This is a genomic window from Provencibacterium massiliense (assembly GCF_900169495.1).
Taxonomy (GTDB): domain Bacteria; phylum Bacillota; class Clostridia; order Oscillospirales; family Ruminococcaceae; genus Harryflintia; species Harryflintia acetispora.
The window spans coordinates 112,155-169,825 of sequence record NZ_FWCH01000012.1 but is presented as its reverse complement, the minus strand read 5'-3'; the positions used below and the strand labels follow the sequence as shown (position 1 = coordinate 169,825).

At 60.1% G+C, this 57,671-nt stretch carries 49 protein-coding genes, 1 tRNA gene and 1 other annotated feature (2 of these 51 cut by a window edge); of the genes, 23 read left to right on the top strand and 27 right to left on the bottom strand.

Annotation, left to right across the window (positions count from 1 at the left end; all coding sequences use genetic code 11):
* Window positions 1-897, bottom strand: partial view of an MATE family efflux transporter gene (locus B5477_RS05845; protein ID WP_079698827.1) — the beginning only. 1,083 nt of this gene lie to the left of the window's left edge; only the first 897 of its 1,980 coding nucleotides appear in the window; its start codon is at window positions 895-897; the stop codon falls past the left edge of the window.
* A 121-nt stretch (window positions 898-1,018) separates the two neighbouring features.
* The gene (locus B5477_RS05840) at window positions 1,019-1,441 is read right to left on the bottom strand and encodes a MarR family winged helix-turn-helix transcriptional regulator (RefSeq protein WP_079698826.1); all 423 of its coding nucleotides are present in this window, start codon (window positions 1,439-1,441) and stop codon (window positions 1,019-1,021) included.
* A gap of 197 nt (window positions 1,442-1,638) precedes the next feature.
* Between B5477_RS05840 and B5477_RS05835 the strand changes: the two genes are divergently transcribed.
* Entirely contained in the window at window positions 1,639-2,346 is a 708-nt protein-coding gene (locus B5477_RS05835) for an alpha/beta hydrolase (RefSeq protein ID WP_341455980.1), read from the top strand.
* Window positions 2,347-2,399: 53 nt separating this feature from the next.
* Here B5477_RS05835 and fucO read toward each other — a convergent pair whose 3' ends face one another.
* A complete protein-coding gene (gene fucO, locus B5477_RS05830; RefSeq protein WP_079698825.1) occupies window positions 2,400-3,548 on the bottom strand; it encodes a lactaldehyde reductase in 1,149 nt (382 codons plus the stop codon).
* A gap of 133 nt (window positions 3,549-3,681) precedes the next feature.
* On the bottom strand, window positions 3,682-4,233 hold the full coding sequence (locus B5477_RS05825) for a TetR/AcrR family transcriptional regulator C-terminal domain-containing protein (RefSeq protein WP_079698824.1): 552 nt from the start codon (window positions 4,231-4,233) through the stop codon (window positions 3,682-3,684).
* A gap of 393 nt (window positions 4,234-4,626) precedes the next feature.
* Here B5477_RS05825 and serS point away from each other — a divergent pair, with 393 nt between their 5' ends.
* Entirely contained in the window at window positions 4,627-5,910 is a 1,284-nt protein-coding gene (serS, locus tag B5477_RS05820) for a serine--tRNA ligase (RefSeq protein ID WP_079698823.1), read from the top strand.
* A 57-nt stretch (window positions 5,911-5,967) separates the two neighbouring features.
* Here the strand turns inward: serS and B5477_RS05815 are convergent, their stop codons facing one another.
* The 7 genes from B5477_RS05815 to B5477_RS05790 form a co-directional block, all read right to left on the bottom strand.
* Window positions 5,968-7,209, bottom strand: a complete 1,242-nt coding sequence (locus tag B5477_RS05815; RefSeq protein ID WP_079698822.1) for a hypothetical protein — start codon at window positions 7,207-7,209, stop codon at window positions 5,968-5,970.
* A gap of 234 nt (window positions 7,210-7,443) precedes the next feature.
* Entirely contained in the window at window positions 7,444-8,232 is a 789-nt protein-coding gene (locus B5477_RS05810; protein ID WP_159448949.1) for a biotin--[acetyl-CoA-carboxylase] ligase, read from the bottom strand.
* An 88-nt stretch (window positions 8,233-8,320) separates the two neighbouring features.
* Complete coding sequence (locus tag B5477_RS15025; protein ID WP_159448948.1) at window positions 8,321-10,345, bottom strand: hypothetical protein; 2,025 nt, start codon at window positions 10,343-10,345, stop codon at window positions 8,321-8,323.
* 76 nt (window positions 10,346-10,421) lie between these two features.
* A complete protein-coding gene (locus B5477_RS05805) occupies window positions 10,422-11,591 on the bottom strand; it encodes a hypothetical protein (RefSeq protein ID WP_079698820.1) in 1,170 nt (389 codons plus the stop codon).
* A 37-nt stretch (window positions 11,592-11,628) separates the two neighbouring features.
* Window positions 11,629-12,396, bottom strand: a complete 768-nt coding sequence (rlmB, locus tag B5477_RS05800) for a 23S rRNA (guanosine(2251)-2'-O)-methyltransferase RlmB (RefSeq protein ID WP_079698819.1) — start codon at window positions 12,394-12,396, stop codon at window positions 11,629-11,631.
* Between the two features lie 131 nt (window positions 12,397-12,527).
* The gene (locus B5477_RS05795) at window positions 12,528-12,812 is read right to left on the bottom strand and encodes a hypothetical protein (RefSeq protein ID WP_079698818.1); all 285 of its coding nucleotides are present in this window, start codon (window positions 12,810-12,812) and stop codon (window positions 12,528-12,530) included.
* 400 nt (window positions 12,813-13,212) lie between these two features.
* On the bottom strand, window positions 13,213-13,911 hold the full coding sequence (locus B5477_RS05790) for a DUF6062 family protein (protein ID WP_079698817.1): 699 nt from the start codon (window positions 13,909-13,911) through the stop codon (window positions 13,213-13,215).
* 640 nt (window positions 13,912-14,551) lie between these two features.
* On the opposite strand from B5477_RS05790, the gene B5477_RS05785 reads away from it, so the two are divergent.
* Window positions 14,552-15,409 (top strand): DNA-3-methyladenine glycosylase family protein, encoded by an 858-nt coding sequence (locus B5477_RS05785; protein ID WP_079698816.1) that lies wholly within the window; start codon window positions 14,552-14,554, stop codon window positions 15,407-15,409.
* Between the two features lie 39 nt (window positions 15,410-15,448).
* Here B5477_RS05785 and B5477_RS05780 read toward each other — a convergent pair whose 3' ends face one another.
* Window positions 15,449-16,447 carry a Gfo/Idh/MocA family protein gene (locus B5477_RS05780; RefSeq protein ID WP_079698815.1) on the bottom strand — a complete coding sequence of 333 codons (999 nt, stop codon included), beginning with the start codon at window positions 16,445-16,447 and terminating at the stop codon, window positions 15,449-15,451.
* Window positions 16,448-16,459: 12 nt separating this feature from the next.
* A complete protein-coding gene (locus tag B5477_RS05775; protein WP_242942130.1) occupies window positions 16,460-17,443 on the bottom strand; it encodes an ROK family protein in 984 nt (327 codons plus the stop codon).
* Between the two features lie 108 nt (window positions 17,444-17,551).
* On the opposite strand from B5477_RS05775, the gene B5477_RS05770 reads away from it, so the two are divergent.
* Window positions 17,552-18,157 (top strand): pentapeptide repeat-containing protein, encoded by a 606-nt coding sequence (locus B5477_RS05770; RefSeq protein WP_159448947.1) that lies wholly within the window; start codon window positions 17,552-17,554, stop codon window positions 18,155-18,157.
* 44 nt (window positions 18,158-18,201) lie between these two features.
* On the opposite strand, the gene B5477_RS05765 is transcribed toward B5477_RS05770, so the two are convergent.
* Window positions 18,202-18,357: a peptide deformylase gene (locus B5477_RS05765; protein ID WP_079698813.1), complete on the bottom strand. Its 156-nt coding sequence runs from the start codon at window positions 18,355-18,357 to the stop codon at window positions 18,202-18,204.
* A gap of 15 nt (window positions 18,358-18,372) precedes the next feature.
* Window positions 18,373-19,716, bottom strand: a complete 1,344-nt coding sequence (locus tag B5477_RS05760; protein WP_079698812.1) for an MATE family efflux transporter — start codon at window positions 19,714-19,716, stop codon at window positions 18,373-18,375.
* A gap of 396 nt (window positions 19,717-20,112) precedes the next feature.
* Between B5477_RS05760 and B5477_RS05755 the strand changes: the two genes are divergently transcribed.
* Window positions 20,113-21,366, top strand: a complete 1,254-nt coding sequence (locus B5477_RS05755; RefSeq protein WP_079698811.1) for a hypothetical protein — start codon at window positions 20,113-20,115, stop codon at window positions 21,364-21,366.
* A 53-nt stretch (window positions 21,367-21,419) separates the two neighbouring features.
* On the opposite strand, the gene B5477_RS05750 is transcribed toward B5477_RS05755, so the two are convergent.
* Genes B5477_RS05750 through B5477_RS05735 form a run of 4 tightly spaced genes read right to left on the bottom strand, consistent with a single transcriptional unit; the run spans window position 21,420 to window position 25,557 of the window.
* Window positions 21,420-21,851, bottom strand: a complete 432-nt coding sequence (locus tag B5477_RS05750) for an ACT domain-containing protein (protein ID WP_079698810.1) — start codon at window positions 21,849-21,851, stop codon at window positions 21,420-21,422.
* Between the two features lie 20 nt (window positions 21,852-21,871).
* Window positions 21,872-22,450, bottom strand: coding sequence for an indolepyruvate oxidoreductase subunit beta (locus tag B5477_RS05745; RefSeq protein ID WP_079698809.1), 579 nt, complete (start codon window positions 22,448-22,450; stop codon window positions 21,872-21,874).
* 21 nt (window positions 22,451-22,471) lie between these two features.
* A complete protein-coding gene (gene iorA, locus B5477_RS05740; RefSeq protein WP_079698808.1) occupies window positions 22,472-24,208 on the bottom strand; it encodes an indolepyruvate ferredoxin oxidoreductase subunit alpha in 1,737 nt (578 codons plus the stop codon).
* A 44-nt stretch (window positions 24,209-24,252) separates the two neighbouring features.
* Window positions 24,253-25,557, bottom strand: coding sequence for a phenylacetate--CoA ligase family protein (locus B5477_RS05735; protein ID WP_079698807.1), 1,305 nt, complete (start codon window positions 25,555-25,557; stop codon window positions 24,253-24,255).
* 219 nt (window positions 25,558-25,776) lie between these two features.
* Here B5477_RS05735 and B5477_RS05730 point away from each other — a divergent pair, with 219 nt between their 5' ends.
* Both B5477_RS05730 and B5477_RS05725 read left to right on the top strand, forming a co-directional pair.
* Window positions 25,777-27,378 carry a peptidoglycan D,D-transpeptidase FtsI family protein gene (locus B5477_RS05730; protein ID WP_079698806.1) on the top strand — a complete coding sequence of 534 codons (1,602 nt, stop codon included), beginning with the start codon at window positions 25,777-25,779 and terminating at the stop codon, window positions 27,376-27,378.
* A gap of 94 nt (window positions 27,379-27,472) precedes the next feature.
* Window positions 27,473-28,342, top strand: coding sequence for a DegV family protein (locus B5477_RS05725; RefSeq protein WP_079698805.1), 870 nt, complete (start codon window positions 27,473-27,475; stop codon window positions 28,340-28,342).
* 46 nt (window positions 28,343-28,388) lie between these two features.
* Here B5477_RS05725 and B5477_RS05720 read toward each other — a convergent pair whose 3' ends face one another.
* Window positions 28,389-29,621: a hypothetical protein gene (locus B5477_RS05720; RefSeq protein WP_143533550.1), complete on the bottom strand. Its 1,233-nt coding sequence runs from the start codon at window positions 29,619-29,621 to the stop codon at window positions 28,389-28,391.
* A gap of 279 nt (window positions 29,622-29,900) precedes the next feature.
* Window positions 29,901-30,152 (top strand) — a binding site (T-box leader).
* 64 nt (window positions 30,153-30,216) lie between these two features.
* Here B5477_RS05720 and leuC point away from each other — a divergent pair.
* Window positions 30,217-31,476: a 3-isopropylmalate dehydratase large subunit gene (gene leuC, locus B5477_RS05715; RefSeq protein WP_200806040.1), complete on the top strand. Its 1,260-nt coding sequence runs from the start codon at window positions 30,217-30,219 to the stop codon at window positions 31,474-31,476.
* 15 nt (window positions 31,477-31,491) lie between these two features.
* A complete protein-coding gene (gene leuD / locus B5477_RS05710) occupies window positions 31,492-31,971 on the top strand; it encodes a 3-isopropylmalate dehydratase small subunit (protein WP_079698803.1) in 480 nt (159 codons plus the stop codon).
* Window positions 31,972-32,070: 99 nt separating this feature from the next.
* Here leuD and B5477_RS05705 read toward each other — a convergent pair whose 3' ends face one another.
* The 3 genes from B5477_RS05705 to B5477_RS05695 all read right to left on the bottom strand — a co-directional run bounded on the left by B5477_RS05705 (window position 32,071) and on the right by B5477_RS05695 (window position 35,532).
* Entirely contained in the window at window positions 32,071-33,357 is a 1,287-nt protein-coding gene (locus B5477_RS05705; protein WP_079698802.1) for a hypothetical protein, read from the bottom strand.
* 225 nt (window positions 33,358-33,582) lie between these two features.
* A complete protein-coding gene (locus B5477_RS05700; RefSeq protein WP_079698801.1) occupies window positions 33,583-34,245 on the bottom strand; it encodes a DUF6320 domain-containing protein in 663 nt (220 codons plus the stop codon).
* 12 nt (window positions 34,246-34,257) lie between these two features.
* Window positions 34,258-35,532 (bottom strand): condensation domain-containing protein, encoded by a 1,275-nt coding sequence (locus B5477_RS05695; protein ID WP_079698800.1) that lies wholly within the window; start codon window positions 35,530-35,532, stop codon window positions 34,258-34,260.
* Window positions 35,533-35,698: 166 nt separating this feature from the next.
* Between B5477_RS05695 and B5477_RS05690 the strand changes: the two genes are divergently transcribed.
* The 7 genes from B5477_RS05690 to B5477_RS05660 all read left to right on the top strand — a co-directional run bounded on the left by B5477_RS05690 (window position 35,699) and on the right by B5477_RS05660 (window position 45,059).
* Window positions 35,699-35,780, top strand: a tRNA-Leu gene (locus tag B5477_RS05690).
* Window positions 35,781-36,117: 337 nt separating this feature from the next.
* The gene (locus B5477_RS05685) at window positions 36,118-37,650 is read left to right on the top strand and encodes a response regulator transcription factor (protein WP_079698799.1); all 1,533 of its coding nucleotides are present in this window, start codon (window positions 36,118-36,120) and stop codon (window positions 37,648-37,650) included.
* A gap of 4 nt (window positions 37,651-37,654) precedes the next feature.
* Window positions 37,655-39,433, top strand: coding sequence for a sensor histidine kinase (locus tag B5477_RS05680; protein ID WP_079698798.1), 1,779 nt, complete (start codon window positions 37,655-37,657; stop codon window positions 39,431-39,433).
* Window positions 39,434-39,646: 213 nt separating this feature from the next.
* A complete protein-coding gene (locus tag B5477_RS05675) occupies window positions 39,647-40,960 on the top strand; it encodes an ABC transporter substrate-binding protein (protein ID WP_079698797.1) in 1,314 nt (437 codons plus the stop codon).
* Window positions 40,961-41,021: 61 nt separating this feature from the next.
* A complete protein-coding gene (locus B5477_RS05670) occupies window positions 41,022-41,918 on the top strand; it encodes a carbohydrate ABC transporter permease (protein WP_079698796.1) in 897 nt (298 codons plus the stop codon).
* Between the two features lie 5 nt (window positions 41,919-41,923).
* Window positions 41,924-42,769: a carbohydrate ABC transporter permease gene (locus B5477_RS05665; RefSeq protein ID WP_079698795.1), complete on the top strand. Its 846-nt coding sequence runs from the start codon at window positions 41,924-41,926 to the stop codon at window positions 42,767-42,769.
* 22 nt (window positions 42,770-42,791) lie between these two features.
* Window positions 42,792-45,059, top strand: coding sequence for a glycoside hydrolase family 2 protein (locus B5477_RS05660; RefSeq protein WP_079698794.1), 2,268 nt, complete (start codon window positions 42,792-42,794; stop codon window positions 45,057-45,059).
* Window positions 45,060-45,340: 281 nt separating this feature from the next.
* Here the strand turns inward: B5477_RS05660 and B5477_RS05655 are convergent, their stop codons facing one another.
* Complete coding sequence (locus B5477_RS05655) at window positions 45,341-46,195, bottom strand: hypothetical protein (protein WP_079698793.1); 855 nt, start codon at window positions 46,193-46,195, stop codon at window positions 45,341-45,343.
* Between the two features lie 231 nt (window positions 46,196-46,426).
* On the opposite strand from B5477_RS05655, the gene B5477_RS05650 reads away from it, so the two are divergent.
* The 6 genes from B5477_RS05650 to B5477_RS05625 are packed head-to-tail and all read left to right on the top strand — an operon-like array spanning window position 46,427 to window position 53,892.
* Window positions 46,427-47,104 (top strand): DUF4956 domain-containing protein, encoded by a 678-nt coding sequence (locus B5477_RS05650; RefSeq protein WP_079698792.1) that lies wholly within the window; start codon window positions 46,427-46,429, stop codon window positions 47,102-47,104.
* Window positions 47,105-47,116: 12 nt separating this feature from the next.
* Entirely contained in the window at window positions 47,117-48,520 is a 1,404-nt protein-coding gene (locus B5477_RS05645) for a CotH kinase family protein (RefSeq protein ID WP_079698791.1), read from the top strand.
* 18 nt (window positions 48,521-48,538) lie between these two features.
* Window positions 48,539-50,668 carry a hypothetical protein gene (locus tag B5477_RS05640; protein WP_079698790.1) on the top strand — a complete coding sequence of 710 codons (2,130 nt, stop codon included), beginning with the start codon at window positions 48,539-48,541 and terminating at the stop codon, window positions 50,666-50,668.
* Entirely contained in the window at window positions 50,665-51,801 is a 1,137-nt protein-coding gene (locus B5477_RS05635) for a HEAT repeat domain-containing protein (RefSeq protein ID WP_079698789.1), read from the top strand. Before B5477_RS05640 ends, B5477_RS05635 begins: the two co-directional genes overlap by 4 nt.
* Window positions 51,788-53,203 (top strand): glycosyltransferase family 2 protein, encoded by a 1,416-nt coding sequence (locus tag B5477_RS05630; RefSeq protein ID WP_242942129.1) that lies wholly within the window; start codon window positions 51,788-51,790, stop codon window positions 53,201-53,203. Before B5477_RS05635 ends, B5477_RS05630 begins: the two co-directional genes overlap by 14 nt.
* Window positions 53,200-53,892, top strand: a complete 693-nt coding sequence (locus tag B5477_RS05625; protein WP_079698788.1) for a polyphosphate polymerase domain-containing protein — start codon at window positions 53,200-53,202, stop codon at window positions 53,890-53,892. Before B5477_RS05630 ends, B5477_RS05625 begins: the two co-directional genes overlap by 4 nt.
* A gap of 92 nt (window positions 53,893-53,984) precedes the next feature.
* Here B5477_RS05625 and fba read toward each other — a convergent pair whose 3' ends face one another.
* The 3 genes from fba to B5477_RS05610 all read right to left on the bottom strand — a co-directional run bounded on the left by fba (window position 53,985) and on the right by B5477_RS05610 (window position 56,693).
* Window positions 53,985-54,830: a class II fructose-1,6-bisphosphate aldolase gene (fba, locus tag B5477_RS05620; RefSeq protein WP_079698787.1), complete on the bottom strand. Its 846-nt coding sequence runs from the start codon at window positions 54,828-54,830 to the stop codon at window positions 53,985-53,987.
* A 14-nt stretch (window positions 54,831-54,844) separates the two neighbouring features.
* Window positions 54,845-55,885, bottom strand: a complete 1,041-nt coding sequence (locus B5477_RS05615) for an SIS domain-containing protein (RefSeq protein WP_079698786.1) — start codon at window positions 55,883-55,885, stop codon at window positions 54,845-54,847.
* 106 nt (window positions 55,886-55,991) lie between these two features.
* Window positions 55,992-56,693, bottom strand: a complete 702-nt coding sequence (locus tag B5477_RS05610; RefSeq protein WP_079698785.1) for a nucleotidyltransferase domain-containing protein — start codon at window positions 56,691-56,693, stop codon at window positions 55,992-55,994.
* A gap of 244 nt (window positions 56,694-56,937) precedes the next feature.
* Between B5477_RS05610 and B5477_RS05605 the strand changes: the two genes are divergently transcribed.
* Window positions 56,938-57,671, top strand: partial view of a KamA family radical SAM protein gene (locus tag B5477_RS05605; RefSeq protein WP_079698784.1) — the 5' portion only. It continues 373 nt past the right edge of the window; only the first 734 of its 1,107 coding nucleotides appear in the window; it begins with the start codon at window positions 56,938-56,940; the stop codon falls past the right edge of the window.

The window sequence follows — 57,671 nt, the reverse complement described above, 5'->3', positions numbered from 1 at the left end:
CTGGCTGATCACCGGCTGGGCGCCCTGCCCGATCCCGGTGAAGATGGCGTTGCAGACGGTGACGATGTTCTGCACGATCCCGTAGGCCGCCACCCCGATGTCCCCCGCCAGGCGCAGGATCATCATGTTGAAGACCAAGATCACGGTGCTGATCGACATCTCGTTGACAAACGCCGGGAAGCCGGTGATTATGATCCGCCCGAGCTGGCGGGGCGAGAAGCGACAGCGCTCGAGCTTAAAGTTGTTTTTCCCCCGCAGGAAGTGGATCGAGCAGATCAGCACGCTGATCACCGGCGAGGTGCCGGTCGCCAGCGCCGCGCCGAACATCCCCAACCCCAGCGGGAAGATAAACACGTAGTCCAGCACGATGTTCGCCAGGCTCCCCACCACCAGCGCAATGCTCGCCAGCCGCGGCGCGCCGTCGTTGCGCACGAAGTTGCAGACGATGTTGTCCGCGATGAAGGCGCAGGAGAAGAAGAGGATGGTGCGCACGTATTCCTTGGTCATGGGCAGCACCTCGCCCGAGGCGCCGAGCATGCGGCAGAACGGGTCGAGCAGCGCCAGCATGACAACCATGTAAAGGAAGCCGAAGCCCACCGAGATCACCAGGGATTGGGTAAACAGCCGGTTGCCCTGCTCGCGCTCCCCCGCGCCCAGCGAGATGGCGTATAGGGTGGCGCCGCCGGTGCCGATCATCAGCCCCACGCCGCTGATCAGCCCGTAGGCGGGCAGCGCCAGATTGAGCGCCACCAGCCCCTGCGCGCCCACGCCGTTGGCCACGAAGAAGGTGTCCGCCAGGAAATAGACCGACATGGCGATCATGCTGAAGACGTTGGCCGAAACGTATTTAAAAAAGGTTTTTGTAATGTTCCCGTGCAGGATTTCGTTTGAATTCACTTGAATAACTACTCCTCTCTGGACGTTTCGTCCCGGTTTCGCCGTGCGAAATTGCCGCCAGCAGCGGCAAAGGGATGAAACTCCCTGTTTGAAAGTTTACTTTCAAACCACCTCTCCTGTTCTAAAGAATTTCCTCCACAATGACCCGCAGCATCCGGTCGAGCTGGGCGAGCTCGTCGGAGCTGAAGCGCTCCCGGATCCCCTGCTCCACCTGGTCCATGTACCGGTCGTTGATGCAGTAATATTTCATAAATTTCTCGGTCACCAAAAGATGGGTCTCCCGCTTGTCCTTCTGCGAGCTCTCCTTTTGGAGATACCCCTTCTTGACCAGGCTGTTCACCCGGTAGGTCGCGTTGGGCAGGGACATCCGGCAAAAGGACGCAAACTGGCTCACCGTCGGCTTGCCCAGCAGGTAGATCACCTCCAGGCAGCTGCCTTCCAGCGAGCTGAGCGACGTGTAGCCCGACTCCGGCTCCCGAAAAAGGTTTTTATAATAACTGAGCGTGATCTTGTCGTACAGCTTCCCCCATAGTTCCTCGAGCATGACCTCTCTCCTTTTACTTTCAACTTTTTAATTAAATATATTTAATTAAACTATTTTAATTATATCACCGCTTTTTTGATTGTCAACCCTTTTTCTTCCTGCCCATAGAAATTTTGCGGGCCGGTTGACAACGCCGCGCGCAGGCCGTAAACTGGGGATTATCAGGCCCGCGAGCGGGCGGAACGGAGTATTTTGCTATGCAGCTGATCCAAACGGAATTTACCATTGGCGCCCTTCCCGCCGCCCTCTGGGGCGAGGGGCAAGAGGAGGTCATCGTCGCCGTCCACGGAAATTTTTCGAGCAAGACGGACACCCCTATCCGGCTGCTCGCCGAACATGCCGCCGGGAAGGGCTGCCAGGTACTGAGCTTCGATTTGCCCGGGCACGGGGCGCGCAGGGAGGAGGTCACCCCCTGCAAGGTGCAGACCTGTGTTTGGGAGCTGTGCGGGGTGCTGCGCTACGCGCGGGAGCGCTGGAAGCGCGTCGGCCTCTTCGGCTGCAGCATGGGGGCCTATTTCGGCCTGCTCGCCTGCCAAGGCCTGCCGCTGGAGCGCTGCCTCTTCCTCTCCCCCGTCGTCGACATGCAAAAAATCATCGAGGGGATGATGGCGCAGTTTCACGTCACGCCCGGGCGGCTGCGCGCCGAGGGCGAAATCCCCACCCCCATCGGGCAGACGCTCTACTGGGACTATTACCGCTATGTCTCAGAGCACCCCGTCACCCGCTGGGACGCGCCCACCGCTATTTTGTGCGGCAGCGAGGACGACATGAGCGGCCGCGGGGACATTCAGGCCTTCGCGGAGCGCTTTCATTGCAAGCTGGACGTCCTCAAGGGCGGCGGGCACTACTTCCACACCCCCGGGCAGCTCGCCTACTATGAAGGCTGGTTAAAGAGAAATCTCTAAATAACGGCAAAATCCCCAAGGACCGCGGTCCTTGGGGATTTCTTCTGTCTTTTTTAAAGGAGGGAGAGGTAGAGCTCCTTGATCTCCTCGACGCTGGTCTCGCGCGGATTGCCCGGGCGGCAGGCGTCGGCATAGGCGGACTCGGCGAGGAACTGCACGTCCTCCTTCTTCACGATTTCGCGAAGGTTCTGCGGGATCCCCACGTCGGCGGCTAAATTCCGCACCGCGTCCACAGCGGCCTTGCGGTACTCCTCGACGCTCATCGTCTCGGTCCCCTCGACCCCCATCGCCTTGGCGATGTCGCGGTACTTTTCCCCGGTGGCGGGGGCATTATACTCCATCACGGTCGGCAGGATGATCGCGTTGGCGATCCCGTGCGGGGTGTCGTAGAGCGCGCCGAGCGGATGGGCCATCGAATGCACGATCCCCAGTCCCACGTTCGAGAAGCCCATGCCCGCGACGTACTGGCCGAGCGCCATCCCCTCGCGGCCCTCCTTGGTATTCTCCACCGCCCCGCGCAGCGAGCGGGCGATGATCTCGATCGCCTTGAGGTGGAACATGTCCGAAAGCTCCCAGGCCCCGGCGGTGATGTACCCCTCGATCGCGTGGGTGAGCGCGTCCATGCCGGTCGAGGCGGTCAGGCCCTTCGGCATGCTGGACATCATGTCCGGATCGACGACGGCAACCACCGGGATGTCATGCGGGTCGACGCAGACGAACTTGCGGTTCTTCTGGGCGTCGGTGATGACATAGTTGATGGTGACCTCGGCCGCGGTGCCCGCGGTGGTCGGCACGGCGATGATCGGCAGGCACTTATTCTTGGTCTCGACGGCCCCCTCGAGGCTGCGCACATCGGCGTACTCGGGATTGGTGACGATGATCCCGACCGCCTTGGCGGTGTCCATCGAGGAGCCGCCGCCGATGGCGATGATATAATCCGCCCCGCAGGCCTTGCAGGCGGCGACCCCCGACTGGACGTTCTCGATGGTCGGGTTCGGCTTGATGTCGCTATAGAGCTCGTAGGGCAGGTCCGCTTCCTCGAGCACCGCGGTCACCTTCTGGGTGACGCCGAACCGGAGCAGATCCGGGTCGGAGCAGACGAAGGCCTTCTTGAGCCCCCGGCCCTTGACCTCGGGGGCGATGCTCTGGATCGCGCCCGCGCCGTGATAGGAGGTTTCATTGAGTATAAACCGATTGACCATAAATAACCACTCCGTTTCTTATATTTTTAAGGAAATCCTCAGGTTCTGATAAAATAATAACAATATAAAAACCCGGCTGCAAGTGACAAATTGGCCCGGCTGTCACTTTTGTGACAACCGGGCCAAGGTGTAACTATTGCAGATCGCTGAGCAGCAGCCGCAGCCGCTCGGGCATGGCCTCGATGAGCAGATCGACGATCTCCTCGGGAGGCTGCCGCATACCGGTGGTGGCCCACTTGACGGTCATGTCGATCGAGCCCTTGCAGTACATCTCGAGCAGGAAGCGAACGTCCCCCTCGAGCGGGCGGCCGGTCTTTCTCGTGATGATCCCGGTGTAGAGGGATAAAATACTCTCGTAGTCGTAGGCCAGGATGGAGTTGCAGTCCCGTGACTTGAAGGCCTGGGCGAAGAAGCTGCGCTCGGCCTTGATGAAGCAAAACTTTTTGAGCAGCCCCTCGCGCAGGGTATAGCTGACCCCCATCTGCTTAAAAGATTTTTGCGCCAGCCGCTCGAAGTACCAGTTGACCAGGTCATATTTGTCCTTAAAATTGCGGTAGAAGGTCTGGCGCGACAGGCCGCACTGCGCGCAGATATCCTTGACGGTGATCCTGTCGAGTTCGGCGTGCTCCATCAGCGTCTTGATCGCCCTGGCCAACTCGTATTTCGTCTTGTCCTGCTCCTTCATGCAGCCGCCTCCTTACGATTGATCCCTGTTGGGATTATTTTATCATATTTTGAAGGCGGATTCATCCATTTTGCTTGCAACCCGCGGGAAAATTGTATATAATAGGGAACAGTTCCCAATCCTAACAGAATCAGGGCAAATGCGTTTGAAGGAAGCTATGGCCCCATCCCTTCCAAACAGAGAGCCGGTGGCGGGTGCGAACCGGCGGGAGAGACGGCTTATCCACTTCCCGAGCGGCCGGCGACGAGCCGGAGGGGCGGTACCCCTTATCGTACCAACGAGCGGCGGGCTTTCGGCCCGCAATTTGGGTGGCAACGCGGAGTCTTTCGTCCCATACGGTGTATGGGTCGGGGACTCTTTTCATTTTGTAAGAAAATAAGGGAGGACTAGAAAATGCTGGATATCAATCTATTGCGCACCAATCCCGAGCTGGTCAAGGAGAACATCAAAAAGAAGTTCCAGGACGAGAAGCTGATCCTGGTGGACGAGGTCGTCGAGATGGACAAGCGCTTCCGCGAGGCGAAGGGCAAATGCGACAACCTGCGCAGCCAGCGCAAATCCATCAGCAAGGAGATCGGCATGCTGATGGGCAAGGGGCAAAAGGAGGAGGCCGAGCGGACCAAGGAAAAGGTCGCCGCCATCGCCCAGGAGCTCGAGGAGACCGAGCGCCTCGAGGAGGAGCTCACCGCCGAAATCCGCAAGCGCATGCTCGTCATCCCCAACATCATCGACGAGAGCGTGCCCATCGGGAAAGACGACAGCGAGAACGTCGAGGTCGAGCGCTTCGGTGAGCCGAAGGTGCCCGACTTCGAGGTGCCCTACCATGTGGACATCATGGAGAGCCTGCGCGGGATCGACCTCGACTCGGCGCGCAAGACCAGCGGCAACGGGTTCTATTACCTGTGCGGGGACATCGCGCGGCTCCACTCGGCCATCCTCTCCTACGCGCGGGACTTCATGATTGACCGTGGCTTCACCTACTACGTCCCGCCGTTCATGATCCGCTCGAACGTGGTCACCGGCGTGATGAGCTTCGCGGAAATGGAAAACATGATGTACAAGATCGAGGGCGAGGACCTCTATCTCATCGGTACCAGCGAGCACTCGATGATCGGCAAGTTCATCGACACCATCCTGGAGGAGGACGCCCTGCCCCAGACGCTGACGAGCTATTCGCCCTGCTTCCGCAAGGAGGTGGGCGCCCACGGGATCGAAGAGCGGGGCGTCTACCGGATCCACCAGTTCGAGAAGCAGGAGATGATCGTGGTCTGTAAGCCCGAGGAGAGCAAGGACTGGTTCGTAAGACTCTATAACAATACCGTCGATTTCTTCCGCTCGATGGACATCCCGGTGCGCACGCTGGAGTGCTGCTCGGGGGACCTGGCCGACTTAAAGGTCAAGTCGATCGACGTCGAGGCCTGGAGCCCGCGCCAGAAGAAATATTTCGAGGTGGGCAGCTGCTCCAACTTAGGGGATGCACAGGCGCGCAGGCTGGGGATCCGGATCCGCAGCAAGGAGGGGAAGAACTACTTCGCCCACACCCTCAACAACACGGTGGTGGCCCCGCCGCGTATGCTAATCGCATTCCTGGAGAACAATCTCCAGGCCGACGGCACCATCGCCATCCCGCAGCCGCTGCGCATGTACATGGGCGGCAAGGAGTTTATCGGGAAATAGAAGATTCTTTAAAAAGGTGCCCCGCCAGAATGGCGGGGCACCTTTTTAACGGAAACCCTACTCGTAGAATTTTCGCAGCACCGGCACCCCGGCCGTCACGCTGCCGCTGGCGGTGTTGACGGCCATGCTGCGGATGGTCCAGTTTGCCTCGTCGAAGCCGGTGAAGTTCCCGAGCGAGGAGAAGCCCTCGAGGGGGTAGCCCCTGGAGTAGGAATCGACCGATATGCTTCCGCCCCGGAACGCTTCTCCAACGCCGTTGGAGACGGCCGAGGTGCACCAGTAGGACTTGCTGAGCGCAACAGCGCCGCCGGTGGTCTCTCCGAACAGGGCGGATGTGCCGAACTCCGTCGAAGCAAGGGAAGCCGGTACCGCGTAGCAATCCGTGATTTGCAGCCTGCCGTCCGAGCGGGAGACCAGCCCGCCGGGATAACCGCAGGACACCGCCTCGACTCCCAAGGCGTAGCAGCGTTCAATGGTGCTCGAATTAAACCAGCCGACCAGCCCGCCGGCCTGATAGCCGCTGACGGAGCAGTTGAGCGCGTAGCAGTCGCGGATAATGCTGCCGTCGAGCGTGGAAGCCAAAGCGCCGGAGTTTCTGCCCTGTGTTTCCCGGTAGGGGGAGAAGAGCGCGGTGGAGTCCTCGATCCCGAGGCGCTGGACGGTCGCGCCGGTGAGCTGCGCAAACACGGGCTCGTTTAACCCCCTGATCCGGTGCCAGCCGCCGTCGTAGGTTCCGCGAAAGTTGCTGACCGACGCGAAGCTCCCGCCGCAGTCGATGTCGTTCACCTGCAAGAAACTTGCGGAGAGATGGTTTTCCACATGGTCGAGCTGCTCCCTGGCGCTCACCCGGAAGGGGCTTTGCACACTCCCGTCCCCCGCATAGTAGGCCCCCGCCGTCCCGGCGGGGCAGCCGCAGGTGGGCGTGGTGGTAAAGCTCTTGACAGCCGTCGCCTCCCGGTCGAACGCCGCCCGCCCGGGCGCCGCGTGGGCAGTGACCTTGAGCGTCCAGGTGCTCGGCCCGGCCGGGTCGTAGCGAAGCGGCAGGTAGACATTTACCGGCGAGGTGGGGGTAACCTCCACCGCCGCCGTCACTTCGGGCGCGCCGGAAGGATAGGCCCCCTCAAAGAGGGAAAAGGTGTAGTCGACCGTCCCCGAAGAGCGGGTAAAGGGGATATTGACCCCGTAGTCGCAGGCATAGCCGTCCCGCACCGTGACCGTTACCCCATCGTCCGCCGCCCCCGCCGGGACGCCGGCCGCCAGGAAAAAAGCCAGCGCCGCCAAAACCCACCGTTTTTTCATAGAATTCACCTTCTGAATAAGACCGCTAGTATAGATAGCTTGCGGCCGCTCTTCAGAGGGCAAGAGGCAAAAAGCGCTGGATTTCCTTGCTTTTTTCGCCAAAAGAGGATATAATTAGGAAAAGAATGTCAGTGGTTGGGAATTTTGTTCCACCCCTGCGCGAAAAGAAATGAAAACGAGACCGCAAGCTATCTATGCTTACGGTCTTTTTTCTTGGGGCTATTTTCCCGGCGCCTATGGCGCCATGCGTACGCTCACCTCGCCCGAGCGCAGGGTCTGCCGCTCCCCGTTCGCGTCGCGCACGATCAGCCCGAACTGCTCGTCGATGTCCTCGGCCAGGAAAACCCCGCACTCCTCCTGTGAGCGGATCACCACCCGCTGGCCGAGGGTGACCATCCGGCGGCGGCACTCCTGCCGGATCAGGGGCAGGTTTTGCGGGAATCCCCGGTAGCTTTCCTCCAGCCGGTCCAGCAGCGCCGCGGCCAAACGTTCCCGCTCGAAGGGCTGCCCCGCCTCGGCCCGAAGCGAGGTGGCCACCTCCTGCAGCTCGGGCGGGAAGGCGGAAGGATCATTATTGACGTTGATCCCGATCCCCAACACCAGCCAGGCAGGGACCCCGTTTTCGATCACCGACTCGATCAGAATCCCGCAGACCTTTTTGCCGCCGACCTGCACGTCGTTGACCCACTTGATCCCCGGGGCAAGGCCGCAGACGTCCTCGATCGCCTGCGCCACGCAGACCCCCGCCAGGGAGGTCAGCGCCGCCGCCTGCGTGAGCTCCCCCCTTGGGCGCAGCAGAACGCTCAGGTAAATCCCCTCGCCCGCCGGGGAATGGAAGCTGCGCCCGAGCCGCCCGCGCCCGGCGCTCTGCCGCTCGCAGAAAACGGCGGTGCCCTCGGGCGCGCCCTTCGCCGCCAGCTCCTTTAGCGTCAGGTTGGTCGAGGCGGCCTCCTCGAGCAGAACCAGGTTTCCTTTAAAAAAATCACCCTTCAGGGCCGAAACGAGCTTTTCGCGCTGCAGCACGGCGTTCCCCTCCTTCGCAGAGTCTCCCCTTATTATAGCGAAAAAAGCACCCGCTTCCAAGAGGAAGCGGGTGCTTTTTTCAGTTTGATTAAATCCTGCGCAGATTGGACAGGAGCACCACCAGCACCGTCCAGACCAGCTGATAGCACAGCAGCAGGGTGAAGGTGATGTTCGCCATTCCCGCGAAGAAGGCGAAGAAGGTGATGATCGCATAGCCGATCACGGTGGAAAGCAGCTGCACCGCGGTGCCGATGGTCACCGCCGACTTGATCCGCGGGATGATCCCCAGCGCCCGCAGCATGGTCATGATCGAGCCGGAGTAGACGATCGACGCATGGGCGCGCCCGCGCGGGGCCATCACCCGCTCGTAGTCGGCGTGCAGGCTGGCGGGCACGATCCTGATGAAATGCTCGGGATAGCTGTAGAGCATAGACAATTTTCCCGGCGTGATGTTCGGGTCGGTGGAGTGGACGATCAGCGCCACCCCGCGCTCGGAGAGCTCGCGCAGCACCGGGGCCACCCGCTTGTCGCTGCCATAGGACAGGGCGAACATCGCGATCAGCTCGCCGGAGTTCGAGAGGTAGAGAATGTCCTTCCCCTCCCCGACGTAGCGCTCCTCATAGTCCTTCGAGGGGGTGCTCACCCCATGGTTTTGCATCAGCTGCGCGTTGCCGATCAGCACACGCTTGCCGTCCACCCAGGCGGAGAGGCCCATCGAATCCTCGAAGACGATGTTCTCGGCCTCCTTGAGGATCTTGCTGTTCCCACCGAGCATCCCCTGGAAGATGGGGGCCAGTGGCGAATCGGTCGCGCAGATGACGCTGCACGCGTCGAGAATCGCCTGCTCGATCAGGCTCTCCTGGAAAACCTTCATCGAGCTTAGGGTAATGCTGTCGGGCGGGAAGAGCTCCTTGGCCTTGAAGGTGACCGCCTTGACGGAGTTGTACTCCTCGACCACCGGGTAGCCCGCGATGACGGTCCCGGCCTTGGTGAGCTTCTTGGCCGCGCGCAGCATCGGCATGTTCCCAACCATGGTGGAGGTGAAGGGCGCGCAGACGGCCAGCAGGCCGCTGAGCACCGTGAGGGAAACGTAGAGGCTGCCGCCCACAAAGTAGCTGATCACCGACACGGCGATCGATGCGAGCAGGCAGATGATCACCAGCACGCGGTTGATGCTCTCGGCATAGTCCTGCGCGTAGGACGCCTCCAGGAAGCCGGAGACGTACTTGGTCTTGACCGAGTAGGTGATCTCGGGCAGGTCGAGCGGCAGGCCCCGGGAGAGCTCGCGCGCAAAGTCCGGGCTCTTGATGGTGCGCATGACGTATTTCTCCTGGTCCGAGCAGACCAGGCGGCTGTTGCGCTCGATGCGGGACATCATCATCATTTTGCCGACGATGTTGAAGAGCAGCCCCAGCACCGGCACGCAGTAGTAGAGCTGGACCCCGACCTCTGAAGCGGCGGAAGGGGTGACGACCAGGGCCACGCCCTGGGCCATCGCCGCGATCATGGCGAGCGAGATGAGCGAATCGTTGTCCGCCTTGAAGGTGAACATGCTCACCAGTCCCCCGCCGATGGTCGAGCTGTTGATCAGCATGGTGATCGCGACCACCGCCACGTTGACGATCATGAACATCCGCACCGTGTCCGGATTTTCGGGCAGCATGATCGGCGGCAGCGGGAAGGCCTTGGAGATGAAGGAAAACGCGAGGTAAAGAAGCCCCACGAAGGCGGCCGTGGTCAGTGCGAAGCGCACCCGAAGGCCCATCTGCGCGCGCTTGATGTCCGCGCGGATGGCCCCGCGCTCCTCCTCGCTGCTAAGCGTGTCGGCGGGCGTGCCGTGCTCGTCGTAGTCCACGTCGTCCTGGAAGTCCTCCGGGTCGAGCGGCAGATGCTCCACCGGAAGCTGGGGGAGCGGCTCCTCCCCGCCGAGCAGCTTGGTCGCCTCATCCGCCGGCGGCGCGAAGGGGGATTGCCCCGCCGTCTGCGGCACGGAGAAATCAGACGCCGCCTCGTTCACCGGGGGCACCACCGTGGTCGCCTCGGGCGGCGGGGTATAAACCGGCTGGCTTACCGGCTCGCTCTCGGCGGGCGGGGCCATGACCGGGGCGCTCACCGGCGCGCCGGCGCTCCCGGAAAAAGAGCCCTGCGACGGGGGATTAAACTCCCCCGTCGGCTGGGTGATGTTAAAATTAAAATTGCCAGGAGCCGCGGACGGCGCCTGATAGCCGCCCTCCCGCGGCGAGGCGGGGGCCGGATCGAAGGCCGGCCTCCCGCGGCGAGGCGGGGGCCGGATCGAAGGCCGGCGCACAGGGGATGGGCGGGGTATAGACCGGAACGCCCACCACCGGGGAGGAAAGCGTCTCCATCTCGGGCGCCGGGGAAACCACCGGCGCGCCGACGATCGGCGCGCTGCGCCGCGGCTGAATGGGCGGGCGCTCGGGGTCGATCCCCTTGCCGAGCCCTACCCCTTCCCCGAAGTTTTGCAGCAGGTCGTCCATCGAGGGCTTTGGGGTGCGCCGGGTGGCGGGAGCCGCGGAGGGACTCGACGGGGCGGCGGAAAACTGCGGCGTCTGCGGCGGATAATTTTGCCGGGGCGCCGCCGGCGGATTATATGGCTCGGGCTGATAGCCCTGATAACGGCTGTTTTGGCCGTAGCCACCCTGCTGGGAATAGGAGCCCTGATCGGGCTGGTAGCGCCCGGGCTCGTCGTAGGGCTGCTCATACTGGCGCGGCGGGTATTCCTCCCGGGGCGCCGGCGCCGCCGGGCGATAGCTCTCCCGCGACGGGGCCGGAGCGCGGTAACCCCCCGGGGCACTCGGGACGGGCGGCGCAAAGTCGGTGGTGTTCTGGGTGGAGCTAAACTGGAAGCCCCCCTGGCGCGGCGCCCTTTCCTCCGGGGCATAGCCGCGCGCCGGATAGGACTCCTCATATCCCGCGTTCCCGCGTGGGGTGGGCGGATAGGAGGCGCGGTACTCCTCCCGGTAGGGGCGGTATTCCTCCCGGGGCGGCTTTCGCCGCTCCGGCTCATATCCGCGCTGCTCATAGCGCGGCTCGTCGTAACCCCGGCCCTGGCGCGGGGCGTAGTCCTCCCGCCTGGGCTCCTCATATTGCTCGTAGCGCCGCGGCGGATACTCCTCCCGCGGCTGCTCATATTGCGCGCGGCGGGGGGCATAGTCCTCCTGCCGCCAGTTATCATTTTGCGGATAGCTCTCCCGCGGGGCCGCACGCGGCGGCGCATAGCCCTGCGGCGCATTCTCCGGCGGATAGGGCGCGCGGCCGTCATACGCCTGCATGCGCTCCTGTTCCCGCTTGCGCCTTACCTCTTCGAGGATCGCGTCGATATCGTAGTTTCCGTTCATTTCTCAAGTTCCCCTTTTGAGTCGACCGCGCTGGAGGCTAGCCCCTCTTTGCAGCGCTGCGCTGCCGCGCGATCTCATACATCAAAATCCCCCCGGCAACCGAGGCATTGAGCGAATTGGTCCGGCCGTACATCGGCAGCGACACGACCTTGTCGCAGCTTTCCTTCACCAGCCGGCCAACGCCCCGTCCCTCCGAGCCTATGACCAATGCGGCCGCGCCATCCATATTGCAGGCGCGGTAATCCTCTCCGTCCATATCCGCGGCATAAACCCACACGCCGCGCTCCTTGAGCTCCCGGATGGCCGACACCAGGTTGGTGACCCGGACCACCGGCATATATTCCAGCGCGCCCGCGGCGCACTTGGCGACCACCGGCGTGAGCGAGACCGAGCGGCGGCTGGGGATAAGTACCCCGTGCGCGCCCGCGGCCTCGGCGGTGCGGATGATGGCGCCGAGGTTGTGCGGATCCTCGATCTCATCGGCGACGATCAAAAAGAGCGGCTCGTCCCCCGCCTTGGCCCAGACGTCCTCCATCGTGGCGTACGGGTGGCCCGGCAGGGCCGCCGCCACCCCCTGGTGGGACGCGCCCCCGGCGATGGCCGAGAGCTTCTGGTCGTTGACGCGCTTGATGGGGATCTTTCGCTCCTGCGCCAGCGCGATGATCAGGCGCAGGCTGCCCTGCGCCTCGCCCTGCTGCAGGTAGAGGGTATCCGCCTCGTGCCCGGAGCGCAGCAGCTCCAACACCGGGTTGCGCCCGACCACATACTGGCGCTCGTAAGCGCCGCCTTCCCTCTGATCCGCCATGCGAATGTCCACCTTTCCGTCGCGTTGCGGCCATAAAAACCGTATAATAGCCACTTATGGCTATTATAGCACAGTCTGCCACAATATTACAATGCGTAATTTGCCGCTTAGGCGCGAAATCGGCCGGCGGCTCAGAGCAGCGCCACACACAGCACGACCACCCCGCACACCCCCAGCAGTGCCAGCGCCAGAGCGCCCAGCTTGCGCCAGCCCCATCTCCTGCCGCGCCGGGGTGCGAGCATGGACACCGCACCGTGCGAGCGCAGCAGCCCGTCGGCGTAGTCCTCCGCCATGCGCAGCATGCGCTCCTCGCTCACCTCGTCCTGCTCCGGCTTTAAAAAGAGCACGATCCGCTCGAAGCAGCTGCCGTCCTCGCCATTGATTTCGATGATCCTCTTATTGGTCCCTCTGATCACTGCATAACACCCCTTATCGCCAGTTTTTCGTCTTTGCCATTATTGTTGGCAGCCACCGCCAGGGGTATGCACCGTTATTCACCAAACCATCCAATATTCATACAATCCCCAAATACAGGGATTGACAGTTTTCCTTCCACAAAATCTTGTGGATATTCCTTCCCGCCTTCCGGGAATATTCGGTATACCGCCGCAAAAAATGCATCGCCGCGCGCGGGCAATATACCAATGGTAAAACGGACTTTTCCACAGCCCGTTCGGTTTTATGCGAAACCCGTTGTGGAAAACTCGGTGGAAAGTGTGGAAACTCCCCATTCTCACGCGCTTTACAAAAATTATACATTTCACGAATAATTATGCGCGAGTCTTGTCGAAAAAATTTTCATACTAAAAGTAATCCCTACTTGTCACCGATCTGACGCGCGCAAAGATAGGAGATCGAGCGCTCGATCGAGGAGCGGACCTCCTCCGGGATCGGCCCGGGGGCCGCGTTGCGGTAGTCGAAGAGGTTGCAGAAGCGGTCGACGTCCTCCTTGAGCGCCTCCAGCCGGCCCAGGGTAAGGCCGCCGGCCACCTCCAGGAAGCCGGGCAGCGCCTTCTTTGGCAGCTTTTCCTGCGCCTTCTGCGCGAGCAGGCGGTAGTGCGGGAAGCAGATGCACTCCTGCTGGGAGAAGAGCGTGCGAAAGGCCTCCTCCTTCTGCCACAACCCGAGGATGGTGTCGAGCATGCGCTCCATCGCCCAGTCGATCCGCGCGCAGACATAGCACCCTTCGTCGACCTCCCTGGCTTTTTCCAGGCGCTTGTCCTTGCCCAGGATGGGCGCCTTGGCCCCGACGACCTCCTGGCGGATATAGTCGAGGTGGGACTGGAGCATGAGCCCCAGGCTCAGGCGGTTCTTCCTTGTGAGCATCATCCGGAAGTGGTCGGTACAAAAGCCCTGGCGGTTGGTGTCCTGGCGCACGTCCGGCTCCATCATGGCCGCGCCCATGATGTACTCCAGGCACCGCTCCTCCAGCGTGTCCCGCATGCGGCAGAGCGGGCAGCCTTCCTTGGGCTCGAACACCTCGCTGACCGGGATGGTGTAGATGGTATCCTTCAAAGCCGTTCCCTCCTAAAGCGTATAATAGTAACGATGTGGCTATTATATCACGAGCGCGAAGCGTAAGTGATATAATTGGCCATTGGCGGCAGCGCCGGCAGGCGCGGATCGCCGCGGCCGTAAAGATGTATAATAGCCACGATGTGGCTATTATATCACGAGTGCGAAGCGCAAGTGATATAATTGGCCATTGGCGGCAGCGCCGGCAGGCGCGGATCGCCGCGGCCGTAAAAGATGTATAATAGCCACGATGTGGCTATTATACCACGAGCGCGAAGCGCAAGTGATATAATTGGCCATTGGCGGCAGCGCCGGCAGGCGCGGATCGCCGCGGCCGTAAAGATGTATAATAGCCACGATGTGGCTATTATACCACGAGCGCAAAGCGCAAGTGGTATAATTGGCCATTGGCGGCAGCGCCGGCAGGCGCGGATCGCCGCGGCCGTAAAGATGTATAATAGCCACGATGTGGCTATTATACCACGAGCGCGAAGCGCAAGTGGTATAATTGGCCATTGGCGGCAGCGCCGGCAGGCGCGGATCGCCGCGGCCGTAAAGATGTATAATAGCCACGATGTGGCTATTATACCACATTTATGATATAATCCGATAGAACCCTCAGAAAAAGGAGTGCACCGCTATGAGCCATATCCACCGCTTTCCCCTCCCCTCGCCCGACGACTTCGATGCGCAGCAGACGCTCGACTGCGGGCAGGCCTTCCGCTTCCAGCTACAGGAGGACGGCTCCTATGCCGGAGTGGCGGGCAGCCATCCCTGCCGGATCTGGCAGGAGGGGGCCGCGGTCGTGGTGGAGTGCTCCTGCAATGAAGATGACTGCGCCCCCTTCTGGCGGCGGTATCTCGACCTCGGGCGGGACTACGGCGCGCTCAAGCTGATCCTGCGGCAGGACCCTGTGATGGAGAAGGCCGTCTCCTTCTGCCCGGGCATGCGCCTGCTGCGCCAGGACGAGTGGGAGACGCTCTGCTCCTTCATCCTGAGCCAGAACAACAACATCAAACGGATCAAGGGGATCATCGCCACCCTCTGCAAGGAGTTCGGCCAAAAGCTTCACGGCGGGCAATACGCCTTCCCCGCCCCTCGCGACCTCGCGGGACGCACCCTCGGGGAGCTCGGGGTGCTGCGGGCGGGCTTTCGGGCCAAGTACCTGCTGGACGCCGCCCAAAAGGTCGCCTCGGGCGAGCTGGAGCTGCGCTCGCTCTACAGCCTCCCGCTCGGGGAAGCGAAGGAGCGGCTGATGACCATCCACGGGGTGGGCCCCAAGGTGGCGGACTGCGTGCTGCTCTATGGATATGGCAAAGTGGAGTGTATCCCCAAGGACGTCTGGATCAAGCGGGCGCTGGCGATCCTCTATCCCGACGGTTTCCCCGCCGCGCTCGAGGCGGTGGGCGGGCTCGCGCAGCAATATCTGTTCCACTACTGCCGCACCTGCCCGCAGGCGCTCGAGGAGCCCCGCGCGCTCGCCGGGGCCGGAATATAACATAGCAGAAGGCCGCCAAAAAATTTTGGCGGCCTTCTGCTAATCCTGTATATCGCTGGGAAACCGGATCCCGGCCTGGCGGCGGATCGTCTCCATCGCGCCGCTGACCTCGCAGGCGAGGGCGCAAAGCTCCTCCACCTTTTCCCGGTTTCGGGCGGGGTCCCCGATCGCCTCATAGAAGGAGCGCGCCTCAAAGCTCATGATGTGCTCGCGGGTGTCCTCCCCGGCGAGCGCCTCCTTCCTCCCGTCGGGGTGGTGCAGGGTCATCCCCTGCAAGGTGGAGATCGAGTCGATGGTGATCGTGCCCCGCTCCCCGATGATCTCGCTGCCGAGCTTGGTGGTACCGGCCTTGCAGTGGGTGATCACCGCCCCGAAGCCGTCGTACTCGAAGATGGCGCTCCCGGCGGCGTCCGCGCCGCTTTCGAGGAAGGAGGCGCTGGCCTGGATCGCTTTCGGCCTCCCGAAGAGCCGGATGGCCGGATAGACGCAATAGACCCCCATGTCCATCAGCGAGCCGGTGCAAAACTGGGGGTTAAAAATATTGGGCAGCTCGCCGCGCAAATAGGCGGGATACTTGGAGGAATACTGCGAGATGTCAAAACGCGCCAGGCGCACCGGGGCGATCTCTTTCACCGCGCGCTCGAGCAGCGCGAGCGCGGGCAGATGCATGGTCACGATCGCCTCGAGGAAGACGAGCCCTTGGCGCCTTGCCAGGCACACCAGCTCCTCGGTCTGCGCACGGGTGGGGGCGACCGTCTTTTCACAGATGACGTGCTTGCCGTGCTCCAGAAAGAGGCGGCTCTGTTCGACGTGCAGCGAATTGGGGCTGGCGATATAGACCGCGTCGATCTCATTGCTCTGTGCCATCTGCCGCAGGTCGGTAAAATAAGCCGGCGCGCCGGTCTCCGACGCAAACTGCTGCGCGCGCTCCCCGCTGCGCGAATAGACGGCGGCGAGCGTCAGCCCGTCCACATATTTTGTCCCGCCCAGGAAGGACTTCACGATCCAGCCCGATCCGACGGTCCCCAGACGCACCATACCGCCCACCTCCTATTCCCGGCCGAGCATGGCCGCGCCGATGATCCCCGCGTCGTTGCCTAAAGAGGCCTGGACCAGCTCGGTGGTGTACCGGTCCGCGCCGCCGTAGACCTCCTTGTAGACCTCGGCGCGCAGCGGGGCGAGCAGCGCCTCGCCGCTGTGGGAGATCCCGCCCCCAAAGCAGATTTTCTGCGGATGAAGCATGTTGATGAAGTTGGTCACCCCGCAGGCGAGGTAGCGGATGTAGGTATCCACCACCTTGGCGGCGGACGCGTCGCCCTTCTCCCTGGCGTCGAAAGCGGTCTTGCCGTCGACCTTGCCGATGTCCCCGCCGACGAGCTCCCACATCCCGCTTTGTGGGTCGCTCATCATCTCCTCCTTGGTCATGCGGATCAGCCCGGTGGCAGAGGCGTAGGATTCCAGGCACCCCGGCCGCCCGCAGGTGCAGCGCACCCCGCCGATCTCGACGACCGTGTGCCCGAACTCGCCCCCGCGGCTGTGGTAGCCGGAATAGATCTTCCCATCGATAATCACCCCGCTGCCGACCCCGGTGCCGAGCGTGATCATCATGGCGTATTTGCAGCCCTTCATCGCGCCCGCCAGGCACTCGCCCAGGGCGGCGGCGTCCGCATCGTTGGCCATCTCGATCTTCCTCCCGAGGCGCGCGAGCACCAGCTCGCGCAGCGGCACGTTCTCCATCACAATATTGTTTGAGTAGATGATGGTACCGCTCTGCGAATCGACGCTCCCCGGTATCCCGGCGCCGATGCTCACGACCTCGCCGAGGGGAATCCCCGTTTCGGCGCAGAGGTCCCGCACCAGCTTATTTAGGGCGTTGGCCAGCTTTTCGCCGTTGTCCTCCCCAGCTTGGGAATAGGTCGGCAGGGACATCTTTTTGACGATCTCATATTTCTCGTTTACCAGTCCCGCCTTCACGCTCGTGCCGCCGATGTCGATCCCGATATAATAGCTCATGCGCTCGCTCCCCTTTTGCATATTCTGCCTTCCATGGTAGCATACCCGCCCTTCGCCGTCAATCGGATATTGCCTCCCGGAAAGCGCTGTGATACAATAAGCCTATTCACTCAAAAGGGGGCGCTCAACATGCTGGAGCAGGACAGGCTGGAATATGAAAACGAGGACTTCTCGGGCGAGGACTTCGGAGAGCGGGAGCTGCGGCGGGTCACCTTCCGCAAGTGCCGCTTCGGGGGCGCCGTGATGAGCGATCTTGTCACCAGCGGCTGCACCTTTGAGCGCTGCAGCTTCACCTTCGCGCAGATGGGCGGCTCCACCCACAGCGGTACCGCCTTCCTCAACTGCAACTTTGAGGAGTGCATCCTCTTTGGGGCGCTCCTGGAAAACTGCAAGTGCACCGGCTCCTCCTTCTCGGGGGCCGACCTGACCGGCTTTGCCATCCGGGGCGGGAGCTACGACTACACCGCCTTCTTCGAGAGCGACCTGTCCGGGCTGACGCTGGACCATATCTCCTTCGCGCATGCCGACCTGCGCGGGTGCGACCTGCACAAATCCTCCTTGCAGGAGTGCGACCTCTCACATGCGCTGCTCTTCGGGGCCAAGCTGCAAAACAGCGACCTGCGCGGCGCGCTGCTCGACGGGGTGGACTTCAAAAGCGCAATCCTCAAGAACACCAAGATAGACGTTACCCAGGCAATCCTGCTCGCCGAAAGCCTGGGCTGCCGGGTGGGATAAGCCTATCATTAAAGGAGCTTCGACGGCCGTCGAAGCTCCTTTTGTTATTTCCCCTTATAGACAAGCGCCCTGCTGTCAACCGCGCGCATGGTCGCCAGGATCCCGTCGAGACGGTCGTACTCGTGCTGGATAAGCTCGCTCATGTCGCCCTTTAGCGCCCACTCGTGCCCGTTCCAGCTCTCGTCCCGAAAGCGGAGAATACAGCTTTATCCCCCTCAGACGGTGGTATGGTGAATCCATTTGCCGCCCCACATCCGCGGCAGGATGAAGAACAGCTTGCCCAGCTCGTCGCTCGAGAGCAGGAAGTAGACCCAGACCGGCGGGAAATGGAGCAAAAAGGCGGACGAGAAGCCGAGGACCAGCTTGAAGACCACCATGATGAAGGCGTCCACCCCCGCGCAGAAGGCGGTGTCCCCCGAGCCGCGCAGCACCCCGGCCAGGGTGACGATGTTGATCGACTGGCAGAAGAGCAGATAGGCCGCGACGAACATCATCCCCCTGATGATCCCGGCCGTCTCGGGCGAGGCGGCGACGAAGCCGGGCGCCACGGGCCGCAACAGCACCAGGATCAGCCCCACCACGATCCCGAAGACGACCCCGATCTTCATCATGGTCTTGGAGGTGCGCAGCGCCTCGTCGTCCTTCCCCTGGCCGATCAGGTTGCCGGTGATCACACCGGCGGCCACCCCGACGCCCATCACCGGGACCATGGCCAGCTCCTGCAGCATCGAGATAAAGCTGATGGCCGCCAGCGCCGACACGCCCAGCCGCCCGGTGATGACGGCCTGCAGCGAAATCCCCACCGCCCAGATCATCTCACTGCAGAGCACCGGCACGCTGTAGCGCACCACCGTGAACCAGTATGTGCGCGTCGGGCGGAAAAGATCGCGCAGCGAGAAGCGGACCTTTTTCTCGATGCAGTACATATAGACCAGCACCATCACGCTCTCGCAGATGCGGCTGATCAGGGTCGCCAGCGCCGCGCCGCGGATCTCCATACGGGGCGCGCCCAGGTTGCCGAAGATAAAAACCCAGTGCAGCACGAGGTTGAGCGCGAAGGAAAGCCCATAGATGCACAGCGAAACCCGCACATTCTCCATACTGCGCAGGCTGATGAGAAAGACCCCAGTAAAGGCGGCGAAGACATAGGAGAAGGCGATGATCCGAAGGAACTCGACCCCGCTGGCGATGACCTGCGGGTCGTTGGTGAAGATGGACATCACGGCGGCCGGGAAGGCGAGCACCAGTGCGCCGAGCAGCGCCCCGGCGATCATTCCCACCCGAAGGATCAAGCCCATGATCGCTCGGATGGGGTCGAGCTCGCCCTTGCCCCAATATTGAGCGGTCAGCACGGTGGAGCCGGTGGCCAGGCCGAAAATGGTGGTGGAAAACAGGAAATAGGGCTGGTTGCCCTGCGCGACGGCGGAGAGCTGCACCTCGCTGATATTGCCGATCATCAGCGTATCCATCGCGGCAACGCCGGTGGTGATCAGGCTCTGCAGCGCCACCGGAAAGGCGATATAAAAAATCCTCCAGAAGAGCGAATGTTCCCGATTCAAACCGCTATCCCCTTTGCACCCCGTATTGTCGAGAAAAAACCATCACTAAAAATTGTATCACACCTGCCCGCGCGCCTGTCAAGGGCAAAGGAGAATTCTCTCTGGAAGCGACAAAGGACAGGCCCGGTTTTTAGCAGGAAGCAACAAAAATTCCCTCAAATAAAAAGGCCGTTAGATATGCAGTCTAACGGCCTTCATTTCAGTCTTATTCGCAGGAAAAGGGAGCAGCGCTCCCAACTCCTTCCATTCTTTCCCTAATTATATCCTTCTTTGGCGAAAAATGCAAGCAAAAGACGGATTTTTCATCCCCTCCCGATGAACGCGCGGCCGTTAGACTGCATATCTGCTGGTCATTTTGTTTTGTTGCAGACGCGGCCCCTGTCAGGAGGACCTCTGATGAAACGGTTTATCCATTTTCTGTTCCTGCCGCTCGTCTTCGCGGCGCTCTCCCTCCCCGTCCACGCCGCGCAGGAGGGGGTAACGGTCGCGGTGCAGGGCGGCTACGTCTGCGACTACGGGGTCAATATCCCCTTCACCCGCTCGCCGCGCACCGGCAGCTATACCTTCTCCCTTTACCCGGGCGGTGCGGCGGCGGGGAGCCCCGAGGTCACGGCGGCGGTGGAGATCACCTCCGCCGCACCGGTGAACGTCTACCTGCCGCTGCGCTACGACCCGGCCGGGCCGAGCACCTGGACGCTGGCCGTCACCGCCCATGTGGCGCCCGGGCGGAAGGCGCTCGACCGGGAGGCCACGGCCGCCAGGACCTTCACCACCGCCCCCACCTGCGGCTGCCCCGCCGGGACGGCGGGGGCCTACTACGTGGGGGACGGCAGCGCGCAGCGCCCCTTTCTGGTGGGCGCGCGGGAACAGCTCGCCCATATGGAAAAGCACCTCGCCGCAAGTCTCTTGCAGGTAGCAGACATCGACTGCGGCGGGACCCTCCCGACGATCAGCTGCTTTACCGGGAGCTACGACGGCGGCTGGCATAAAATCAGCGGGCTGGATAAACCCCTGTTTTGGACGCTCAGGCAGGCGACCGTCCAGCGCCTCGGGATCGAGGACTCCACCGCCATTTTCCCCACCCTGAGCGATCACATCGGCATATTGGCGGGCTCTGTCCATGACGGCACAATCCGCGACTGCTACAGCCTCAATTGCTCCCTCAAGGGCTACAACACCGGCGGACTGATCGGCGGATTCTTCGGTGAGGCGAGCAGGATCGAGCGCTGCTACGCCCTGGGCGCGCGGGTGGATTCCCACAGCAGCCCCGCCGGGCTGGTCGGGCGCGCTGACGAGGCCCGGTTCCAAATGTCGCACTGCTACGCGATCCCCGCCTATCTTTCGACGGAATCGGCCGGATACCCGTCGGGCGCCCTGTTCGGCTCGAGCGCCTATGACGGCCATACCACCTCGATTACCCAGTCCTATTGGTGCACCTCGGTGGTCTCAAACGGGGCGGGCGGGGCCTATCTCAACGCCCGCGTCTCGATCGACTCCTACTCCAAGGGATTGCCCCTCGCCGGCTTCTCCACCCTCGGGAATCTCACCGGCTTCGACGATTCAGACTGGGTGGTGCGCCATATGACCTTCGATTCGCCCGGCGGCAGCGTGACGGCCGAGGTGCCGGTGCTGCGCGGCTTCTACGAATAACCGCGCCAAAAGAGGCCCCGCAAACTTGCGGGGCCTCTTTTCTTTGTATCCGTTTATTTATCGAAAATCTCTTCCTCTCCCAGCAGCGAAATTCCCTGCTGCGAGAGCTTCTCGGCGGCGAGCGCGTTGTCCCTTACGCGCAGGATCACCGACGCCGCCTTCTGGTCCCGGCTGATGAAGGCGTACATATACTCGACGGTGATCTTCTCGTCATATAAAATCTTCATCGCCTTCGAGAGCCCGCCCGGCTTGTCCTCGATCCCGATGGCCAGCACCTCGGTCAGCGAGACGGTCAGCCCTGCCTCCTTGAGCGCCCGCTGGGCCACGTCCGGATGGCTGACGATCAGGCGCAGGATCCCGAAATCGGTGGTGTCCGAGATGGAGACCGCCCGGATGTCCACGCCGTGCTCCCCCAAAATCGAGGTAATCTCATAAAGCCTCCCCGGCTTGTTCTCCACAAAGACGGACAGCTGCTTAACTACCATCGAAAACCTCTCCTTTCCATTTAGCCCGCGGCCTTGACACCCAGCTCGAACGCCTCCAAATTGAGCTGCCGCAGCTTTTCGGGTACCAATGCCTTCACCGCGTCGGTCCAAAGGCTTTTATCAAACCCCAACATGGTCGAGAGCACGCCCATGAGCACCACGTTGACCGCCTTGGCGTTCCCCGCCTGCAGTGCCGGGGAGAGCGCGTCGAAGGCCAGGATGTCCACGCCCTTCGCTTTGATCTTTTCCACCAGGTCCTTCGGATATTCGGCCGCGCCGGTGATCACCGGCATGGGGTCGATCTGCTGGGTGTTGGTGATCAGCTTGCCACCCATTTTGAGATAGGGCACCCAGCGCGCCGCCTCGAGCAGCTCGAAGGAGACGATATAGTCGGCCTCCCCCTTGTCGATGACCGGGGACAGGACCTTCTCGCCGTATTTGACGTAGGTGACCACCGAACCGCCCCGCTGGCTCATGCCGTGGACTTCGCTGACCTTGACGTCCAGCCCGCTTTGCAGCGTCACGCTGCCGAGAATCCGGCTGGCGAGCAGGGTGCCCTGTCCGCCCACGCCGACAATCATAATATTCGTCGTATTCATATCGTTATTCCCCTCTTCGCATTAGTCCTCGTCGTGCTTCTTGATCGCGCCGGGCTTACAGAGCCTCTGGCAGAGGTCGCACCCCACGCAGAGGGTGGCGTCGATCTGCGCCTTGCCCTCCTTCATGCTGATGGCGGGACACCCGATCCCGAGGCACATCTTACAGGAGACGCAGCGCGCGCGGTCCACATGGAAGGGCGGGTTCTTCTTGACCTTTTTGAGCAGCACGCAGGGCCGGCGGGTGATGATGACCGACGGCTCGTCGGCGGCCAGCTCCTCGGTGATGATCTTCTTGAGCTCATAAAGCTCGTTGGGGTCCACCACCCGAATACGGCGCACCCCCGCGCCCTCGCACATCTTTTCGATGCTCACCATATAGGTCGGCTCATTTTTGAGCGTCAGCCCGGTGGTGGGGTTCTGCTGGTGCCCGGTCATGCCGGTGATCGAGTTGTCCAGCACGATGACGGTGGAAATCCCCTTGTTGTAGGTGATGTTGATCAGCCCCGTGACCCCCGAATGCATGAAGGTCGAGTCGCCGATGACCGCCACCGAATTTTTGGCGCTCTCACTGCCCCTGGCCTTGTTGAAGCCGTGCAGCCCGCTGATCGAGGCGCCCATACAGACGGTGGTGTCCATCGCCTGCAGCGGCGGCGCGGCGCCCAGGGTGTAGCAGCCGATGTCTCCGAAGACGGTGACCCCCAGCTTATGTAAGGTGTAAAAGAGGCCGCGGTGCGGGCAGCCCGGGCACATGACCGGCGGGCGCACCGGGATATTCTCGTCGAGCGTCAGGTATTCCGGCTTCTCCCCGGCGATTCTTTCGCGCAGATAGGTCTGGGAATACTCGTAGAGGAGGGTGAATTCCTCCTTGCCCTTCACCTCGAGCCCCAGCGCGCGGCAGTGGTTCTCGATGAAGGGGTCGAGCTCCTCCACCACATAGAGGGTTTCGACCTCGGCGGCAAAGTCGCGCAGCAACTGCTCGGGCAGCGGGTAGGAGATGCCGAGCTTTAAAAAGCTCGCCTGCGGGAAGGCCTCCTTGGCGTACTGGTAGGCGACGCCGCCGGTGATGATCCCGAGCTTTCTGTCGCCCATCTCCACCCGGTTGTAGGGGCAGTTCTCCGCATATGCCTTGATCGCCCGTTGGCGCTCCTCGACCGCGACGTGGCGGCCCTTGGCGTTGCCGGGCATCATCACGTATTTCTGGGGGTTCTTCTTGTATTCGCGCAACGGCACATCCTGCCGCTCGCCGGTGTCCACAATGCTCTGGGAATGGGAGATGCGCGTCGAGAGGCGCAGCAGCACCGGCAGATCGAACCGCTCGGAAAGCTCGAAGGCGTCCTTGGTGAACTGCAGGCACTCCGCCGAATCGGAGGGCTCGAGCATCATGAGCTTGGCCGCCTCGGCGTAGTGCCGGGAGTCCTGTTCGTTTTGGGAGGAGTGCATGCCCGGGTCGTCCGCCACGGCGATGAGCATGCCGCCGTTCACCCCGGTATAGGAGGCGGTGAAGAGCGGGTCGGCCGCGACGTTGAGGCCCACATGCTTCATCGCGCAGAAGGAACGCGCCCCGCCGATCGACGCGCCGATGGCCGCCTCCATGGCGACTTTCTCATTGGGCGCCCACTCGGCGTAGACCTCCTCGAATTTGGCGACCTCCTCGGTGATCTCGGTGCTGGGGGTGCCGGGATAGCTGGAAGCGATGGTGCACCCGGCTTCATAAAGTCCTCTGGCAACCGCTTTGTTGCCAAGCATGAGCTGTTTCAATGGAAATTTCCCTCCAAGTCTATTTCACAATTCAAGTACGTGTCTCAGTGCGCATCGCGCAGGTCGACGATCCGTTTGGCCTTGCCCGCGAAGCGCTCGATCGACTTGGGCTCGGCCAGGGAAACCTTGGCGTCGATCCCGAGCACGGTGTGCAGCTTGTGCTTGATCGCGCCGTGCAGCCGCTCGAGCTCGCTGTAGCTCTCGAGCAGCGAGCCGTCGAGCAGCTCGACTTTGACCTCCAGCTTGTCCACAAACCCCTCGCGGGTGACGATGAGCTGGTAATGCGGGCCGATCTCCTTAACCGTAAAGAGCACCGACTCGATCTGGCCGGGGAAGACGTTGACCCCGCGGATCTTGAGCATATCGTCCGCGCGGCCCATGATCTTGTCCATGCGCACGTTGGTGCGCCCGCACTCGCAGGGCTCGTAATTGAGGCGGCTGATGTCCTTGGTGCGGTAGCGCAGCACCGGGAAGCACTCCTTGGTCAGGGTGGTGATAACCAGCTCCCCGGTCTCCCCCGCTTTCAGCACCTGCCCGGAGTGGGAGTCGATGATCTCGGGGATGAAGTGGTCCTCGGCGACGTGCATGCCCTCGCGGCGGTAGCACTCCCCCGAGACGCCCGGCCCCATCAGCTCGCTCATGCCGTAGTTGTCGGTGGCAAAGAGCCCCCAAGCCTCCTCGATCTTTTCGCGCAGCTCGATCGAGCAGCCCTCCGAGCCGAACAGGCCGATTTTGAGTTTAAAGTCGTTCTTGACGTCGTATCCGAGATCCTTTGCCGTCTCGGCCATGTACATCGCGTAGGAAGGGGTGGAGATGACGGTGGTCGCTCCGAAGTCCTTCATCAGCATGAGCTGCTTTTCGGTGTTCCCGCTCGAGGCGGGGACCACCGCCGCACCGAGGCGCTCCAGCCCATAGTGCAGTCCCAGCGCGCCGGTAAAGAGCCCGTAGCCGAAGGAAATCTGGGCGATGTCCTCGTCGGTGACCCCCACCGCGGCGCACAGCCGCGCCACCAGCCGCGCCCACACGTCCAGGTCGCTCCGGGTGTAGCCCACGACGGTGGGCTTGCCGGTGGTGCCGGAGGAGGCGTGGATGCGCACGACCTCCTTCATCGACACGGCGAACATGCCGAAGGGATATGTATCGCGGATGTCCTCCTTGGTGGTGAAGGGCATATATTGCAGGTCGCTCAGCGTCTTGATCCTTGCCGGATCAAAGCCGGCGCCGTCAAACTTCTTGTGGTACATCTCAATGCGCTCGTAGCAGTACTGCGCGATGTGCCGAAGCCTTTCCAGCTGCAGCGCCTCGATGTCGGCGCGCCGCATGGTTTCAAATTCTTTTTCAAAAATCATGGCGGACCCTCCAGCGGTTCTCGATTCTGTCTTTGCGGGGGCGGCTGTCCAGATTTTCGTCCCGCGCTTTAACGAGTAAAATCATTATAGCAGAAAATAAGCGAAAAATCATCATAAATTTCACAATCCCCTAAAATCCGGGCCGCACCCGCCCGCATAGCCGCTTTGCCGCCGCCCAATAATACCCTTGAATCAAGAATATCTGAGGGGGCTTTTCCCATGTATAAGCGCATGACCGTGCTGTTCTGCCTGATGGTCGCCGTGGCCGCGACCCTCTTTTTCCGCCTTTACTACCTCACCGCCGGGGACAGCCTGAGCACCGCCGCCAAAACCCAAAGCAGCTACACGCTGGACGTGGTCAGTGAGCGGGGCACCATCTACGACCGCAACCTGCAGCCGCTGACCGGCAACCGGGAGCGGTATATCGCCGCCGTAATGCCCTGCCGCCAGTCCCTGGCGGCGCTCTCCCAGGAGCTCAGCGGACAGCGGCGGGAGCAGATGATAGAGAGCTTCTCGGACAACCGCCCCTTTTTAATTGAGGTGGACTCCCCCGACATCTACGCCTATGGGGTGGACGTCTTTAAATCGAGCGAGCGCTACTCCTCCCCCCAGCTTGCCGCCCACATCATCGGCCACCTGCAGGACGGCAAGGGCGCCTACGGGATCGAGCGCTCCTACGACGAAATCTTGTCCTCCTGCGGCAGCAAAGTGTCGATCAGCTACGCGGTGGACGCGCGCAAATCTCCGCTCGCCGGGGTGGCCCCCGCCATCAGCCGGAACTACTCGGGCGAGGGGGTGGTGCTCACCCTGGATAAGGAAATCCAGCAACTTGTCGAGGAAGCCGCCGGCTATTACATCGAAAAGGGCGCGGTGGTGGTGATGGATATCCACACCGGGGACATCGTGGCCAGCGCCAGCTTCCCCGCCTTCGACCCCGGCGACGTTTCGGCCTCGATGGACGCGCCCGGCTCCCCCTTTGTCAACCGGGCCTTCTCCGCCTACAACGTCGGCTCCACCTTCAAGCTCCTCACCGCCGCCTGCGCGCTGGACAGCGGGATCAGCGAGAACCTGGGATACGAGTGCAAGGGCTACATTGAAATCGACTCGGTGCGCTTCAACTGCCACAAGCTGACCGGCCACAGCTGGCTCACCATGCAGCGGGCGATCGAGCAGTCCTGCAACCCCTATTTCATCAATCTCGGACAGAAGCTCGATCCGGCGCGTTACCTGGAGCTGTGCCGGGCGGTGGGCTTTAGCCGCTCCATCCGCCTCGCCCCGCAGCTGAGCACCTCCGCCGGCACCCTTCCGAGCGTCGAGGCGCTGCAAAACCATGCCGAGCTTGCCAACTTCTCGTTTGGGCAGGGGGCCTTGACCGCCTCCCCGGTGCAGATCGCCCAGCTGATTTGCTGTATCGCCAACGGCGGCAGCGCCGTGTCGCCCCATCTGGTGGCGGGGGCGACCGCGGACGGCGAGACCCTTTCCCAGGAAAACCCCGCCACCGCCCCGGTGCGGGTGATCTCGCAGAACACGGCACAGATTTTGCAGCGGATGATGGTCGCCACCGTGGAGGAGGGCAGCGGCCAGAACGCCAAGCCCGACATCGGCTCGGCGGGCGGGAAGACCGCCTCGGCCCAGACCGGGATATTCCTGGAAAACGGCAGCGAGATCGTCCACGCCTGGTTTTCCGGCTTCTACCCGGCCAAGGACCCCAAGTACGCCATCGTGGTGCTCAACGAGGGTGGCAATTCGGGCGGGGCGGTGGCCGCCCCGGTCTTCCGGCAGGTCGCCAACGGAATCCAGCGCCTCGGGAAGCTGTCCTGATTCCCGCTTTTGCTTGCGAAACAGGCCGGGATGGTATATAATGACACCATTGGGCCGGCGCGCTGCGCCGAATTTTGAGGGTGAGGTGCGAGCAATGGCTGGCAAATATGTCATTACCTGCAACAATACCGCGGACCTGCCGCAGGAATTCATTGAGAAAAATGGGCTTCCGATCGCTCATCTGGGGTATTCCATCGACGGGGAGGACTACGATGGGGACCAAAAGAAGCTGGACCCGAAGGACTTTTACGCCCTCATGCGCGAGGGGAAGATGACGAAAACCCACCAGGTTTCCCCCGAAGGGGCGCGCGCGGTGATCGAGCCCTTTTTGCAGCAGGGTTACGACGTGCTGCATATCGCGTTTTCCTCCGGGCTTTCGGGTACCTGCGGGAGCACCGAGGTGGCCGCCCAGGAGCTGCGCGAGCAGTACCCCGAGCGCAAAATCGAGGTGGTGGACTCCCTGTGTGCCTCCCTTGGCGAGGGGCTGCTCGTCTACCGGGCGTTAAAGCTCAAAAGCGAGGGCAAGACCCTCGACGAGGTCAGGGACTGGCTCTATGAAAACCGGCTGCATCTCTGCCACTATTTCACGGTGGACGATCTGAACTTCCTCTACCGGGGCGGGCGGGTCTCCAAGACGGCCGCCTTCTTCGGCACCATGCTGGGGATCAAGCCGGTGCTGCATGTTGACGACGAGGGGCACCTCATCCCGCTGACCAAGGTGCGCGGCCGGCGCCAGTCGCTGCAAAAGCTGGTGGACTACATGGAGGAGCTCGCGGCGGGGAGGCAAAACGACATCGTCTTCATCAGCCACGGCGACTGCCAGGAGGACGCGCAGTACGTCGCCGACGAGGTCAAGCGCCGCCTCGGGATCGAAAACTTCATCATCAACTACGTCGGGCCCACCATCGGGGCCCATTCGGGACCGGGAACGGTCGCGCTCTTCTTCTTTGGGGAGAAGCGCTAGCATATGGCATAAAAAGCGGCCCCCGGCACATGCCGGGGACCGCTTTTTAGTGGTCGAACACCCGCAGCACCGGCCGGCCCAAAGAGCCGTCCATCCGCCAGACCGTGTCAAAGTCCCAGCCCTGGGAAGTAAATTTGCTCTGGTCGGCGAATTCGGCGCCGGTAAGGGCAAAACAGCCGTTGTTGTTTTTGTCCCCACAGGCATACTGGACCCCGGCGGAGTTGGGGTACTCCCAGGCGCAGGCGGAAGCGTTGATGTCATAGCCGGTAATCGCCCCGCCCTTAAGCGTGGAGGACAGTGAATCGATCAGGGTGTAACAGCCGATCGACTTTGTTCCTCCGTTCCCTTCGGAAGATATTCCTCCCACATAGGCACCTCGGATCGTGAGCCCCGAGGCATAACAATTTTCAATACGATTCAATTTGTTGTCACTTGTATTGTCATCTCCGGCGGAAATGCTTCCGGTATAGGAATAGGGAGTCGACTCGGCAATAAAAGTGCAATCTTCAACAAAACAATTTCTGACCACAACTTTTCCATAAAACGTCCCCATCGCCGCCGCCAGTCTCTGCCCATGAAATACCGAATCCCGAACGCCCAAATTTTCAATTTGGGCGTTGACCGGATTGCCAAACAAGCTGGCTGCATTCGCTGTAATATTAGCCTCGGAAATCACGTACCCCCCGCCGTCGTAGCTTCCGGTGAAACTGGGTATGGGCGAAAAATTATCAAATACCGCCAGACTGATGTCGTTGACCTGCCGGTAGCTCTTTCCCAGATGTGGGCGCACATGGTCGAACTGCTGCGGCGAGGAGATCCAATACGGGTCGGCCGCCGCACCCGTACCCATGTAAAACGCGCCCGCCGTACCCGCCGCACAGCCGCAGGTCGGCGTGGAGGCGGTGACGAAGGAGATGGTCTTCACCCCCTCCCGCTCCAGCCCCTCCCGCCCCGGCAGGACGTGGGCCGTCACTTTCAGGGTGTGCGTGCTTGGCCCGGTAACATCGTAGCGCAGCGGCAGAAAGACTGTCACCGGGGAATCGGCGTGTACCTCCACCTCGGCGCGCACCTCGGGGGCGCCCGCCGCCGTGTCCCCCGCATAAATTTCAAAGGTGTAGCTGTCGCTCCTCCCGGTGCGGGTAAAGGGGATGTTTATCCCGTAATCGCAGGAATAGCCGTCCTGCACCGTTACCGTCACACCGTCTCCCGCGGCGCCGGACGGCACAAGGACGAGCAGCGCGCCCAGCACTGCAACGACGGTTCCCATCAGCTTTTTCATCATGCGTCCCCCTTAAGCAATAAGACCGCTAGCAAGGATATCTTGCGGCCGACCCCGCCGGGGGACGGGATGAAAAGCCGCCCTCTTCCCTTGAAATCCGTACCAAAACAGGGTATAATTAGAAAAAAGAAAGCAAGAGACGGCCGAATGCTCTTTTTACAGTCGAGCTTTCGGCCTACGCTTGACCACCTGATATCCTTACTGACGGTCATTTTTATTTTTTCCGGCGGAAAAGCATCTTGACAAACGGAAAGCAAAAGTTTATCATGAATTCAATATGAAAATACGCTCACGAGGACCAGTAGGACCCCTTCCCCGTACGCAGAGAGCTGCCGGTTGGTGCAAGGCAGCTGCGGCAGGAGTGCGAACTCCCCTCTCAGTAGCCCTTCTCAAACGTCAGGAGTAGGAAGGGACGTGACCCGCCCGTTACAGCGGGAGGATATGGTTGTATCCGTCCGAGATGCATGCCCCCTGTTTGGAGGGTATGAATTAGAGTGGTACCGCGTAAGACAGCAGTCTTTCGTCTCTAAGGTTTAGAGGCGAAGGGCTTTTTTGTTGTAGAAACAGTATATTAACCGATAGGAGGAATTCCCATATGGCCATGACCATGACCCAGAAAATTCTGGCGCACGCCGCCAAAAAGGACGAGGTGAAGGCGGGCGAGCTGATCAGCATCCCCTGCGACGTGGTGCTCGGCAACGACATCACCACCCCCGTCGCCATCGACGAGTTCGAGAAGTACGGCTTCGAGAGCGTCTACGACAAGGACAAAATCTGCATCGTGTGCGACCACTTCACCCCCAACAAGGACATCAAGGCCGCCAAGCAGTCGGCGCGCTGCCGCCAGTTTGCAAGCAAATACGACATCACCCACTTCTACGACGTGGGCAAGATGGGGATCGAGCACGCGCTGTTGCCCGAGCAGGGGATCGTCAAGGCCGGGCAGGTCATCATCGGCGCGGACAGCCACACCTGCACCTATGGGGCGCTGGGCGCCTTCTCGACCGGCGTGGGCTCGACCGACATGTGCGCGGGCATGAAGAGCGGCAAGTGCTGGTTCAAGGTCCCGGCCGCCCAGCGCTTTGTGCTGCACGGCAAGCTGTCCCCCTACGTTTCGGGCAAGGACGTGATCCTACATATCATCGGCATGATCGGGGTGGACGGCGCGCTCTACCAGTCGATGGAATTTTGCGGCGAGGGGGTCGCCTCCCTTTCGATGGACGATAGGTTCACCATCGCCAACATGGGGATCGAAGCCGGCGCCAAGAACGCCATCTTCCCGGTGGACGAGCAGACCAGGCGCTACATGCGCGAGCATAACGCGGGCGAGTACATCGAATTTGCCGCCGACGAGGACGCGCCTTACGTGGAGAGCTATGACATTGATCTGAGCACTTTAAAGCCCACCGTCTCGCTGCCCCATCTGCCGGAGAACGCGCGCGAGGTCGCGGCGCTCGATAAAATCGAAATCCAGCAGGTGGTCATCGGCTCCTGCACCAACGGGCGGATCAGCGACCTCGAGGCCGCCGCCAAGGTTTTTGAAGGCCGCCAGGTGCACGACGGCGTGCGGGCGATCATCATCCCCGCCACCCAGGAAATCTATCTCGAGGCCATGCGAAGAGGGTACCTCGAAACCTTCATGCTCGCCGGCTGCGCCGTCTCCACCCCGACCTGCGGGCCGTGCCTGGGCGGGCACATGGGGATCCTCGCTCCGCATGAGCGGTGCGTGGCCACCACCAACCGCAACTTCGTCGGGCGGATGGGCGACACCACCAGCGAGGTCTACCTTGCCTCGCCCGAAACCGCGGCGGCCAGCGCCGTGGCGGGCTACATCACCACCCCCGACAAACTGTAAAAGGAGGAACCAGATATGCTGTTAAAAGGTGCTGTTCACCGCTTTCAAAATAACGTCGACACCGACGTGATCATCCCGGCGCGCTACCTCAACACCACCGACCCCAAAGAGCTCGCCTCCCACTGCATGGAGGACATCGACAAGGATTTCGTCAAGAAGGTGCGCCCCGGGGACATCATCGTGGCGGGGAACAATTTCGGCTGCGGCTCCTCCCGCGAGCACGCGCCCCTGGCCATCAAGACCGCCGGCGTGAGCTGCGTCATCGCCCGCTCCTTCGCGCGGATTTTCTACCGCAATTCGATCAACATCGGGCTGCCCATCCTCGAGTGCCCCGCGCTGGTGGACGAAACCAAGGAGGGCGACGCCCTCTCGGTCAACCTGGACACCGGAGAGATAGAAAACCTCACGACCGGCAAGAAATATACCGCGGTCCCCTTCCCCGAGTCGATCCTCGAGATCATCCGCAAGGGCGGGCTGCTTAGATCCATCCAGTAATAAAAAAAGCGGCGCGCTGGCTCAATAGCCAGCGCGCCGCTTTTTCTGCGTTTGGGTGCATGCCGCCCCCATCGGCAAATTTTCACCTCCCCTCGCCAATCAGTCCTCCGGGCCAAACCCGGCTTCGTCCGCGCTTGGCGCGGACTGCAGGGCGCGGGACTGCGGAGCGGTGAGCGGACGCTCGCACCGAAGGGTGGGGTATTCGGCCCCCTCCCTGACCTCCCAATATTCCCCGGAAAGGCCCGGGAGGTTGGAGAGCGAGGAGAACGAGCCCAGCGGCAGTCCCAAGGTCCCGGCCGGGTCGTAGTTGTAAGTCCCGGAGCGCATATACCAGCCCACCGCGCCCTTGGCGACTCCCGGCGCGGTGTCGTTGGAATAATAGCAGCCGGAAAACTGGTCGTTGCCGGCATTGTCCCAGCCCACCAGCGTCCCCCGGCCATAGCTGTAAAAGGTAATTTTGTCAGGGATGGCAAAGCACTCGTTTAAAACCGCCCCGCTCGAGTGACCCGCAAAGGCTCCCACATGCCGGCCCTGGGTAATTACATGTGCGGCATAGCAGCGCTCCAGGGTCGAATTGTTCACATTGCCCGCCAGCGCGCCGTTATTGTTGTCCACCCCGCCGATGCTCGAATCCCGCAGGAAGCATTCGCTGATAAAGGAGTTTTCGGTGGTGCCCGCCAGCGCGCCGAGCGTGACGCCCGTCGGCGAATAGAAGTCCAGACCGGTGAGCCCCAGCCTTCGGACGGTGGCCCCGCTGAGCTGGCCGAACAGGCTGAACCCTTCAATGTTTTGGAAGGGGATATGGGAGATGGTGTAGCCGTCCCCGTCGTAAGTTCCGGTGAAGACGGAGAGCGGCTGCCAGGGCGTGGGCCAGCCGCTAAGGTCGATATGCGCCGTCTGCCGAAAGCAGGCGGACAGGTGCTCGCGCACATGGTCGAGCTGCTGCGGCGTGCCCACCCGGTAGGGGTTTTCGCTGCTGCCATCCCCGGCGAGGAAGGCGCCGGGAGCCTCCGGATGCCCGCAGGTGACCCCGGCCTCGAAGGGGTATTCCCGGGTGAAGGGGGCGTCCAGCCCCTGGCGCTGCGGCTGTACGTTGGCACTCACGGTCAGCAGGTACTGCCGGCGTTGGGTCAGATCATAGTCAAAGGGCAGGAAAACAGTCTGCGCCGCGGGAACGCTCAACGTCTTCTGCATTAGCAGGCTGGCCGGGTCAGCTGTGCTCCCTTCATAGACCGTGAAGGTGTAGTTGTCGGCGCGCGGCGAAGGGGTGAACGGGAAGGAGATCCCGTAAACGTCCGCGTACGCCTGGGATGGGGAGAGCGCCCACGCGCGGATGGGGAACAAGATCAGGACAACGATCACAAGGGCCAGGAGCTTTCGTTTCATCCAACTTCCATCCTTTCCGGAAAGACCTACAGCATAGCTTACTGGCTGTCTTTTTCCGGGCGGGTATCTCCCCCAAAAGCCGGATTCCCCTTGTAAACCTTCTCAAAAAAGGATATAATTAGGATAATTTAGTAAAATTACCGCAGTTTTGCGGCCCAAAACGACCAGACGGCATATAAAAATGACCCATAGTAAGCTATACTATGGGTCATTTTCTTTTGTTTTTTAAAAGTGGAACCGTTTGACCATCTCCTGTTTGGTTTTGCGGTCGGCCAACAGGATGGTGCCCACCAGGATGACGGCCGAATAAATGCAGGCCGTAATATAGGGCCAGCACACCGTGGTCAGACCGAAGACCATCAGCAAAATCGAAAGGATCCCCAAAATTCCGATCATGAACTGGTAGAGCACGAAGTCCCGGAAAAGGAGCGGGCGCACCAGCATGACCGAGGTGATGATCCCCTGCGCGGCGATGATCAGAAAGGGGATGACGTAGCCGAGCATCCAGCCGTGGTTGCCGGTGGAAAGGTCGATGACATAGCCGAGCACCGAGATGGCGATGAGCTGGATGAAGATCATCAGCCCCACGTTTTTGAAGGAGCGCCGGGCGGTCAGGAAGCTGGTCCAGCCATAGATGGTGGCCCCGAGCACGATCAGCGACCAGATGGTGTCGCTGTCGGCGACATAATCGAAATAGAGTGAGAGCGCCACCAGCACCACCGAGACCATCGCCAGCACACGCAGCAGGTAGCGCATGCGGTTGGAAAACTTGATATGCGGATAGAGCGGCGCCTCTTCCCCGCCCAAGCTCTCGAGCGGGGCGCCGCAGAGCACGCAGTATTCGTCCTCGCCCTGCACCCTCACGCCGCAGCGCTTGCAATAGGTCATCCCGCCGCCTCCTCAGATTTCATTGTGCACGATCTCGCAGTCGATCCCCTTTTGCGCGAGAAAGCTGAAAAAGTATTGCTGCACATCGGCCGAGACCAGGGAGTTGGTGAAGGTGAAGCTCATTCTGTCCCCAAGGCTCACCATCCCCGCCTTGACCGGCTTGAGTGAAGAGATGCTCACCAACAGGTCCATGCGCTCGACAAATTCCTGCATCCCCTGCGGCAGGGTGACCACCCCGAGGTTGGAGAGCGCGCAGCTTTGCCCCCGCTCACCCCGGCGGTGAATGACCCGCAGGCCGATCCGCTTGATAAATAACGGGATGAAGCGCACGAGCAGGTTGCGCTCCGCCTCGACGTTGTAGCGCAGCTTCTGCGCGAGGCGCTCCTGGCACAGCTCCTCCTTGAAGGACTTTTTGACCCTTTCCAGCACCTCCTCAAAGGTGTAGTCCCGGTCGAAGGTCATTCCGATGTTGAGGTAGGAGAAAAAATTGCACAGGGTATGCGACTGGTAGAAGCTGCGCAGGTTGACCGGGATGCAGATCACAATCGGCTTATCCCGCCGAAATTTCGGATTGCCGCCCAGATAGATCGAGCGCAGCAGCAGTGCGGTCATGTATTCGGTCACAGTGGCGCCCGCGCTCTTGCATAAAGCGAGCATCGGCCGCACCGGCAGCACCCCGGTGATCACTCTCGTGACCCGCCTTTCCAGCAGCGGCCCGCGCAGGCGGAAGGCCGCCGCCGTGGTGTGGCTCTCCTTCTCCGAATCCCGGGAATAGTTTTTGATGAAGCTGTCCTCCTCGAACTCGTTGGGGTGGCAGCTCCCCTCGAAGAGCGGACACTCACCCAGGTCCCGGTCAGGGTGCGCCAAGGTTAGATAATGGTAGAGCAGCCGGCGCAAAAACATCAAGGCCCCGGTTCCGTCGGTCAGGGAATGAAAAATCTCGAGGCTGATCTTGCGCCCGAAGTAGGAGGTGCGGAACAGGTAGCCGTTGTTTTGAATCCGCTCGATCCTAAGACAAGGATAGGTTCGCTCCTCCTGGACGAGGGGCTTTGAGAAGTTGCTTTCGAGATAATACCAAAAAAAGCCCTTGCGCTGCTTGACGCAAAAGGATGGAATATCCACCAAGGTGCGCTCCACCGCCTGCTGCAGCAGGTCGGGGATCACCTCCTCGCGCAGGACGGCGCTCAAGCGGTAGACGTTGGTGTTCTTTTTATTGGAAATCGCCGAGAAGGCCTTGGCCGCGTTGTCCAGGCGCTTCCAGTAATATTCGCGGTATTTTTTCTCCATGAGGCGCGCTCCTGCTTTTCCTTGATTGCCGAACCCGGTATCTGTTTCTATTATAGTAGCTGCTCCCTCGTAAAACAACTGCTAAGATGTAAATGATCTCTAAAACTTCGCGGCGCTCCCCAGTTGACACGCCGCCAAAAAATATGCTAGTATAATTTGTATCTGTGCGGGAGTGGCGGAATGGCAGACGCGCTGGTCTTAGGAGCCAGTCTTTCGGGGTGTGGGTTCAAGTCCCATCTCCCGCACCAACAGCATGAAATCCGAACCCATAGGGTTCGGATTTTTGTGCGTCTACTGCCGCAAAAACACGTTTAAGCGAATCGCTTAAACGTGTTTTTTATGTTAACAGCATCATTACCCGATGGAAAGATCGACACGATCATCCTTATACTGAAAAACAGATAATGATCATTTTTTCTCACCTGCACAATTATTCTTTTAATATACAAATAAAAAGAAGCAAACTCCCCCCGATCTGTACAACCCTTGTATCATGTATGCTATACTGGAAGCAAACGCGAAGAAACAGACATTTTGCCGGATTAAGGGGATAAGGGCTTTTGAAATAGGAACAGGAGAGATTTCATGAAATGCAGAATTTTTCTTGTTGAGGATGAATATGAAACCCGCCAGTCGATTCACTACCTGGTCGATTGGGCTGCGTACGGGTTTGAGATCGCAGGGGAGGCGGCCAATGGCCAACAGGCCCTGGAGCTAATCGCACAAGCTCGGCCGCACATTGTACTTACCGATATCCGAATGCCGCAGATGGACGGCGTGGAACTGACCAAAACATTGCAGATGCGCTTCCCTGATATACGCGTAATTGTTTTGAGCGGATACAGTGATTTTGAATATGTCCGCGACTGTTTTCAGTATGGGGCGGTTGATTATGTGCTCAAGCCCACGCTGCAGGCGGACGAGCTGCTGACCCTCCTGGAAAGGATCGCATCAAAAATTCCATCCTGTCATTTTGTACCTTCTTTTCGTCCGACAGCGGAAAGCCTGTTGGGCCTGCTATTGGCCGGGATGTCTGAAAATCTTGCGGCGGATCCAGGGCCTTTTTTCCCGGGTCCGCAGTACAGGCTGTTGGCCATGGACGTGCCCTATGTCTTTGACAAGGCGCCGGATCTTGGCCGCTGTTGCGATTTACTGCGTAAAGCGGCGCAGGAATGCTTTTCAGGCCGCTGTACCACCGTGGCCGAGTTTGAAAACAGGAGGCTGGTTCTGCTGATCAATACATCAGCAGAGTTTGAGCGGCGGGATACCATGGCCGCAAGGCGGGTTGCGGTGATTATGAAGCATTCCCTTGGGGACTCGTTCTGGGTGTATAGCGATGCGATCGGCCACTGGTCTGAGTTGTACCAGCATTGGAAAAATGGATATGCTGCAACACTCAAGCAGCGTTTTTATCATCACAAGGATTATTTCATCGAGGAGGCTTCCCTCAGAACCGGATTTCAGGAAAGGGGTCCCTGGGATGTGCAGCATTTCAGCGCTTTACTGGAACAGGGGCGCATGCTGGACGCCCTCGACGCGATGGTACAGTATACCCGGGATATTCTTTCCACCGCCTCCATGGAAGAGCTAAAATTAAAGGCCCTTCTCTCTAATATCGTATACCAAATTATCGACTATCTCGAAGAGGCCGAGCTTCCGCTGGAACATACGGTGGAGCTGCGCCGCAACCTGATCGTACGCATCAGCAATACACGTTTTTCCGGCGAATTGCTACAGCTGACGGAGCAGCTGGCCGAAGAGCTGCAGCAATACTGTATCATCAAAAAAAAACCGTCAGAGGAAATGATCCTGGATTATGTTGAAACGCACTATGCGCAGCAGCTTTCCCTATATGATCTGGCCAAACAGTTCAGTTTTAACTATCATTATTTGTCAGCCTATTTTACGACGCATTACCAAAAGAGCTTTACAGAGTATCTGAACACCGTGCGCATTCAAAAGGCTCAGCAACTGCTCCAGGAAAACATTCTTTCCGTGGCTGAGGTGGGCGCGCAGGTAGGCTATACCGACAATAGTTATTTCTCCCGCGTTTTTAAAAAAAGTCTTGGTGTGACGCCCACCGCTTACCGCAAGCAGTACCAGAAAAGACAGAGGTGAATATATGAAAACGAACCAGAGACGTTTTTTAAAAATTGTCCAGGCGAACAGCTTGTTTTTGGAGGTTCTGCTTCTTACCGTGGCTGGGGTGGTCGTTGCGTGCACCTTGACCATGGCGATTTCCTGGAACAATTCTCAGAAGCTCCATCTGGATACCATCAGCTATTCAAGTAAGCAGAGCCTGGGACAGGTGCAGGAGTCTTTTGCCGAATGGACGCAGGAGCATTCCTCTCTTTTGTACGCACTGCAAAGCGGCTGGGCTGTGCAATCTTTTCTCACCACGCAGGACGCCACTACGCTGGAAGCGAGACAGGCGTCCTACCAGCTGACGACGTTGCTCAAACAGCTGGATTTTATTGGAGAGAACGGTTTCTCCTGGCCGCTGATTTTAACCGATGTGAAGGGGGCGGTAAAAAAATCTTATGCGTATTCCACTGTAACCGAAGAATTTTTCCTTCAAAAGGCGGCCTCTTACAAGGGACAGAGTGCTTCCAACAAGCCGGAATATATTTTCATACAAAACGGGCCGTCCGAATGGGATGTGGACCACAACTGCATACTGATGTCCAAAACGCTCCGAAGCAGAGGAAACAGGGAAATTTATGGATTTGCCTATGTTGTCGTGCGGCAGGGGCAACTAAAAAGCGCTTACACCGCCTTGAGCAACGCTTCAAGCCGTCTGATGCTTCTCAACGACGAGGGAATTATCGTGAGCGCCGAGGACGAGACACTGATCGGCCGCTCCTTCCCACAGCTGTTAAAAACCGCGCGTGCGGCGGAACAGCAGGACCTTGCTTTTGCAGAAGCCTTCTTTCAGGAGGCAAAGGTGCATCTCGTTTCCGTCCCGATCAGCAACTGGGGGCTTCATGCCATCGCCATCATCGACAATCAGACGGTGGTGCAGCATGTACGCGAAAGTTTCTATGAAACGTTATTCGTCTGCCTGCTGGTCATCCTTGCGATGCTGCTCGTGCTTTTCACACGGCTTGAGTTTCGGTTTGCACCGCTGCGGCAGCTGATCCGCCATATGGAACACGCGAAGGAAAAGGAAATGTTCATGCCCATCCAGATCAAGGGAGGATATGAGGTACGGCAGCTGGGAACCGCTTACAACCGGATGGCCCAACGGGCGGAGTCCTATGTCGGGGCTTTACAGGAAAAGGAACGGCAGAAGCGCAAGATGGAGATACGCAGCCTTCGCATGCAGCTGGACCCCCACTTTATTTACAATACCCTTGCTTCCATCAAGTTTCTGATCATACACGGTGAAAACCAAAATGCGGAAAAGGCGCTCGATATGCTTACGCTGTTGCTGCGCAGCAATATCAGCAGCGACCAGGAATTTATCACGCTGGAGCGGGAGCTCGCCAGCGTGGAGAGCTATGCCTTCTTACAAAAAATCCGCTTTGGCGACCGCATTTCCCTGCAATTCCACTGCGAGGAAAGTGCAAAGGACCGCCTCGTCCCCAAGCTCATGCTGCAGCCTTTTGTGGAAAATGCATTTTTCCACGCGTTCCCGGAGGAGAACGACAGCGGCTTGGTTAGCATCTTTGCGCGTGTAAAAAAGGGCGAGCTGGTCTGCGAGATCATTGACAACGGATGCGGCTTCTCCTCACAGGAAGCAGTAACCTCACATAGCGCCCAGGAAAGGGAGAGCATTGGCATACGGAATGTGAATGAGCGGCTGCAGCTGTTATACGGGGAAAACTTCGGAGTGTCAATTTCCAGCAGTGTGGGGGGCGGCACCTGTGTGACAATCCGTCTACCCGCCGGGGACCAGTAATCTCTGCATTGCCGCCAAGATTAATTGGTTAAGGTTAACAAAATTAAATATATAAACTGTGTTATTTTATTTTATATCCTCAAATCAATCCTATTTTGACCAAAATTGATCCTACCGCTTGTTTCGGACGACACACTATAATGAAAGCACAGGTAATGAGCGCGCATTACAAAAAGATTCGACAAATTTCTGGCCATAAGAGGAGGAAGGTTCATGAGGATCAGGAAACTACTTGCTCTGCTGCTGGCTGCGGCGGCAGCACTGTGCCTGCCGGCCTGCGGCGGTTCCACCTCCGGCTCCAATGCCGGAAAAACGGCCGACGAAAGTAAAACAGAAATTACCGCCTGGGCGTGGGACGACAATTTTAATGTGAAGGCGCTGCGCCTCGCAAAGGAACGCTATGAGGCTGAGCACCCTGATGTGACTTTAACCGTGATCAGCCAGTCGCTCAATGATGTTGTCCAGAAGCTGAATACCGCCTTTGCGGCGGAAAGTTATGACGGCCTGCCCAACATCGTTTTGATCGAAGATTACAGGGTGGGCGGCTATCTGGACGTTTTCCCCGGTTCGCTGCGCGATCTGTCCAGTATTATAAACGCAGACGATTGGATGCCCTACAAACTGAGCGCCTTTACCCGCGATGGAAAAATTTATGGCGTTCCTTTTGACAGTGCCGTATGCGGTATGTTCTATCGTGTGGATTTTCTGGAACAGGCCGGGTACACTGGCGAAGATCTGAACAATATCACCTGGAGCGAATACATCGAGATAGGCAAGAAAGTAAAGGAAGCGACTGGCGTCAGCATGCTGGAACAGACCAGCGGCGACTTAACCCTAATGAAAATTCTGATGCAGTCAGCCGGCACCTGGTATGTAAGCGAGGACAACACCTCCTTAAATATCGCGGGCAATCCGGTGATCAAAGAGGCCATGCAGGTATATAAAGATTTGATGGATGCCGGCATCGTCATGAATTTCCCAGGCTGGGATGAAAAGGTGCGCGGTATTCAAAACGGGGACCTTGCCACCATCGTTGACGGCTGTTGGATCAGCGCCACCATCAAGACCGCTGAGGATCAGAGCGGCAAATGGGCCCTAAAGCCCATTCCCCGCATGGACCATGTAGAGGGAGCCGTAAATGCTTCCAATGTGGGCGGCTCCTCCTGGTATGTCGTGGATAAGGTAGCAAACGCGGATGTGGCCGAGAATTTCTTAAAAGAGACCTTTGCGAGCGATACTGGATTCCTGAACGAACTGGTCAACGAAATCGGCCTGTTCAGCTCGCACAAAAGCGACGGCAACTTCACCAACTATGAGGCACAGGACGCTTTCTTCGGCAACCAGAAGATCTGGGAAGATTTCGCCGCTTGGGCCGAGCTGGTTCCACAGGTCCCGTATGGCATTAATACCTATAACATCGACGATATCGTTGAGGAAGAGCTCCAGACTGTCCTGCAGGGCGGGGATATTGATGCGGCATTGTCCGCCATCGAATCCCGCGCCGCTCAAATCGGTCAAATTGGCTGATTATAATCAGGCTGCGGGACCGTTTTACGGGACCGCAGCCTTTTCACTGGGGAGGATTTCCATGCGAGAAAAATCCAAAATCGCCAAAGGCCCACTGGAAAAAAAATTAAACCGCATCGGTTGGATGTTTGTTTCAGGGGCGAGTGCGCTGATCATTGTTTTTACATTCTATCCCGTCGTCGATGCGCTCCGCCTGGCATTCATGTCAGGCAAGGGAAACCAGCTCTCCTTTGCGGGAATGGGAAATTTCCAACGAATGCTGCAGGATGAAACCCTGAAAAAAGCCTTTTTCAACACGTTTTTATACCTGATTATCCAGGTCCCTATCATGCTAATCCTGGGCCTGATTATTGCCTCCATGCTGCAAAATAAGGACCTGCGCTTCAAGGGGCTGTTTCGCACCGCTATCTTCCTGCCGTGCATCACCTCCTCGGTGGCGTATGCATTGGTGCTGAAAACCATCTTTGCCAACGAGGGCTTGTTTAACACTCTGCTGACGAGATGCGGTCTGATCAGCGAGCCGATTTTGTGGCTCAACGACGCATTCTGGTCGAAAATGCTCATTATTATCGTCATCACCTGGCGCTGGACCGGCTATAACGCCATGTTTTACATTGCCGGGCTGCAGAACATTGAACCCTCCATCTACGAAGCGGCCGACCTGGATGGCGCCGGTTCCCTGCAGAAGATGCGCTATATTACCGCACCGCTGCTGCGCCCTGTGATTCTTTTCACCAGCATCACTTCCACCATCGGTACGCTGCAGCTGTTCGACGAGGTGAAGAATATCACCAACGGCGGCCCTGCAAATGCCACAATCACCATCTCCGGTTACATATACAACGTATGCTTTTCTTATGTGTCGGAGTTTGGGTACGCCTCCGCGATCGCATTGGTGGTCGTTATCATCATCGCCATTCTCTCCGCGCTGCAAATGCGGGTCGGAGACAAGGAGTGATATCCATGGGAAAAACCAAGAAAAAAGTGATCCTGGCAATTGAATATGTGTTTTTGTGTTTCGTCTCGTTCTTATGCGCATTCCCGTTTTTATGGATGATCATCGGTGCCACCAACACCTCGTCCGATGTGATGCGCAATAAGATGACCTTTGGTAGCGCATTATGGAATAATCTGCAAACCCTCCTGCAGCCGGAAAAGGGGTTTGTGACAGGGCTTAGCAACACCATCATCAAGACCGTTGTCACCACGTTGCTTTCACTGCTTGTCTGTTCACTGGCGGGCTACAGCTTTACCATGTATCGAAGCCAAAAACGGGAAAAGCTGTTTAACATTCTTCTGCTTACCATGATGATCCCTTTTAGTTCCATAATGGTGCCGTTATACCGTATGTTCGCCCAGATGAACAAGATCCCGGTCCTGAAGCTGGTCGGCCTCAATACCCTGGGCGCGATGATTCTGCCCTCGGTCTCCACCGCATTCCTCATTTTCTTCTTCCGCCAGAATGCCAAAAGCTTTTCCAAAGAGCTGGCGGAGGCCGCCCGAATTGACGGTTTGGGCGAATGGGCAATCTTTTTTAAAATATTCTTTCCGGTGATGCGATCCACCTTCGCCACCGGCGCCATTGTCTCCTTTATGAACAGCTGGAACAATTATCTCTGGCCCTTGCTGGTGGCTCAGTCCCCACAGGTGCGCACCTTGCCGATGGTGCTGTCCGCCCTGGGCCAATCGTACACGGCGGACTATGGCGCGCTGATGACCGCCATCGTGATCGCCACCTTGCCCTCGGCGCTGGTCTATTTCCTCATGCAGAAGGAGTTCGTGGCGGGCATGACCGGAGCGGTCAAATAACAAAACATATCAGGAGGTCATTATGCAATCCAAACGGAACATGAATCCGGGCTGGTATTTTAAACCCGACTTCAATGAAAACGATATCGCGGGAGAAAACCTTGCAGATTATGAATGCATCGATCTGCCCCACACTGTGAAGGAACTGCCCTACAACTGCTTTAGCCACGATGAGACGGCGCTCTGCTGTACCTATGTCAAAAAATTCACCGTGCCGCAGGAGTGTGAAGGCAAAAACGCTGTCATCGAGTTTGAAGGCGTGATGACGCAGCACAAGCTGTATGTCAATGGCGCTCTGGCGGGCGAGCATCGCGGCGGCTACTCCCGTTGGCGGTGCGACATCACCCAATGGATGGCCAAGGGTGAAAATACGTTGGTGGTCATGGTGGATTCCCGGGAGGACAAGGACATTCCTCCCTTCGGCTATACCATTGACTATCTCACATATGGCGGCATTTACCGGGATGTAAATCTGTATTTTCTCCCGCAGGCCTGGCTGGATACCGTACTGTTTCGATATCGGTTAACCGGCGGCGATGCCGAGATGGCACCCGAGGTCCATCTTGAAAACAAGGCCGACGCCTTTGAAGGCGTTTTACATCTGGAACTTTTGGAGGATGGCCGCTGTGTCAAGCGCTGGGAGCGCAGCGTTACTGTGGAAGAGGGCGGCAGCACAGTCACCCTGGCAGGGGAATCCTTCTCAAAGCCAACGCTTTGGGATCTCGAGGACCCGCATCTCTACACCGTGAGGGTAACGCTGTATAAAGACGGCGCCGCGCTGGACCGCCATACCCTGCGCATCGGTTTTCGCACGGTGGAGTGCAAGCCAGAGGGCTTTTATCTCAACGGCCGGGCAGTCAAGCTGGTGGGCCTGGACCGCCATCAGTCCTATCCCTACAGCGGCTACGCCATGCCCGCCCGCGCCCAGAAGAAGGACGCAGAAATCCTGCGCAATTACCTGCATGTAAACACCGTGCGCACATCGCACTACATGCAGTCGGAGGATTTTTTGGACCGTTGCGACGAGTTGGGCCTGTTGGTATTTTCCGAGATGCCCGGTTGGGGCTATATCGGCGGTGAGGCCTTCAAGGAAAATGCCCTGCAAAACATCCGGGATATGATCACTGTGGAATACAACCACCCGAGCATCTTCATCTGGAGCATACGGATCAATGAATCGGACGACGACGATGCATTCTATACCCAGACCAACGAGTTGGCCAAGAGCCTGGATACCTCCCGTGCCACCACCGGCGTGCGCTGTATTACGAACAGCCATCTGATCGAGGATGTCTATACCTTCAACGATTTTATCCACTACTCCCATCCGGTCAAGCACTACCGCGAGGTGGTGTTGCTCAATCAGCAGAAGGTCACCGGACTGACCCACAAAGTCCCTTACCTGGTAAGCGAGTACTGCGGACATGTTTTCCCGGTAAAGCCGTTCGACTGTGAGGAAAAGCAGATGCGCCATGTGCAAATCCATGCGGCGGTGCAGAGCGCCAACATGCTGCGCAAGGACGCCATGGGCGCCATTGGCTGGTGCGCCTTCGACTATAATACCCATGGCGATTACGGCTCGGGAGATAAGATCTGCTATCACGGCGTCATGGACATGTTCCGTATCCCCAAATATGCCGCTCAGGTCTACCGCAGCCAGGTATCCCCACAAAAGGAAATTGTACTGGAACCCGCCACCGTCTTCGCGCGGGGCGAAAACGATGACAACCGGCCCATTCCCTTCGCTGTGCTGACCAACTGCGATTATATCGAGGTGGAGGCCTATGGACGCAGCATCGGTAAATTCTTCCCCAGCCTGTCTTACTGCGGACTGGCGCATCCGCCCATTATCGTAGATGAGGATCCCGGCCGCTGGCAGGATATCTGGGAGGGCGGCGCCATCATCGGCTACCTAAACGGCAAAGAAGCCGCCCGCAGGACCTACTCCCGCGATGCCCATCTGGCCGGGTTGGCGGTTACCCCGGATGATCTTGTCCTCAATAACACCGTGGTGGACAGCACACGTTTCGTCTGCCGCTTCCTGGACCAGAATCAAAATTTGCTGCCCTTCTACAACGGGGTCGTGCAGGTCGAGGTCAGCGAAGGGCTCAAGGTCATCGGTCCCAAAACCATCGCGGTAGTCGGCGGCTCCATCGGCTTTTGGGTCAAAACCACTCCAATTAATAAAAAAATGGAGGCCACCGTGACGGTCCGCGCTTTGAACACCAGCATCCCGGACCAGGTTTTCTGCTTACGGCTCGAGCCACAAAAGGATATTTTGGTGCTTTAATATTTTTTATAACAGGTATTGCCATCACAAGCGCGGGCGAAGGTAAGTCTTCGCCCGCGCTTGTTTTATCTATCCCAGTAGCGAAATGCTGCCGTGGCACATAACTATAAAATAGCCTCCCGTGCTCCGATCCTTAAAAAACATCCCCGGACGGTCAAGCCCAAAGGGGATGTTTTTCTATGATTCCTTCTATAAAATTGATTGGAGAAATTGCTCTGACACCGGCAAAGTGATATACTAGATCTGTTATACATCCAGGCGGATGAAATCCCATTAAATGGCTATTCTATGCGCTCGATCAACACTCTAATTGGATCGTAGCAGTGGTATCCCAGGACCATGCCGTCGTAGTCCACCGCACGGCGAACCTTCTCCCAGGATTGCCGGGCGGCTGCGAGGCCGTCGGCGTAATAGGTGCTCTCTTCGGTGAGGCCGTGCACGCCCGGGGGCTGGAACTCGAAGATGCACACCACCGGCTTTTTTGCGGCGCGCGCCAGGTCGGCCTCGGCCTGGATATGCGAAGCCTCTCCGGAGCGGTAATAATTCATCACCGCCACCCCGTCGCAGCCCTCCTCAATGAGCCGCGCGAGAGCCTCACTATGGTCGTTGTCGTACCAGTAGGGGATGCAGGCGAGCAGGGCGAGCCCCTGCCTATTGGCGTACTGGCGCGCGGCAACCATTGCGGATACATACCCCTCCATCACTCGGGCTTCGTCCTCCTCCCAAGACTGCGTGAGATAGGGCTCCACGTCCACCATCAGGCCCTCCAGCGCGCCGCCGGAACGCTTGGCGAGAGCAGACGCCCGGTCCACCTCCTCCTTGAGCGCGGCAGCCTGAGGGTCGAGCCCCCACTCCGGGCGGCCGGTCAGCAGAAGGACCTGTATGCCGGCCTTCTCCATGTCGCAGAGGAAGGAGACAGCCTGTTCCTCCTCCCCTTCCGGTATTTCCTGATAGAGGTCGTCCGCCTCCAGCCGGTGGAGGGTATCCAATAGCCCGGCGCGCCGCGCCGGCTCAAGAACCTCCCCTCCCCAGGAAAACAGGCCGTCGCCCAGAACAAGGGGGCCGCGCCAGGGCAGGAGGACGAGGAGCGCCGCTAACAGGAGCAGCACCGCCAGCCAAATCCATCCGCGTTTCATCCGTCTCCCCCTTTCTTTTGTGCATTCCCTGTTACAAATTTATACTTTTGACAACGCTCTCCGGGGGCCCGCGGACCTGGAGAAAGGGGACAAAGATGGAGGCCCCGGCCCCATTTGCTTTGTGCAAAGGGCTGTGCCGGGGCCGGAGGAGTCCGGGATTTCCATAAGTATGATTATACCCATTTCACTTGACTTTGACAACACTTTGCCGGTGTTGATGGAGGAATTTAAATGAAAACTGCGCTATACAATTTATTGCAGCAGACGGGGGACCTGACCTGGCAGACCATTCTGATCAACCTGGCCATGGCCGCGGTCATGGGGCTTGTCATCTTCCTGTCCTACCTGTACACCCACGCGGGCACCGTCTACAGCCGAAAATTCAACGTCTCGCTGGTGATGCTCACCGTTTTGACCACCACCGTCATGACGGTCATCGGCAACAACCTGGCGCTTTCCCTGGGCATGGTGGGCGCTCTGTCCATCGTGCGTTTCCGCACCGCGATCAAGGATTCACGGGACACGGCCTACATCTTCTGGACCATCATCGTGGGGATCTGCTGCGGCGCCGGGGATTACCTGGTGGCCGCGGTCGGCTCCGCGCTGGTCTTCGTGCTGCTGCTGATTTTGGGCCGGGTGCGCAACGACGAGCGGATGCTGCTCATCATCCGCGCCGCGCGCACCGCACAAGCGGAGGTGGAATCGGTGGTCTACCTGTACTACTCCACCTTTGCCAACCTCAAGGTCAAGAACACCACCCCGGATACGGTGGAGCTGATCTACGAGCTGTCCCGCAAGGCCCTGCGCAACGCCGGACACAAGAGCGAGTCGATCACCGACCGCCTCTATGCGGTTGGCCGGGTGGAGTACGTCAATCTGGTCGCCCAGAGCGACGAGGTCAGCGGTTAAGGAGAGATTGCCATGCGCAGAGCACTGTGCGGCCTGCTGGCCGCCGCCGGCGCGGTGGTGCTGGCCCTCGCCGTCTCCGGGTACAGCCGCAGCCATCTGGAGCGCTATCAGCAGCACCTGCAGGCGCCCGGCCCCTCGGCGGACATGCCGAAGATCACGGAATTTCATACCCACCTGCCCATCGTCACCCTCGACGCCGGGGGTCAGGAAATCCCCGGCGAAAAGCGGGACGGCAGCACCATCCTCGGAACGCTTCGGGTGGTGGACGGCGGCGCGGGGGACAACCGCCCGGGCGATCCCCCGGCGCTCGAGAGCGGCGTTCTGCTGCGCTACCGGGGCAACTCCTCGCTGCACTTTGACAAAAAATCCTTCCGCCTCAAGCTGGTGGACGGGGCGGGAGAGCGCGATTCCCACGAGATGCTGGGCATGCCCAAGGAGGACGAGTGGATTTTAAACGGCCCCTTCCTGGACAAGACTCTCATGCGCAACTATATGCTGATGAACATCTGCGGCCAGGTGCTGGAGAACACTCCGCAGGTGCGCTTCTGCGAGCTCTTCGTGGACGGGGAATACCGGGGGGTCTACGTGATGATGCAGAGCGTCTCGCGCGCCCAGGCAGGGCTGGCAAAGTCGCCCAAGAACCGGCCCGACACCTCCTATATTGTCCGCCTGGACCGGGGCGGCAGCGTGGAGCTCGACAACTTCTCCCTGTACACCCTGCGCACCCAGAGCAAGCTCAACGTGGTCTACCCCTCCGGCAAGACCTGTACGCCCGAGCAGGCAAAATACATCGAGCGGGACGTCAGCCAATTTGAAAAGGCGCTCTACTCCCTGGACTACGACGACCCAGTGCTGGGATACGGCGGCTATATCGACGTGGATTCCTTCGTCGACTACATGGTGCTCAACGAGTTTTTCCAAAACTACGACGCGGCGCGGTACTCCACCTATCTGTGCAAGCCCCTGGGCGGGAAGCTCTCGATCGGCCCGGTGTGGGACTTCAACAACGCCTTGGACAACTACATCGAGACCGCCTACGACGCCACCGGCTTCGCCTTCCCGGACGATCTGTGGTATTTCATGCTGCTCAAGGACGAGCGCTTCACCCAGCGGGTGATCGACCGCTACCGCCAGCTGCGGCGCACGGTGCTCTCCGAAGAATACCTGCTAAGCTATGTGGACGACGTGGCAGCCTACCTGGGCCCGGCAATCGAGCGCAACTTCGCGGTCTGGGGCTACACCTTCAGGCCCGAGTACGGCCTGCTGGAGCCTGCGCAGCGCAACCTTGACAGCTACGGGGCGGCCCTCGCACAGATGAAGGACTTCCTGCGCCGGCGGGGCGACTGGCTGGACCAGAACATCGAGCTGCTCCGGCAATACTCCCACCCCTCCGCCGTCAAGAAATTTCAGCACTGAGAAAGGAAGTGGCCGCCCATGCGCAAATTCCTCATCCTGTGTGCCGCCGCCGTCCTGGTGCTGCTGGCCGGGAACTATCTGATCTACCACACCAGCTACTACATCGACTGGCGTCCGGACGAAGCCATATCCAGCTTCACGGGCACCAGCGGCAGGGAAATCCTGGTGGACCGGGGGGACGGCCCCGCGCCCTTTGAAATCCGCGGGGTGGATCTGGGCGTCGGCAAGCCGGGGCACTTCGCCACCGAGTTCGCCATCACCCGCGAGGAATACCTGCGCTGGTTTGGGCAGATCCAGGAGATGGGGGCCAATACCGTGCGGATCTACACCATCAACTCCCCCGCCTTCTACGAGGCCTTCCTCGAATACAACCAGGATAATCCCGACCCGCTCTACCTCATCCAGGGCCTGTGGGTCAACGACTATTCTCAGAACTCGCACATCGACGCCTACGACCCGGATTTCCTCGACCCGCTGCTGGAGGACGCCAAGCGGGTGGTGGACGTCATCCACGGCCGCCGCAACGTGTCCTACGACCCGAACCGGGGCAACGGGCGCTACCGCTATGACGTGTCAAAGTGGGTGCTGGGCTACATCCTGGGCGTGGAGTGGGAGGACCTGACCGTGGCCTTCACCGACCATATGCGGGAGGAATCCGCTCCCTACCGGGGGACCTATTTCTACGCCACAGACGAGGCCACCCCCTTTGAAAGCATGCTGGCCAGACTGGGGGACACCGTGGCCGCGTACGAGGCCGGGCGCTACAAGCAGCAGCGGCTCATCGCGTTTGCCAACTGGCCCACCACCGACCCGATGAGCTACGATGAGGAAACCTCCAGGCTGTTTCTCAAGTTCGCCGAGGTGGACGTGGAGCAGGTCAAGACCACCGAGGCCTTTTGCTCCGGGCAGTTCGCCTCCTACCACGTCTACCCCTACTATCCCGACTATCTGCGCCACAGCCCCGACCTGGCCGCCTATCTGGACGAAAAGGGGCGGAGCAACACCTATCGGGCCTATCTCAAGACCCTTACCGACCACCATGCCATGCCGGTGGTCATCTCGGAGTTCGGCGTGCCCTCCTCGCGGGGGATGGCCCAGGTGGATTACGGACGGGGCTACAACCAGGGGGACCTGTCCGAGCGCGCGCAGGGCGAGGCGATCGCCGCCTGCTACGAGGACATCATGGCCGCCGGCTGCGCCGGGAGCGTCATCTTCACCTGGCAGGACGAGTGGTTCAAGCGCACCTGGAACACCATGCACGCGGTGGACCTGACCCAGACGGCCTATTGGAGCGATTACCAGACCAACGAGCAGTATTTCGGCCTGCTCTCCTTCGACCCCGGCAGGGAGCGCAGCGTCTGCTACGTGGACGGGGACGACGAGGAGTGGGCCGGCAGCGCCCCCGTCAGCGAGGGAGAGGGGCTCTCCCTGGCGGTTAAATATGACGAAAAGTACCTTTACTTCCTCGTGCGGGGCGCGCGCGAGGACCGGGCGGTCTATCTGCCGATCGACACCACGCAAAAGACCGGCTCGGCCGTCTGCGCCTCCCCCGCCCTCTCCTTCGACCGGCCGGCCGACTTTTTGGCGGTGCTGGACGGGAGCGGCAATTCCCGGGTGCTGGTCCAGGAGCGCTACGACTGTCTGCGCGCCATGTACCTCCACCAGGTGAAGGGACTCGACCCCTACGAGTTCCCGCCCGCCGCCGACACCCCGGACTTTGTGCCCATCAGGCTCATTTTGCAGGTCTCCCCCCTCTTTCCGAGCGTGGAGCAGCCCAAGATGAACATGCCCACCTACGAGACCGGCAAGCTGGTGCACGGCAACGGCAACCCGAACAGCGAAGACTTCCTCTCCCTGGCGGACTTCTGTTACGGCGAGGGGTTCGTTGAGCTGCGCCTGCCCTGGCAGCTGCTCAACTTCTCCAATCCCTCCGACATGGAGATCCACGACGATTACTACGCCCACTACGGGGTGGAAAACCTGCGCCTGCACAGCCTTTGGGCGGGCGTCGGCACGGGAGAGGGAACCATCGAACTGGGTGAAACGCCCCTGCGCGGCTGGGGCAACAAGGTCACCTATCACGAGCGGCTCAAGGATTCCTACTACATCGTGCAGGAGATGTGGGCCGCAGGGGAGGCGGCGTCATGACCTCCAGCTGGATCTGGACTCTGCTCAACCTCTATCTGCTCATCAGCCTGTGCGCCATCCTGTTCGATCTGTGGATCATGCTGACCGCCTCGCACCGCCAGCGCGCCCGCGGCCGGCGGGAGGCCCGCCTCAAAGCCCTGCTGGAAAGGCAGCTTTCCCTGCTCGGGCAGGGGCGCGAGCAGGAGGAAGCCACCCAGCATAAGCTGTACCGCCGGCTGCGCTCGATCGGCGACGTGCTGGCCTTTTGCGTCCTGGCGGATGCTTACAGCGCGGACGGGGACGCGCGCTTCGCCCTGTGGGTTTCCCGGTCGGGCGCGATGTTCGGGCGGCTGTGCCAGTACTATGGCCGCAAGCAGAAGATGTACCGCGCCTCCTTCGCCTGGCTCTTGGCCTCCTGCCGGCAGGACATTCCGGCCGCCCTGCCCTTCCTGCTCGCCTGCACCGCCCAGCGCGGCTCGATCTATTGCCGGGAAAACGCCCTGACCGCCCTGTACCGGGGCGGGAGCGTCAAAGGGGTGGTCCAGGCCCTCAAACGGATGAGCCGGGAGGATGTGCATCACAGCCAGAAGCTGCTCTGCGACGGGCTGCTCTCTTTTAAAGGAGACCGCGAAGAGCTTTGCGCCCAGCTCTGGAGGCAGTTCGGCTCCTTCACGCCGGACATCCGCCTGGCGCTGGTGGACTTCATGCGGCTGCTTGGGGCGGACTACTGCCGGGAGCTGCTCCCCCTGCTGGACGACCCCGCCACCGACGACGAGCTGTGCTACGCCATCCTGCGCTACTACGGGCGCTGCCGCGACGAAGGGGCCTACCGGCGCATGCTCGCCTTCCTGGAAAAGCCGCGGGGCGGCCTGTGGGAGTACGCGGCGGTGTCGGCCTCCGCGCTGCGCGCGTATCCCTGCGGGGAGACGGTAAGCGCCCTGCTCGAAGCGCTGGGCGCCCACAACTGGTACGTGCGCTACAACGCGGCGGAGAGCCTGGTGTCCATGGGATTGCCCGAGTCGGCCTACCGCCCGGCGCTCGAGGGCGAGGACCGGTACGCGCGGGAAATCCTGCAATACATGCTGGAGCGCCGCCAGCTCTCGGGCGCCGCGCCTGAGACCCGGAAAGGAGGCAAAAGCCTTGTCGTTTCTTGAGGCCCTCACCCAGGGCGTGAATTCGTTTTTCCTCCTTTACATGCTGGCTTATTCCAGCGTCTTGTTCCTCTCGGTGATCGTGGGGGTGGCCCAGATCGCCAGGCGCAGCGAGCTCATCGAGATGCGCAACTCCTTCCGGCACGAATATTACGTCCCCATCACCATCATCGTTCCAGCCCACAATGAGGAGCTGACCGTGGTGGACACGGTGCTCTCCCTGCTCAGCCAGAACTATCGGCTCTATGAGATCATCGTGGTGGACGACGGCTCCACCGACGGCACTGCCCAGAGGCTGATCGAGCACTTCCAGATGGAATGCGTGCAGCGCCCCATCCGGCGGCGGGTGCCCTGCAAGGAGGTGGTGAGCGTCTTTGAAACCCAGGGGCAGAAGGTGCCCCTCACCCTCATCCAGAAGCAAAACGGCGGCAAGGCCGATGCGCTCAACATGGGGATCAACGCCTCCAAGTACCCTTATTTCATCGCCATGGACGCCGACTCGGTGCTCGACGACGCCCTGGAGGCCATCGCCAAGTATGTGCTGGAGGACGACCGCACGGTGGCCGTCGGAGGGCTGGTGCGCATCGCCAACGGCGCGGTGCTCAAAAACGGGAAGCTCGTCAGCTACCGCCTGCCCAAAAACTTGTGGGCCATGCTCCAGGTCATGGAGTACGACCGCTCCTTCCTGGCCTCCCGCATGTTCTTCGACCTCTTCAACGGCAACCTGATCATCTCCGGGGCCTTCGGGCTCTTCAAAAAGGAGACCGTCATCCAGGCCGGGGGCTACGACACCAATACCATGGGCGAGGATATGGAGCTGGTGATCCGCCTGCATGAATACTGCCGGGCCAGCCGCCTGCCCTACTCGATCAAATACGCCTCGGACGCGGTGTGCTGGAGCCAGGCCCCCTCCACGCTGGGGGATTTGAGGAAGCAGCGCCGCCGCTGGCATATCGGCATGTTCCAGTCCATCGCCAAGCACCGCAGCCTCATCCTCAACCCCAAGTTCGGACCGGTGGGCACCTTCTCGTTCCTCTATTACATCCTCTTTGAGCTGCTCTCCCCGCTGATCCAGGTCGTGGGCCTCGCCTTCGTCGGGGTGGCCTACTACCTGGGGATGGTCAACGTCCCCTTCATGCTCGCGTACTATCTGTGGAGCCTGCTCTTCGGCGCGGTGCTCTCCATCGCCGCCTTCTTCACCCGGGTGTTCACCTTCCGCACCAAGCTGCCCAAGGGGGATTACCTCAAGGCGGTGCTGGTCTGTATCCTGGAAAACTTCGGCTACCGACAGCTCATCGCCCTGTTCAGCCTCTCCGGGATTATCGGCTACCGAAAATACTCCAAAAATTGGGGACGTATCCAGCGCACCCGTTTTGGCGGGGATGAAAAGGGGGCCTCGGCATGAGGGAGGTACTGCGCTACGAGCGCAAATTTCTGCTGCCCCAGGAGGAATACTTCCGGCTGCGCGGGCGCTTCGAGGCGCTGCTGCACAAGGATGCGCACACCGGCCGGGACGGCTACACGATCCGCTCCCTATACTTCGACACCCTGCACGACGCCGACTATTTTGAAAAGCTCGACGGCGTGCAGCTGCGGCGCAAGCTGCGGCTGCGGCTCTATGATCCTGCGGCGGACTTCGCCTTTTTGGAGCTCAAGCAAAAGGAGGGTGAATATCAGCTCAAGCGCTCGCTGCGCCTTGGGAGGGAAGCCGCCCTGTCCCTTTGCCGGGGCGTATACGCCCCGCTGCTCGACCTGCACGACGAATTCGCCGACGAATGCTACGCGCTGCTCACCATGCGCGGCTACCGGCCCAAGGCGGTCATCGAGTACCGGCGGGAGGCCTACACCGCCCGGGAAAACGACACCCGGATCACCTTTGATCGGGACATCCGGGCCAGTGAAAGCTGTCTTAGCCCGTTCGACCCCCGCCTGGCGCTCTATCCGGTGATGAACCAGGGGCAGGTGGTGCTGGAGGTAAAATACAACGGCTTTTTGCTGGAGTACCTCAAGGAGCTGGTCAGCGGGTGCGAGCGCTCCCAGGTCTCGGCAAGCAAATACTGTATGGGGCGACTGGCGAGCTATGGCTTGATCTGAACAATGTTGGGCGCCGGACTTCACGGGCCCACAAGAAATGAGCACAAAAAAGGCCGCTGTGGAATATCCACAGCGGCCTTTTCATTTTTCCATTAGGCCTTCCCGTTGCAGCCGCAAACCGTCATCTTCTGTTTGACCAGCTCCTTGACCGCCTCACGTGCCGGGGTGCCGTACTTCTTGGGGTCGAACACCTTCGGGTCCTTTTCAAGATACGCCTTGACCGCCTCGGAGAAGGCGACGCGCAGCTCGGTGGCAAAGTTGATCTTCGCAATCCCCTTGCGCACGCCCTCCTGCATGACCTCGTCGGCCAGCCCGGAAGCGCCGTGCATCACCAGCGGAATGGAAACCACCTTGCGGATGTCCGCCGCGCGGTCCAGATCCAGCTTGGGCGCGACCTTGTAAATCCCGTGCGCGGTGCCGATCCCGATCGCCAGCGAGCTGACCCCGGTGCGCTCGACAAACTCCACCGCCTCCTTGGGGTCGGTGTACTGGTCGTCCACCCCGACCACGTCGTCCTCCTTGCCCCCGACGCGCCCAAGCTCGGCCTCCACCGGCACACCAAAGCTCTTGGCGTAGTCCGCGACCTTCTTGGAAACGGCGATGTTCTCCTCGAACGGGAGCGCCGAGCCGTCGATCATCACCGAGGTGTAACCCGCCGCTATACAGGCGCGGCAGAGCTCATAGCTCGAGCCGTGGTCGAGATGGAGGGCCACCGGCACGTCGGTCTTCTGCGCCTCGGCCTTTACCATGCCGGCGAACATCTCAGGGCTGAAATATTTGAGCGTCGAAGAGGTGGTCTGGATGATCACCGGGGCGCGCAGCTCATCGGCAGCGCGCACGATCGCCCAGACCATCTCGGCATTTTCCGCGTTGAACGCGCCGATGGCGTAGCCGCCGTCCCGCGCGTCGTCGAGCATCTTTCTGGTGGTAACAAGCATTGATAATCCTCCTGTTATTTTAAGGTGATGTATGCGTCCAGTCCGGTGGGCGCGTCCGGGTTGCCGCCGATGGCCAGCGCGTGCGAAAGAGCGATCATCTGGCAGACGTAAATAAACGGCATGCCGAACGCCTCGAAGCGGTCGATCCCCTCGATCTGCACATGCAGCGCGGCCGAGCAGGGGTTCCCCGCCGCGTCGCCCACCGTGACGACGGTGCCGCCGTGCTTTTTGAGGTCCTCGACCATTGCGTATTGATAGCTGGTCTCGCCCGGCTGCAGCAGCAGAATGGTGAGGGTCTTCTTCCCATTGAGCACGATCGGCCCGTGGCGGTAGTCGAGCATGTTGAAGTACTTGCCGGGCACCAGCGCCACCTCGGTGAAGGCGAGCGCGCCCTCCTCGGCGATCCCGCAGAGCGGGCCGTCGGCCAGCACCACCACGTCGGAAAAGTCGTTTTTGCCGATCTCCTCGAGGGACGGGCGCCACTTCTCCTGATGGGCCTTGTTGCTCCCCGCGGCGGCCTTGACGGCGGCTTTCAGGCCCTCGTCGCCGTAGCAGATGGCGCACAGCTGTAAGGCGCTCGCGTAGAGAGTCGCCACCGTGCGGGTCTGGCAGACGCTGTTGTCATAAGCCCAGGGCAGCACGATCGCAAGGTCGGAGAGACCGGCCGCGTCGTTCCCTTCCTTCATGGTGATCGAAACCACCTTGACGCCCGGCTCCTTCTTCATGATCGTAAGGCCGCGCACAATCTCGCTGGTCAGACCCGAGCGGGAGAGCGCGACCACGATGGCGTCCCTCACGGTCTCGCGGTAGTAGCCGGGGTTCACCAGGTAATCCCCGCCGGCGAGCGCCACCGCGCTGGTCCCCGGACGGGCGATAAAGAGCCGTTCGCAGCTCTTGGCCAGCATGTTGCTCGAGCCGCAGCCGATGAAGACGAACTTGCGGCTTTTGTTCTCCTCAAAAAAGCGTTTGATTTCCTGCTCCTGGCTCTCGATCTGCTCATACGAGCGCATGAGCGCCTCCTGGGTGCCCATGATTTCCTGTTCGGTCAGATACATCTGCGCTGCCTCCTTCGACGGTCGGCCGTACCCCTGTGCGGGTCGGGCAAAGTTTGTTATAACATTATATTCAATATACCATCCGCCCGGCCGTTTTGTCAACCGCCTACCGGCAGGTTTCGGGCCCCTTTTGCAGAATTTCCCCGCAGAGGCCGATCAGCCTGCCCAGCCGCTCCTCATACTCCGCCCTTTGCAGGGCGCCGCCCGTTCCCGCTTCATCGAGCAGGACCTGCCGCCGCGCCCCGCGAAGCTTCTCCAAGAGCTCTTTGCGCGTCGGGACATACTCCCCGGTGCGCAGAGCATGATCCATGCGCAGCAGGAAGAAGGCGGATTTATAGAGCCCGCGCAGCTCCTGCGGCTCCAGCTCCCCGAACAGGAGGGTGTGGCAGGCGGCGTGATAGAGATTGGCCGCCCCGACCTGCACGCAGGTAAGCTCGTCCTCCCGCCCCAGCGGCGGCAGCAGGGCCAAAAGATCGCCATAGTACCCCTTGGTATCCCGGCTCAGGGCAACGAGATCGTAGCCCGGCCAGCCCCGCAGCTCGCGCAGCCCGCAGATGAAGCCGCAGGCGAGCCCGCCCTGCGGCATGTCGCGCAGGAGGGAGCGGTAGGCCGCTAGGTCCTCTGCCTCCACCCTGTCCAAAACCACCACCACGTCGATGTCGCTGTCCTCCCGCGCCTCGCCGCGCTGCCGGCTCCCCTGCAGCCCAGCGAAGAGCAGACGCTTGCCGAAGCGCTCCGACAGCTTCCGGCACAGCTCCCCCATCCAGGAAACGACGTCCAATTCCATCACGCACACTCCTTTCACCATTTGGTCTTCCCCATCCTATCATACCGCATCCGCGCTCCGACGGCAACCACACCACCGTAAATCCCCGGATTTATTATACTGTTTGTAAATAATCAGATTGTCATTTCTCGACATAAAATTTAAAATATTATGCGGTTTAATTGTTGTAATTTACGGTTTGTTCATATTTATCCCTTGTCCAATCCCGGAAATATCTGCTATACTATTCGTATAAGAACAATTTTCTGACGAAAGGATGAGGTTTATGAGCTGGCAGGAGGAACTGAAACAGAACATTACCACAGCGAAGGAGCTTTCCGGGCTCTTAAACTGCACCCCGGAGGAGCAGCAGGGGTTCGCCGAAATTTTGGAGCAGTATCCCATGTCCATCACTCCCTATTACCTGTCTCTGATCAATTTTGAGGACGAGCACGACCCGATCCGGCGGATGTGCATCCCCTCGCTGCACGAGACCGACCTGGGCGGTTCCTTCGACACCAGCGGCGAGGCGGACAATACCGTAATCGTCGGGATGCAGCACAAATACCGCCAGACGGCGATGGTCCTCTCGACCAACCAATGCGCGATGTACTGCCGGCACTGCTTCCGCAAGCGCCTTGTCGGGCTGTCCGATGAGGAGGTTGCGCGCTACTTCGACGATATGATCGGTTATATCCGCGCGCACGGGGAGATCAGCAACGTGCTCATTTCGGGCGGGGACTCCTTCCTCAATTCCAACGCCGTCATCGAGCGGTATCTCGGCGCCCTGTGCGACATCGGGCACCTCGACCTGATCCGCTTCGGCACCCGGGTACCGGTGGTCTTCCCTTCCCGGATCACCGGGGATGGGAAGCTTTTGGACATCCTGGGGCGCTACAGCCGCAAGAAACAGATTTACGTGGTCACCCAGTATAACCATCCGCGGGAGCTGACCGAAGCGTCCCTGGCGGCGGTGCAAGCGATTCGGGAGCTCGGGATTCCGGTGCGCAACCAGACGGT

Coding starts and splice junctions, on each gene's coding strand:
- B5477_RS05840 (WP_079698826.1), bottom strand. CDS start 1,441: ATGCTCGAGGAACTATGGGGGAAGCTGTACGACAAGATCACGCTCAGT.
- B5477_RS05835 (WP_341455980.1), top strand. CDS start 1,639: ATGCAGCTGATCCAAACGGAATTTACCATTGGCGCCCTTCCCGCCGCC.
- fucO (WP_079698825.1), bottom strand. CDS start 3,548: ATGGTCAATCGGTTTATACTCAATGAAACCTCCTATCACGGCGCGGGC.
- B5477_RS05825 (WP_079698824.1), bottom strand. CDS start 4,233: ATGAAGGAGCAGGACAAGACGAAATACGAGTTGGCCAGGGCGATCAAG.
- serS (WP_079698823.1), top strand. CDS start 4,627: ATGCTGGATATCAATCTATTGCGCACCAATCCCGAGCTGGTCAAGGAG.
- B5477_RS05815 (WP_079698822.1), bottom strand. CDS start 7,209: ATGAAAAAACGGTGGGTTTTGGCGGCGCTGGCTTTTTTCCTGGCGGCC.
- B5477_RS05805 (WP_079698820.1), bottom strand. CDS start 11,591: ATGAACGGAAACTACGATATCGACGCGATCCTCGAAGAGGTAAGGCGC.
- rlmB (WP_079698819.1), bottom strand. CDS start 12,396: ATGGCGGATCAGAGGGAAGGCGGCGCTTACGAGCGCCAGTATGTGGTC.
- B5477_RS05785 (WP_079698816.1), top strand. CDS start 14,552: ATGAGCCATATCCACCGCTTTCCCCTCCCCTCGCCCGACGACTTCGAT.
- B5477_RS05780 (WP_079698815.1), bottom strand. CDS start 16,447: ATGGTGCGTCTGGGGACCGTCGGATCGGGCTGGATCGTGAAGTCCTTC.
- B5477_RS05775 (WP_242942130.1), bottom strand. CDS start 17,443: ATGCAAAAGGGGAGCGAGCGCATGAGCTATTATATCGGGATCGACATC.
- B5477_RS05770 (WP_159448947.1), top strand. CDS start 17,552: ATGCTGGAGCAGGACAGGCTGGAATATGAAAACGAGGACTTCTCGGGC.
- B5477_RS05755 (WP_079698811.1), top strand. CDS start 20,113: ATGAAACGGTTTATCCATTTTCTGTTCCTGCCGCTCGTCTTCGCGGCG.
- B5477_RS05750 (WP_079698810.1), bottom strand. CDS start 21,851: ATGGTAGTTAAGCAGCTGTCCGTCTTTGTGGAGAACAAGCCGGGGAGG.
- B5477_RS05745 (WP_079698809.1), bottom strand. CDS start 22,450: ATGAATACGACGAATATTATGATTGTCGGCGTGGGCGGACAGGGCACC.
- B5477_RS05735 (WP_079698807.1), bottom strand. CDS start 25,557: ATGATTTTTGAAAAAGAATTTGAAACCATGCGGCGCGCCGACATCGAG.
- B5477_RS05730 (WP_079698806.1), top strand. CDS start 25,777: ATGTATAAGCGCATGACCGTGCTGTTCTGCCTGATGGTCGCCGTGGCC.
- B5477_RS05725 (WP_079698805.1), top strand. CDS start 27,473: ATGGCTGGCAAATATGTCATTACCTGCAACAATACCGCGGACCTGCCG.
- B5477_RS05720 (WP_143533550.1), bottom strand. CDS start 29,621: ATGAAAAAGCTGATGGGAACCGTCGTTGCAGTGCTGGGCGCGCTGCTC.
- leuC (WP_200806040.1), top strand. CDS start 30,217: ATGGCCATGACCATGACCCAGAAAATTCTGGCGCACGCCGCCAAAAAG.
- leuD (WP_079698803.1), top strand. CDS start 31,492: ATGCTGTTAAAAGGTGCTGTTCACCGCTTTCAAAATAACGTCGACACC.
- B5477_RS05705 (WP_079698802.1), bottom strand. CDS start 33,357: ATGAAACGAAAGCTCCTGGCCCTTGTGATCGTTGTCCTGATCTTGTTC.
- B5477_RS05700 (WP_079698801.1), bottom strand. CDS start 34,245: ATGACCTATTGCAAGCGCTGCGGCGTGAGGGTGCAGGGCGAGGACGAA.
- B5477_RS05695 (WP_079698800.1), bottom strand. CDS start 35,532: ATGGAGAAAAAATACCGCGAATATTACTGGAAGCGCCTGGACAACGCG.
- B5477_RS05685 (WP_079698799.1), top strand. CDS start 36,118: ATGAAATGCAGAATTTTTCTTGTTGAGGATGAATATGAAACCCGCCAG.
- B5477_RS05680 (WP_079698798.1), top strand. CDS start 37,655: ATGAAAACGAACCAGAGACGTTTTTTAAAAATTGTCCAGGCGAACAGC.
- B5477_RS05675 (WP_079698797.1), top strand. CDS start 39,647: ATGAGGATCAGGAAACTACTTGCTCTGCTGCTGGCTGCGGCGGCAGCA.
- B5477_RS05670 (WP_079698796.1), top strand. CDS start 41,022: ATGCGAGAAAAATCCAAAATCGCCAAAGGCCCACTGGAAAAAAAATTA.
- B5477_RS05665 (WP_079698795.1), top strand. CDS start 41,924: ATGGGAAAAACCAAGAAAAAAGTGATCCTGGCAATTGAATATGTGTTT.
- B5477_RS05660 (WP_079698794.1), top strand. CDS start 42,792: ATGCAATCCAAACGGAACATGAATCCGGGCTGGTATTTTAAACCCGAC.
- B5477_RS05655 (WP_079698793.1), bottom strand. CDS start 46,195: ATGAAACGCGGATGGATTTGGCTGGCGGTGCTGCTCCTGTTAGCGGCG.
- B5477_RS05650 (WP_079698792.1), top strand. CDS start 46,427: ATGAAAACTGCGCTATACAATTTATTGCAGCAGACGGGGGACCTGACC.
- B5477_RS05645 (WP_079698791.1), top strand. CDS start 47,117: ATGCGCAGAGCACTGTGCGGCCTGCTGGCCGCCGCCGGCGCGGTGGTG.
- B5477_RS05640 (WP_079698790.1), top strand. CDS start 48,539: ATGCGCAAATTCCTCATCCTGTGTGCCGCCGCCGTCCTGGTGCTGCTG.
- B5477_RS05635 (WP_079698789.1), top strand. CDS start 50,665: ATGACCTCCAGCTGGATCTGGACTCTGCTCAACCTCTATCTGCTCATC.
- B5477_RS05625 (WP_079698788.1), top strand. CDS start 53,200: ATGAGGGAGGTACTGCGCTACGAGCGCAAATTTCTGCTGCCCCAGGAG.
- fba (WP_079698787.1), bottom strand. CDS start 54,830: ATGCTTGTTACCACCAGAAAGATGCTCGACGACGCGCGGGACGGCGGC.
- B5477_RS05615 (WP_079698786.1), bottom strand. CDS start 55,885: ATGTATCTGACCGAACAGGAAATCATGGGCACCCAGGAGGCGCTCATG.
- B5477_RS05610 (WP_079698785.1), bottom strand. CDS start 56,693: ATGGTGAAAGGAGTGTGCGTGATGGAATTGGACGTCGTTTCCTGGATG.